The following is a 57,350-nucleotide window of genomic DNA, read 5'->3' as shown; positions in this document are numbered from 1 at the left end:
CTGGGAAGGAAACAGTGATACCATGATTCTGGTCACTGTCAATCCCAAGACCAATCAGACGACCATGACCAGCTTAGAGCGGGATGTTTTGGTTAATCTGGCGGATGATTCTAGCGAAGAAGAGCAGGCAAAGCTGAATGCAGCCTATGCTAACGGTGGTACCAAGAAAGCTTTATCAGTTATCAGTGGTCTCCTCGATATTGATATTGATTACTATATGCAGGTCAATATGCAGGGCTTGGTTGACTTAGTGGATGCTGTCGGCGGTATCAAGGTCACCAATAATTTTGATTTTCCTATTTCGATTGAAGAGAATGAACCTGAGTACACAGCTAAGGTTGAACCTGGAACCCACCATATTAATGGTCAGCAAGCCTTGGTTTATGCTCGGATGCGATACGATGATCCTGAAGGGGATTATGGCCGGCAGAAGCGTCAGCGTGAAGTTATTCAGAAGGTGGTTGCTAAATTGCTAGACATGGGAAGCAGTGTAGGTAACTACCAAAAGATTCTCAGGGCGGTCAGCAAAAATATGCAGACTGACATTGATCTATCAACGGATAACTTGGGTAACCTCTTGGGCTACAAAGATGCTATTGGGCATGTTAAGACCTATCAACTTAAAGGAACAGATGCTTCTATCAATGGCGGTTCTTACCAGCTGGCAGATGTGAAAGGTATTCTCAAGATTCAAAACCGTATTAAAAAACAGTTGGGCCGGAAGGAAGGGACTAAGGAAACCCTGAAAACCAATGCAATTCTCTATGAGACCATCTATGGAGAAGGCTATTCAGATCTTTCTGATGGTTCAGGAACGAGCGACTACAGCAGTGGTTACAGTAGCTATGATTCGGGAGCAGCTGGCGGAAACAATGGTACTGTAGATGGGTATAGCGACAGCGGTGCTGGGGGCAATACTGGTGGTTACGCTCCAGCGCCATCTGGCGGCTCTGGTACAACTGGTGGTAATGATGTCTACAATGGAGGCACGGCTGGCTATTAAGACTCTTTAGCTCAGATAAATCACTGGAGCAATGTCCTACCAAAGTTCAGTCTGCATGTTGTCGTGACAGGAGCCGTAGCGATCGATGTTATTGCGGTAGGCGAGTTAGTGGGTCCTTAGTTAAATCCGCTGTTACTGGATTTAACTAAGGACCCGCTTTGTCTATCCTTGAATTTTTTGGGATATAAGCGAATAAAAATAAAAGAGGCTGGACAAAAGTCCAGACTCGTTAGCATTGTTCTAAATTTACCAGATTGACGCACTGGCTGAGGGTAAGACTTGTTGGCTCAGCCAACAAGTCTTACCCTTGCACAGTTCATGAGGTGCTTTAGCACCAATGAACCACTGCTGATTGGAGGTCCTAACCCTTGCGGAGCAAGGGTTAGTTAGCGGCTAACCTAATTAACTGTGCAGACGTGGGACGACGACATCGATTTATCTAATTGACTTCTGTTCCACTCCCTTTTTGCGTGCAGTGAGGAAAATGAGAATGCCTCCCAGATAAAAACTTCCAAGCCCTGCGTTAAACTGTTCTATCTAATTAACGCGCAGGGCTTTTATAGCCTTCTGTCAGAACCGCATTACGCTTGAACTTGACCAGACCGCCAGCTTTCCATTCTTCGATCGATTTCGTTGAGACGAGCTTGAGCTTCCTTGTTAAAGAGCTTAAATTTGTAGGTTAAATCTTTCCTATAGCTATTGATTAAATCAGCTTGCTGGGCAATGATTTGCAGCTGATCTTGGATAATTTCAGAATCCATCTGAGCTCTGTCAAATGCCGTTAGGGCTTCTGAAAAGTCTGCCTTGATTTTGTTTCGATTTTGATAAGCTTTGTAGCTGGTATAGGCTGCAAGGCCGACCATAGCTATATGGGTGATTTTCATGCTTCCACCTCTTTTGCAATATCTTGGGCCAAGCGACCGAGGGCGTCAAAGTCGGGTTCGTGTTCGGTAAATGTGATAGCAATTTCATCTTGGTCGTTGTAGCGGGGGATGATGTGAATATGGGCGTGGAAGACGGTTTGACCAGCAATCTCTTCATTGTTGTTGACAATATTGAGACCCTTGGCACCAGTCGCTACCTTGACGGCCCGGGCCAGTTTAGGTAGGCGGGCAAAGACAGTAGCTGCAGTTTGGTCAGACATTTCTAACACATTGCGAACATGCTCCTTAGGAATGACCAAGGTATGGCCCTGGGTAGTTTGAGAAATATCCAAGAAGGCTAGTACTTTATCGTCTTCATAGACCTTTGATGAGGGAATCTCTCCAGCGATGATTTTACAAAAAATACAATCAGACATGTTTTTCCTCTGCTTTCTGTCAGCTTCAAAAGGGGATAAACCCCAAAGCTTATCAAGTTTTTGATATAATGATTATATCAAAATTTAGAAGAGAACGTTATGTTAAAAATAGACAAGATGACAGGGGGCTATCGCAATATCCCTGTCCTAAAAGAGATTTCTTTTGAGGTTCCTGATGGCCAATTGGTCGGTCTTATCGGCCTTAATGGGGCCGGAAAATCAACGACTATCAAGGAGATTATCGGTCTTTTAACCCCTTATCAAGGGATGATTACTATTGATGACCTCAGCCTAGATCAGGATAAGGAAGCCTATCGGAAAAAGATAGGCTTTATCCCTGAAACACCCAGTCTCTACGAAGAACTGACCCTGAAAGAGCACTTGGAAACGGTGGCCATGGCTTATGATATCCCACTTGATAAGGCATTGGATAGGGCCCAAAAGCTCCTCAAAATCTTTCGTTTGGATGATAAATTGGACTGGTTCCCAGTTAATTTTTCCAAAGGGATGAAGCAGAAGGTCATGATTATCTGTGCCTTCATCGTGGAGCCTAGGCTCTTGATTGTGGATGAACCTTTCTTAGGATTGGATCCGGTTGCCATCAATGATTTGATTGATCTCTTGGAGGAGGAAAAAGCTAAGGGGACATCCATCCTCATGTCCACGCACGTTTTGGATTCGGCTGAAAAGATGTGTGATAGCTTTATCATCCTTCACCAAGGGCAAATCAGGGCTCAGGGGAGCTTGGGGGATTTGCGAGCTGACTTTAGTCAAGCAGATGCCAGCCTCAACGACATCTACATGGCTTTGACAAAAGAGGTCTAATATGAAAGAAGTATTTGTCAAACGTCGCTTCGACTTCAATCAGCAGTGTCTCAAATACCTTCGCTATGTGCTCAATGACCACTTTGTCTTGGTTCTAATTTTCCTTTTGGGCTTCATTCTCTATCAATATAGCAATCTGCTTAAGCATTTTCCTAGAAATCATTGGCCTATCATTGCTGGCTTGGCAGTGGTTAGCCTAGTCTTGCTCTGGTTGGGACGTGTTGCGACTTATCTAGAGCCAGCCGATCAGGTTTTCTTATTAACTCAGGAAACTGGCTTAATTGCCCAAATCAAGCGGGCTAGATGGCGTAACTTTTTGGTCTGGGGGAGTTTTCAGACCCTTTTCTTACTGATTCTAGCCCCTCTCTTTTTAGCACTAGGTTTGTCGAAACTAGGCTTCGTGACTCTGTTGGTGCTGATGCTGGTTGCCAAGGGGACTCTGGTTCTTTTCAAAAGCCGCAAGCTCCTTGTGGCGGGAAACTTAAATTGGGAAGAGGCGCTAGCTCAAGAACAAGGACGAAAACAAGCCATTTTAAAATTCTATTCCCTCTTTACCAATGTTAAGGGAATTTCCAGTCAAACAAAGCGGCGGGCCTATTTGGATTTCCTCTTAGTTGCTCTGGCGAAGAAGCAGTCCAAGCTCTGGTCTAATCTCTACCTGCGAGCCTATTTACGCAGTGGAGATTATCTGGCCCTGACCCTGCGACTCTTGCTTCTCAGCTTGCTCAGTTTGGTCTTCGTTAAGGCGGGATTAGTTGCCCTAGCCTTGACTCTGCTTTTTAATTATCTCCTGCTCTTTCAACTGCTGGCCTTGACCAAGCATTACGATTATCAATATTTAACTCAGCTCTTCCCCCTAGGATCGGATTTGAGAAAGATCAATCTCAAGCAGGTGCTGCGCGGGATTCTCTATGGTCTGGTTCTGCTTGAAGGGATTTTCTTGCTTATTTTTGCCTTCTCGTGGCAAAATCTGGGCCTTCTGCTAGGGATCAGCCTTCTGCTGGTTGAAGTTTACCTGCCTTATAAGTTGAATAAATTATTTGCTTGAGTGAGTCTAAAAACAGTCTAGCTTAATATTGACTAGGCTTGATAAAACCAGTAAAATAAGAGAGCGATTAATAGTCCCCGCTAGCCTAGTGGCAGGGAGTGCTTACTCTAGATTAAAAAATATATGGAGGAAAGAAATTTGGCTATAACTGATTCAGATTTAACGCTAAAACCCCTGCGGGGCAAGAGCGGTAAGGCCTATGTGGGAACCTATCCCAATGGGGACCGAGTTTTTGTCAAAATGAATACGACCCCGATTCTGGCTGCTTTGGCCAAGGAACAAATAGCTCCTCAGCTCCTCTGGGCTAAGCGCATGTCTAATGGAGATGTCATGAGTGCTCAAGAATGGCTCAACGGTCGGATTCTCAATAAGCAGGATATGACCAGCAAGCAAATTATCCAAATTCTTCTACGGATGCACCGCTCAAGGACTCTGGTCAACCAGCTCATGCAGCTCAACTATCGGATTGAAAAACCTTATGATCTGATTGCGGACTGGGAAAATAATGTTCCTGAACAACTGCGAGCCAACTCTTTCTTACAGTCCATTGCCAAGGAATTGAAGGATAATCTGCCAGAATTTGACCAAGACAAGGCTACGATTGTCCACGGTGATTTGCGCCACAGCAATTGGGTCATCACAACTAGCGGTCTAATCTATTTGGTGGATTGGGACTCTGTTCGCCTGACCGACCGCATGTATGATGTGGCTTATATGCTCAGCCACTACATTCCTTATACACACTGGAATGAATGGCTTAGCTATTATGGGTACAAGACCAATGATTTGGTTATGGCAAAGGTGGCTTGGTTCGGTCAACTGTCCTACCTGACCCAAATTCTTAAATGTTACGATGAAAATGATATGGAACACGTTAATCAGGAAATTTATGATTTGCGGAAGTTCCGTGATATTCTTGGAAAAAATTAAATGCGAGTTAGAAAACGTAAAGGCGCCGAAGAACACTTAGCCAATCACCCTCATTACGTAATTGTGAATCCCGAAAATGCCAAAGGAAAATGGCAGGAAATTTTCGGTAATGATAAGCCGATTCATATTGAAGTTGGTTCTGGTAAGGGAGCCTTCATTACGGGAATGGCCCTGCAGAACCCTGATATCAACTATATCGGGATTGACATTCAAGTTTCAGTGCTCAGCTATGCCTTGGATAAAGTGCTGGCTAGTGGTGCGGAAAACATTCGCCTCCTGCAAGTTGATGGCTCCAGCTTGACAAATTATTTTGCAGATGGGGAGATTAACCTGCTCTATCTCAATTTCTCAGACCCTTGGCCTAAGAAAAAGCACGCTAAACGCCGTCTGACCTACAAGACCTTCTTAGATACCTACAAACAGATTTTACCTGAGCATGGTGAGATTCACTTCAAAACCGATAACCGCGGCCTCTTTGAATACAGCTTAGCCAGTTTCTCTCAATATGGCATGGTCCTTAAACAGGTCTGGCTGAACCTTCATGCCAGTGATTTTCAAGGCAATGTCATGACAGAGTATGAAAAGAAATTCTCCAACAAAGGACAGGTCATCTATCGAGTAGAAGCGAGATTTTAGGGTGAGAAAAATTGAAAAGAGCTCTCTTAATAGAGATTAAGTGGTACAAAGCATGAAATTAAAGATAACTCTGTCATTAATAATGATACTAATATTAGGAGGATTAATTATGGCAGGCTTGTCGGGCTTATCTGCATGTGGCTTGAATAAGGACAGCCGAGAATGGATTGAAAAAAATCGTGTATCAGATATCTATAAGGTTTATCCGACCAAGGATCCAGAAGATTTGTTTAAGGTGTTTCCAGATGGGTTTGATATTGAACAATCTTATATAGATGAAAAAGGACGGGCTTTTCGTATATATTTAGAAGGGGAACCTGATTCAAAAGTTATCAGCGGAGAGATGGTGCAAAATCCAAATATAAAAGGCACAAAAAAAGTAGCAGATGTTATATATGAAAATGGACATTTTATTTTCACTAATAAAACAACTGATTTTAATTGGCCGTTGGGCAATTTTCTCTTTCAGAATTTTACCATCAGTGAGAAGTTTATCAGTGGATTAACTGAGAAAGATCATGGTTATAATAGTCAAAACGGTAGTTTTTATATGGATTACGAGTTAGATGACCCTAAGTTAAAATCCCTATTCGGTTTAAAAAATACTAAAATAACTAATTTTGGAATCTCAGGCAATGGAAAAGATTATTTTGTACGAACAGTATCATTTGATTTCTCAAATGATACAAGTTTTACAGAGACTATTGAAAGAAAAGTTAAATAAGGAGATATTATGACTAAGAATAAAGCAGTCAATAGCTCACAAGATACAGCGTATGCTGCTAGTATCACCTATGATGTTGAGACAACAGCCGTAAAAAATGACTTAGATTTATCAACAAAAGCAGGTCAAGAAGAGATTAAACGAGAAATAACAACAGGTAAAAATATTAAAGTCCCCTCCAACCTCGAGTATGTCGACAGTTTCCGAGATGCCAGCACTGGTACCAGCGGGACTGCCTTTAAGGATAAGAACACTGGAGAAATTATCGTCGCCTATACAGGGACCAATCCTAAAGGTGATATCGTCACTGATGTCAAAACTGATGTTGTTGATGTTGCAATCGGTACAGGCGGTCATTATGATTCATCTTATCAATTTTATGACAAGATGGCAGTCTCCAATTAGGAGGTAAGTATGGTCTTAAAGAAACGGATAACATTTGTCATTCTGCTGCTAGGGGGGATTATCATCATGGGATTAACAAGCTTAACCGCGTGCGGTTTGAATAAGGACAGTCGGGAATGGATTGAACAAAATCGCGTTTCGGATATTTATAAAGTCTATCCAACCAAGAATCCAAAGGATTTATTTAAGGTATTCCCGGATGGGTTTGGCATAAGGCAGTCCTATACTGGCAAAGATGGTGTGACCTATGAATTAAATGTAGAAGGTGATCCTAATACTAAAGAAATCAAAGGGGATTTGGTCAGAGATCCCATTGATGACGCACAAAAAGTCAGTGATGTAAGAGTAGAAGACAGTCACCTAGTTTTTTCAGATCCGTCTGTTAAACAGTATTGGCCGACAGATGAGTTTCTCTTTCAGCATTTAGCGATTAATCAAGCCTATCTGGACAAGTTGAAATCGACAGATCATGGCTATAATAGCCAAAGCGGCAGTTTTAACATAGCGTATCAATTATCTGACTCAGCTATTAATAAATTTTTGAATCTCAAGGATGAGGAAATTGAAAAATTTGAAATTAGTGGATGGGGTAAGGAATATCGACAAAGAACCATAAAATTAAATTTTACACAGAGAGTAGAATTTTTTGAAGGAATTAATAAAATTATTGAATAAGTTTTTTAGGTGATTATTATGAGTGAAAAACAAATTAACAGTGCACAGGATACAGCGTATGCATCTAGGTTAACCTACGATGTTGAAACTTATGCCGTTAAAAATAATATTGACTTATCTACTAAAGAAGGCCAGACTAAGATTAGGAGATATTTACGTGAAAATGAAGATTCTCACTCTCCCTCCAACCTAGAGTATGTAGATAGCTTTTATGATAAGTCCACAGGCACTAGCGGAACCGCCTTTAAAGACACGAACACCGGTGAAATTATCGTCGCCTATACAGGGACTAATCTTAAAGGTGATATGGCCTTTGATGTCAAGACCGATGTTGCCGATATCCTTGTCGGTACAGGGGGCCACTATGAGGCCGCCTATCAATTCTATGACAAGATGGCCAAGAAATATGGTTCTGACAATATCACTCTGACCGGTCACTCTCTAGGCGGTAATGTCGCCCAGCGGGTCGCTCTTAAAAAGAATGCCCAATCGACGGTTGTTTATAACGCCGCTCCCCTTTACATTCCACTCGTGACTCAGGCCCTGAAAAGTAATCCCGCCTTAACCTTACTGGTCACACTGTCTACAACAGATAACATTAATGACATTAAGCATGATCAGAAGACCTTTACGGGCAAAGTGATTCGGATTCGGACAGAAGGCGATCCGCTCAATGCGGCTGCCAACCGAGCCGGTGCTGTTTATCTGGGAGAAGGGCGTGTTATAGCATAGCCCTCATTGTTTAGGAGGTAGGTATGGCACTAAAAAAACGATTACCATTCATCATCGTCATATTAGGAGGACTTATCATCATGGGGTTAGCAAGCTTATCCGCCTGCGGCTTAAACAAAGACAGCCGATCTTGGATTGAGAAAAATCGAGTTTCGGATATCTACAAGGTTTATCCGACCAAGGATCCAGAAGATTTATTTAAGGTCTTTCCAGATGGGTTTAATATTACACAGTTTTATACAAATTCGAACGGTGTTTATTATCACATAGAATTTGAAGGCAATGCTAAAACAGGGAAAATAAAAGGACAGTTTGTCAAAGAACCTTATTCAGATGATAAAAGAGAAAAATTATCAGATGTGACAGTTGAAGATGGACAAATTATCTTTTCTAATGAAACAGCTAAGAAAGACTGGCTCTTAGAGGGATTTCTCTTTCAACATCTAACGATTAATCAAGCTTATCTTAATGAATTAAAAGAAAAAAAGCATAGTTATAATTCGAATAGTGGGATTTTTCATATTAATTATAAGTTAACAGATCCTAGAGTAAACAAATTGCTAAAAAAGGACACTCAAAAGATTACTGATTTTGAAATAACAGGATCAGGAGAAGATTATTATAACCGAGCTATTAGTTTTACTTTTAGTGATAATAGTGAGTTTGGCGAGACGATAAATCGATTGAATAAATAATTAAGGAGATATTATGCCTAAAAGTAAAGTAGTTAACAGCAGTCAAGACACAGCCTATGCTTCACAAGCTACATATGAAGTAGAAAACATGAGAGTTAACGATGATGTTGATCCAAATAAAAATAAAACATCTACTAATAACATACTACATGATAAGCAAAGTCTCCCCTCCAACCTCGAGTATGTCGACAGCTTCCGAGATGCCAGCACTGGCACCAGCGGGACCGCCTTTAAGGATAAAAACACCGATGAAATTATCATAGCCTACACAGGGACCAATCTTAATGCTGACCCTGTTCAGGATGTCAAGACCGATGCCGTCGATATCCTTGTCGGGACTGGGAGCCACTATGAGGCTGCTTATCAATTTTATGACAAGATGGCCAAGAAATATGGTTCTGATACTATCACTCTGACCGGTCATTCTCTGGGCGGTAATGTTGCCCAACGGGTCGCTCTTAAAAAGAATGCCCAATCGACGGTTGTTTATAACGCTGCTCCCCTTTACGTTCCGCTCGTGACCCAGGCTATGAAAGCTAATCCTGCCTTGACCCTACTGGTCACGCTGTCTACAACAGATAACATCAATGATATTAAGCAGGATCGCAAGACCTTTACGGGCAAAGTGATTCGGATTCGGACAGAAGGCGATCCGCTCAATGCGGCTGCCAATCGGGCTGGTGCTGTTTATTTGGGAGAAGAAATCATTTTAGATGATTCTGGCGGTCATAAGATGGGTGACATTGTAGCAGATCCTGAACAAATGAAACAGATTCAAGTCATTCTTTCAGAGCAGGCCTCTGTAAAAAGGGTTCAGGCAACGCTGAAGGCTGTAGACAGTCAGATGAAGTCGGTCAAGACCATGGAAAAGAAGTATGCTTCTGGCGGTCTGACCGGTTCGGAACAGATTTTTCTGGATGCCGAACAAGCAGCAGCGGTTAGCCAAGGACTGACGAGCGTTTCGCAGGAGGCGGTTATACAAGTAGCATCCGAAGAGGTCAAAGCTCTCAAGAAAGCCAAGGACACCTATGATAAATTGAACGATGTTCCCTTTGGCATGATTTTGACCCCTGATGAGGTCAAGGAAGCTTATGCGGAGGCGGGCTGTACTTACGATAGTATTGTTGGTAATGTTGAGCGGCATTGTTCCAAAACTAAGCAAAAGTTTCAAGACTTGGCAGATGATTTCAGCGAGCTAGAAGGCCAGATTGCGAACGCGATTACAACCATGGTACAAACAGACAGTGAGATAGCAGGGATGATCAATGAAGGATAAGTGGGCTGAAAAATGGGATGAAGTGAGTGCTAAACAATGGCATGAGCGTACGATTCTTGAAGAGATGGAAGATAGCTACTATGCTAAGAAACGGTCCTTTGAAGAGCGCTACAATCGGCTGGATGACTTTCGCTTGCTCTTACAAAATGGTATAGAGCAGAATTATGAAGGTTCTCTAGCGATGCTTCAGGGAATTGGTGATAATCCTCATTTTGAGGAAGCCCGCCAAAATCTTATTAATATGACGGAACAAGCTGTTCAATATAATCAGGATCAGTTTGTTTATCATCGTGATAAACTAGAAATTGAAGAGGAAGCGTTTGAACAAGCGTACCGTAAAGCCCATAGTGAGCAAGAAGATAAAATAGATGCTTTGCATTGGGAGCTTGTGAAGATCGACTTAGCAGAACAAGAAGAAAAGAAGGAATCCTATTAATGGCTTGGTATAATAACTGGGGTGATTTTAAGGAGGCCGTTTCGGATGGCTATGATTATATATGTGATGAAGCATCGAAAGATCCCACTGTTCAAAATAGTAAGGCTGCTTTGAAAGCTTTAAATAAAGAATCGATAAAACATATCCACGCTCCCATTAGAAAAGGAGAACGGGATGATGCTAAGAACTTTTTCGATGAATATGCTAAACAGATTGCCAGTGAAACGAAATCAAATTTGAAGGCAGTAGCAGGGAAGATGGACAGCAGTATTAAGGGGAAGTTATCCAAATCTATTCACCAAACCATGGAGGATAAAGCGTCTGGTTATGATAAACTGGGCGAATAATCAAAATACCATTGAAAAACGACGTTGTCTATTTGGCTCTACTTGTGAAAATCATTTTGAAAAAAATGCTAATTCATGTTATAATGTCACTCGTTGACATTAACACGGAGAGGTCGCATAGTGGCCGAGTGCGCACGCTTGGAAAGCGTGTAGTCCTTAACGGGGCTCGGGGGTTCGAATCCCCTCCTCTCCTTAGAGATAAAGGTACGTTGGTGAAGGAATATTTCCGTGGGAAAGAAGAGACTGACCGCATTGGAAAGATGGTTTTCTCTCACAATTGCCAAAAAGCAACAAATCCCTTGCAATTAGAGGATTGGTGTGCTATACTTTAGAAAACAATACAGAAAGGGGCGGAGTTGAATGACTTCGCCTCTTATCTATGTATAGACCTTTGTTTGCATTATTTTAAGTAGAAACTAGAAAGTAGAGGTAGTTGCTATCGCTAATCAAACGCTTATTGATACAGTCACTCAGGTCGTTGCTCCTGCCATTCCACAGCCCTTCGAACTGGTTGATGTGGTGTATGAAAAGATGGGGGCTGATTATGTCTTGTCCATTCTAGTGGATAAACCAGAAGGCATTACGGTAGATGATACAGCTGAGCTGACGGATATTATCAGTCCGCTCTTAGATACCATCAAGCCGGATCCTTTCCCCAGCCAGTATATGCTGGAAATTTCTAGTCCTGGTTTAGAGCGGCCCTTGAAAACGGCTGAAAGTCTCAAGGCAGCCATCGGTTCCTACATCAATGTCAGCCTTTACAAGGCTATTGACAAGGTCAAAATTTTTGAGGGAGATTTGCTGGATTTTGATGGTCAAAACTTGACTCTGGAATATCTGGATAAGACTCGCAAAAAGCAAGTAAAAATCCCTTACTCAACAGTTGCTAAGGCTCGTCTGGCTGTTAAGCTTTAGTCGGATTAATCAGAAAGCCAGTTGGCCTACAAGCTTTATACTAAGCCTGTCTACGGCCGAGTCAAGATAGTTTATCAAATTTGGATATTACCAAGAATCCAAGTGTGTATTGAAAAACATAGAAAGGATAGAAGTTCCGCTGATTGGCGGATAAAAACACTTATGAGCAAAGAAATGCTAGAAGCCTTCCGTGTTCTGGAAGAAGAAAAACATATCGACAAAAATGACATTATTGATGCAGTGACTGAGTCACTTAAATCTGCTTACAAACGTCGCTATGGCCAATCTGACAGCTGTGAGGTTGAATTTAATGAAAAGACAGGGGATTTTCAAGTCTATAGTGTACGCGAAGTTGTCGAAGAAGTTTTTGACAGCCGTCTGGAAATCAGTCTAGCGGATGCCCTCAAGATTAGTTCAGCCTACGAGCTGGGTGACAAGATTCGGTTTGAAGAATCCGTTAAAGAATTCGGTCGTGTCGCTGCCCAATCTGCTAAGCAAACCATCATGGAAAAAATGCGTCGTCAGATGCGGGAGATTACCTACAATGAGTACAAAGAGCATGAAGGTGAAATCATGACTGGGACGGTTGAACGTTTCGACCAACGTTTCATCTATGTCAACCTAGGTTCGATCGAAGCTCAGCTGTCCCACCAAGACCAAATTCCTGGTGAGACTTTCAAATCCCACGATCGTATTGAAGTCTATGTTTATAAGGTGGAAAACAACCCTCGCGGTGTTAATGTTTTCGTTAGTCGAAGCCATCCGCAATTCATCAAACGCATCATGGAGCAAGAAATTCCTGAAGTGTTTGATGGTACCGTTGAAATCATGAGTGTCTCTCGGGAAGCTGGGGATCGCACCAAAGTCGCGGTTCGCAGCCATAACCCCAATGTGGATGCTATTGGAACTATCGTTGGTCGTGGTGGTGCTAATATCAAGAAAGTTGTCAGCAAATTCCACCCAGTTCGCCTAGATCCTAAGTCAGGTTTAGCTGTTCCTGTCGAAGAAAATATTGATGTCATTCAATGGGAAGAAGATCCAGCTGAATTTATCTACAATGCGATTGCACCAGCGGAAGTTGACTATGTTATCTTCGATGATGAAAATAGCAAGCATGCTACCGTGGTTGTTCCAGACAACAAACTGTCCTTGGCAATCGGCCGCCGTGGTCAAAATGTTCGTCTAGCCGCTCACCTGACTGGCTATCGTATCGATATTAAGTCAGCGACAGAATACGAAGCAGCTATGGAAGCAGAAGAAGCTTATGAAACCGAGGCTGATGACTTGGCGGAAGATACAAATTTGGAAACAGTTGACCAAGTACAAGCAGAAGAGGTTGATCAGGCTGGCCTTGATGTGGAACTGCCCCAGACTGAAGGCGCTGAGTCAGCTGAAGCAGAATAAGAAGTTAAGGAAGGTGTTTTATGGCTAAAACAAGAAAAATACCTTTAAGAAAATCGGTTGTTTCAGGTCAAGTGATTGATAAGAGAGACCTCCTTAGAATTGTTAAAAATAAGGAAGGTCAAGTTTTCATTGATCCAACAGGGAAGCAAAATGGTCGAGGAGCCTATATTAAACTAGATAATGAGGAAGCCCAGTTGGCCAAAAAAAAGCGGGTTTTTAACCATAGTTTTTCTATGCCCATTCCCGAAGAATTCTACGATGAGTTGATTGCTTATGTGGATCACAAGGTCAAAAGGAGAGAGTTAGGCCTTGACTAGTTTAGAGAAATTATCAAATTTATTGGGCCTAGCCCAGCGAGCTGGAGCGCTTATCTCTGGTGAAGGCTTGGTTATCAAGGCCATCCAGAAGCATCAGACCAGATTAGTTTTTCTAGCACATGATGCTGCTCCAAATTTGACCAAAAAAGTAACTGATAAATGTCAATATTACGATATAGAAGTCTCCACAGTGTTTTCGGCACTGGAATTAAGCGTTGCCATCGGTCGTTCCAGAAAGGTTTTGGCTGTGACCGACGCTGGATTTGCAAAGAAAATGAGGACTCTTATGAACTAAAGGAATAGGAGGACATGATTTGTCTAAGAAAAGATTGTACGAAATTGCCAAAGAACTCGGCAAACCAAGTAAAGATGTGGTGGAAAAAGCTAAGAGTTTAGGTTTGGATGTTAAGAGCCATGCTTCTAGTGTAGAAGATGCCGATGCCAAACGCATTGCCAGTAGTTTTTCATCGGCTCCAAAGCCCCAAGCCCAAAAAGCAGTAACGCCAAAGGCTGATCAAGCTGACGGTAAGGTTACGACTAAGTCGAATCAACCAGCTAAGTCTGAAGCAGAAACTAAGCCAGCTCAAGAGACTAAACCAGCCTTAGAAAAAGCGACTCAAGTTAAATCGACTGCCAAGCCAAAGCCCAAAATTCGTAATTTTAAAGCAGAACGCGAGGCTAAGGCCAAGGCAGAAGCAGAGCGCCGACAAAATCAAGGAAGCAAGGGGAAGCAGAATAATCGCGGTGATCGTCGCAATAATGATCGCCGTCGCGACAAACGCTCAGGCAATCGCAATGATCAAAGGAACAGTCGCAATCAGACCAATCAGGGTCCGCGGATTGATTTCAAAGCTAGAGCTGCTGCGCTCAAGGCCGAACAAAATGCGGAATATTCGCGCCAAAGTGAAGTTCGTTTCCGCCAAGAGCAGGAAAATAAGGCAGCGATAGCTCGCCAACAAGAAGAAGCCCGTCAAAATAAACGAACAGCCCAAGAAGATCAAGCTCAGGCTCAGCCTGCTAAACCGACTCAAGCGGCCCCTGCCCCAGCAGCTGTCGCTTCCAAGCCAGCTCCAGCTAAGGATGCTCGTCGCAAGAAATCCAATCGTTCAGACAAATCACGTGACTTTTCACATCAGAATGAAGATGGACCAAAGCAAAGCAGAAATAAGAAGTGGAATAATCAAAATCAAGTGAGAAATCAAAGAAATAGTAATTGGAATCATAAGAAGAAAAAAGGGAAGAATAACCGCAATAAGGATGTGGCTCCAAAGCCAGTCACCGAGCGTAAATTCCATGAGTTGCCTAAGGAATTTGAATATACTGAAGGTATGACGGTTGCAGACATTGCAAAACGTATCAAACGCGAGCCCGCTGAAATTGTTAAGAAGCTCTTCATGATGGGCGTGATGGCTACTCAAAATCAATCCTTGGATGCGGAAACGATTGAGCTCCTGATGGTTGATTACGGTATTGAGCCTAAGAAAAAAGTTGAAGTTGACGATGCTGACATCGAGCGTTTCTTTGTCGATGATGACTATCTCAATGAGGACCAGTTAGTTGAACGGGCCCCAGTTGTAACAATTATGGGACATGTTGACCATGGTAAAACAACCTTACTGGATACCCTGCGCAATTCTCGGGTAGCAACTGGTGAAGCTGGTGGTATTACCCAACATATCGGGGCTTATCAGATTGATGCCAACGGTAAGAAAATCACCTTCCTAGATACTCCAGGACACGCGGCCTTTACTTCAATGCGTGCGCGTGGTGCCTCTGTTACTGATATCACGATCTTGATTGTGGCAGCGGATGATGGAGTTATGCCACAGACCATCGAAGCTATCAACCACTCTAAGGCTGCGGGTGTCCCAATCATTGTAGCCATCAACAAGATTGATAAGCCAGGAGCCAATCCTGAGCGAGTTATCGGTGAACTGGCTGAACATGGAGTTATTTCTACAGCTTGGGGTGGTGAGTCAGAGTTCGTGGAAATTTCGGCTAAATTTGGTCAAAATATTGATGAACTCTTAGAAACTGTCCTTCTGGTTGCAGAATTGGAAGAACTCAAGGCGGATCCAACCGTCCGTGCCATCGGTACGGTTATCGAAGCACGATTGGATAAAGGAAAAGGTGCTGTGGCTACCCTCCTGGTTCAACAAGGAACGCTGCATGTCCAAGACCCAATTGTTGCAGGCAATACCTTTGGTCGAGTTCGTGCTATGGCTAATGATTTGGGCCGACGTGTCAAGACTGCTTTGCCATCGACACCAGTTTCTATCACTGGTCTTAATGAGGCACCCATGGCTGGTGATCATTTCGCCGTCTATGAAGACGAAAAAGCTGCTCGGGCCGCCGGTGAAGAACGGGCTAAGCGGGCCCTGCTTAAGCAGCGTCAAGTTAACCATCGCGTTAGTCTGGAAAATCTCTTTGATACTCTGAAAGACAGTGAAGTTAAGTCTGTTAATGTCATTATCAAGGCTGACGTGCAAGGTTCTGTTGAAGCCCTGGCTACTTCCCTGCAAAAGATTGAAGTGGAAGGTGCCAAAGTCACCATCGTTCACTCAGCTGTCGGTGCCATCAATGAGTCTGATATTACTCTGGCAGAGGCTTCTGATGCGGTTGTCATTGGTTTCAATGTTCGTCCTACTCCGCAAGCTCGTGCTCAAGCCGAAAGTGATGAAGTCGAGATTCGTCTTCACAGCATTATCTATAAGGTTATCGAAGAAATTGAAGATGCCATGAAGGGAATGCTGGACCCTGAATACGAAGAAAAGATTGTGGGTGAGGCTATTATCCGTGAAACATTCAAGGTATCTAAGGTCGGCACTATCGGTGGTTTCTTGGTTACCAGTGGTAAAGTCACTCGTGACTCTAGCGTCCGAGTTATTCGTGACGGTGTCGTTATCTACGATGGTAAGCTGGCCAGCCTGCGTCACTTCAAGGATGATGTCAAAGAGATTGGTAATGCCCAAGAAGGTGGTCTCATGATTGAAGGCTACAATGATATTAAAGTAGATGATACTATTGAAGCCTATATCATGGAAGAAATTGAGCGCTAAGCCTCTCGCTATACAAAGAAAGAAGGAGTGAGTGCATGGCTAATTCATTTCGTACCGATCGGGTTGGAATGGAGATTAAGCGGGAAGTCAATGAAATTCTGCAAAAGAAGGTCCGTGATCCCCGTGTCTCTGCTGTAACCATCACCGATGTCCAAATGCTAGGAGACTTATCCATGGCCAAGGTCTACTACACCATTATGAGTGACCTAGCTTCGGATAATCAAAAGGCCCAAACGGGTCTAGAAAAAGCCAAGGGAACTATTAAACGGGAACTTGGTAAGAATCTCCAAATGTATAAAATTCCAGATTTAACCTTCATCAAGGATGAATCTATTGCCTATGGTAATAAGATTGACCAGATGTTACGAGATTTGGAAAGTAAGAAATAAATGTTAGAGACTGGGAGAGACTGATAATTCGCTATAGTGATTGGCAGTAGTTATCAGTGTGGAGCATTGAGACAAAAAATCTTGCTATACCTTAATGAAACTGCGTAGGGGATAGCAATCTATTTCCATTCGAACCTTAAAATGGAAGAGCGAAGAAAAATGAAGTCGCTATTTTATGGTGGATTTACCGATTTCTATCCAACTCTCGTAAAACCATTTTCATTGTGGAATCATTTATCAGCAATCCCTGTCTCTTGATACAAACAATCAAAAAACGAGCAAAATTAGAATTTTCATCATTAGGAAACTAACTTTGTTCGTTTTTTTAAAATGCTGTCATCAGTCTTTTATTTCATACTTACATTCAGCAGCAAATTGAAGACAGATAGGAGAATAGAATGGATATAAAGGGGCTATTTGAAAGAGATTCGGATATCGTGAGAATTTTAACGATTGTGGACCAGCTGGGACTTTCAGATTCATGGCTGGCAGCAGGGACCTTACGAAATTTTATCTGGAACCAGTTGTCTGGTTATCCAGCTTTTGATAAAGAGACAGATGTTGATGTTGTTTTCTTTGATCAGACTATAACCTATGAAGAGACATTAGAAATAGAAAAGAGAATCCGCAAAGAGCATTCAACTTATAATTGGGAGCTGAGAAATCAAGCAGATATGCATAGCCATAGCCCTAACACCCGCCCCTATACTAGTTCCAAAGATGCCATCAGCAAATATCCTGAGCGATGTACAGCAATTGGGGCTAGGCTTGACAACGACCAACACATAGAATTATTTTTGCCTTATGGGATAGAGGATATTCTGTCTTTCAAGGTTAGACCCACTCCTCATTTTCAAATAGATCAAGATAGAATGGCTGTTTATCGTAGCCGCATAGCTCAGAAAAATTGGCAATCTAAGTGGCCACAGCTAAAAATTGAAAACTGACTGTTAGCTAACCCTGATAACTTGCTTCTTACAGGTTATTTTAATTTACATTTGTAAACGATTCTGTTATAATATATCTACAAATGTAGATGGATTTAAAAAGAAGGAGGTGGAGTCCATGATTTCAAATGCAGAATGGGAAGTCCTGCGAGTCGTCTGGACAAAAGGGCAGGTCACCAGTAAACAAATTATCGCTGTTTTGGCTAATAAGAAGGAGTGGTCAGAGTCCACCATCAAAACTTTGATCGGCCGTTTAGTTGATAAGGGCATTTTGCTTAGCCGCCGCGAGGGACGCAGCTATCTTTATTGGACTGAAGTATCAGAAGATGATGCAAACCTAGCTTGCCTGAAAGGAGAGCTGGATAAGATTTGTGTCACCAAGCATACAGACCTTCTGGGAAAATTGCTAGTAGAAACACCTATGACGGCGCAAGATATCAAGACGCTGCAGGATATCTTGTCTGCTAAACAGGCCGTTACCGAAGTAACCTGCGACTGCACGCCTGGTCAGTGTCGCTGTCACGAAACTGGTGCAGCCTAATCAATTAGTAAGGAGGTATTTTTCATGGTTAAAGAAACCTATGTTGTTGATGGAATGGTCTGTGCAGCCTGTGCAGCCACAGTCGAAGGAGCTGTCAAAAAATTAAAAGGTATAGAAAGTTGCGCTGTTAATCTAACTACTGAAAAGATGGCAGTGACCTACGATCAGCAACAACTAGATGCTGATCGGATAGCAAAAGCGGTTGCAGATTCGGGTTACCGTGCCCATGTTTTTGATGAAAAGAAAGATGCCAGCCAAGAAGAGCGAGAGCTAAAGCGCCTTGCTGGTATGAAAGTCCGCTTGATTTGGTCTGCAATCTTTACCCTTCCTCTATTATATATATCAATGGGAAGTATGGTGGGACTGCCCCTACCGCAGATTTTAGATCATCACTCTCATCCACTGGTTTTTGTTCTGAGTCAGCTTCTATTAACAGTACCAGTTATGGTATTGGGCTGGCATTTTTACAGATCAGGATTTAAATCTCTGAGCAAGGCTCATCCTAATATGGATAGCCTAGTTGCAGTAGCAACCAGCGCAGCCTTTCTTTACAGTCTTTATAGCACCTACCATGTGATTTTGGGACATCACCACCACATCCATCAACTCTACTTCGAGTCTGTTGCGGTTATTTTGACCCTGATTACTCTCGGAAAGTTTTTTGAAACTCTTTCTAAGGGTCGTACCTCTGAAGCCATTAAAAAACTCATGCACCTTTCGGCTAAAGAAGCCTTGGTGATCCGAGATAATCAGGAAATACTGCTGCCTATTGAGGAGTTGGTCATTGGCGATCGCGTTTTAGTTAAACCGGGTGAAAAAATTCCAGTCGACGGTCAAATAGTGACTGGTCAATCCTCAATTGATGAGTCCATGCTGACAGGAGAATCTATCCCTGTTGAAAAAACTGTCGGTGATCAAGTTTATGGTGGTTCTATTAATAGTCAGGGAGCTTTAACCGTTCAGGCTGAAAAATTGGGCAAAGATACACTGCTCTCACAGATTATTCAGTTAGTGGAGGAGGCGCAAGAAACCAAGGCACCGATTGCTAAAATTGCCGATCAGGTTTCAGGCGTTTTCGTACCGATTGTCATGGGAATCGCCCTTGTGACAGGTCTGGTTTGGTTCTTCATCGGTGGAGAGTCCTTTACTTTTGCTTTGACTGTGGCCGTTAGTGTTTTAGTGATAGCTTGTCCTTGTGCTCTGGGGCTGGCAACACCGACTGCAATCATGGTTGGGACAGGCCTGGCAGCTGAACATGGTATTCTTTTCAAATCTGGTGATAGTCTTGAATTGGTTCATCAAGTTGATACCATTGTTTTTGACAAGACAGGAACGCTGACCCAAGGGAAGCCAGAACTGCTATCGGTTTACAACTATGCAGGCGATTTAGATCAGGCATCTTTACTGACTGTCATAGCTAGTCTAGAGGCCAATTCTAGTCATCCTATCAGTTCAGCAATCGTTGCTAAGGCTAAAGAAGACCAGCTTCAGTTATTAGATGTAGAGCAGTTTGAGAACCTAGCTGGTTTTGGACTTAAGGGCGAAATCAATGGGCAAGAGTGGTTAATTGGTAATAAAAATCTAATGGAGCAGGCCTCTATTGCTCTCACTCCGGCTCGCTCTGATTTTGATTTGTTGACACAGCAAGGACAGACCCCAATCTACGCTGCCAGTCAAGGACAGTTAATGGGGTTATTAGGAGTGGCTGATCAGCTTAAGCCAGACAGTCAAGAAGCTTTGAGCCAGCTTAAAGAACGTGGTTTTGATCTCGTTATGTTAACAGGAGATAATGAGCAAACGGCACAAGCTATTGCTCGAAAAGCTGGACTTGACCACGTGATTAGCCAAGTGCTTCCCGATCAAAAAGCCCAAACAATCAGTGATTTACAAGCTCAAGGTAAAAAAGTCGCCATGGTCGGTGATGGTATCAATGATGCACCAGCTTTAGCAACAGCTGATGTTGGCTTAGCTATGGGAGCTGGTACCGATATCGCGATTGAATCAGCTGATGTCGTGCTGATGAAGCCGGACTTAATGGACGTTGCTAAGGCCATGATAGTCAGTCAGGCTACTATTAAAACCATTAAGGAAAATCTTTTTTGGGCCTTTATCTATAATGTTTTGGCGATTCCCGTTGCCATGGGTGTGTTATACTTATTTGGAGGACCGCTTCTGAATCCTATGCTGGCAGGGCTTGCCATGAGCTTTAGCTCGGTTTCAGTAGTTCTCAATAGCCTTCGGTTGAAATATCGAAAGGTATAATACGTGTGGAAACAGCTATGAAGCATAACCATCAGAGCAGTATCATCAATCAAAAAAAGCTTTTTTGGGCTCCTTCTTCTAAATTTCACCTTCCTGGGATCTTTAGTGATTCATCGGCAGGTTCCCTATTTTTTCTTTGGAGTGCTTAACGGCTTAGTGATCCTGCGTTTGCTTAGTCGATTTTACTAACCAAATGCAGTTAGTGGGAGAGGTAGCCAAGTCACCCTAGTATTTGGCGTTTGCTATCAAGTACGAAGCATTTAGTTAACAAGCCTCTGCCATATCTTATATAAAAGGAGTTTATTATGTCAAAAACCTATCAAGTATCAGGAATGAAATGTGATGGCTGTGCTCAAACAGTCACTGACAAACTTTCAGCAGTTAAGGGTGTCGAATCAGCTACTGTTGATCTTGAAAAAAATCAAGTCACCATCGAAGGCAAGGCCTGGAAATGGTCGCTGAAGCACGCCTTGAAAGGGACGAATTATCAATTAGGCAGTGAAATTTAATTCTCGTAGCAAATATTTGGCAAAGCCATTTTTTTCCGTTAGAATGGCACTATAATCAAAAGAAATGGAGATCTAATTATGGCAGAAGTCGTAACAGATAAAACCTTTGACGAAGAAACGGCTCAAGGTCTTGTCCTTGTAGATTTTTGGGCAACATGGTGCGGCCCTTGTCGCATGCAATCACCAATCTTGGAGCAAATATCTGAAGAGTATGATGAAGACGAATTGCGCGTGCTTAAAATGGACGTCGATGAAAATCCAGAAACAGCTCGTAAATTTGGCATCATGTCAATTCCTACTCTTCTCTTCAAAAAAGATGGCCAAGTGGTTAAACAAGTAGCAGGTGTTCATACCAAAGACCAAATCAAGCAAATTCTAGCTGAAGTAGGATAACTATAAAGCAGCGTGCCCGTAAGGTTCGCTGTTTTTGCTGAGCGTATAACTGCCAGCTATACCTAGCAAGTATAATATCTATAAACGTTAGGTATTTGATTATGGCTGGCCAAACTGTTACACTAAATGAAAACTAACATAGTTAAGGAGTAAAGCATGAAAACTGCTATTTTTGAAAAAGCCGGTCAAATGATCGTTGAAGAAGTACCAATGCCAACAATTCAGGCTGATGATGACGCCATTATTAAAATTGTTCGTGCCTGTGTCTGTGGTTCTGACCTCTGGTCATACTCACACGGCGACGAACGCGAAAAACACTCTGTAAACAGTGGTCACGAGGCACTTGGCATCGTTCAAGAAGTAGGGCCTGATGTCATTAATGTCAAACCGGGGGACTTTGTTATCGTACCATTTACCCATGGCTGTGGTGAATGTGATGCTTGTCGTTCTGGATTTGATGGTACCTGTGATAACCATCCAGCACCAACTAACTGGGGCGGCGGTTTTCAATCTGAATATCTTCGATTCCACTATGCTAACTGGGCTCTTATCAAGATCCCTGGTCAGCCATCAGACTATTCAGAAGGCATGATTAAGTCACTTTTGACTCTTGCTGACGTTATGCCAACAGGCTACCACGCAGCACGAGTTGCTCATGTCGCTCCCGGTGATAGGGTTGTCGTTATTGGTGATGGTGCTGTTGGCCAATGTGCGGTTATTGCTGCTAAAATGCGCGGAGCTTCCCAGATTGTCCTGATGAGCCGTCATGAAGATCGCCAACAAATGGCCTTGTCTTCCGGTGCAACTGCTATTGTTGCTGAACGCGGAGAAGAAGGTATTGCTAAGGTTCGCGAAATTCTTGGCGGCGGGGCAGACGTTGCCCTGGAATGTGTCGGTACAGAAGGTGCACTCGAGCAAGCTCTCGGTGTCTTGCATAATGGCGGCCGTATCGGCGCTGTCGGTGTGCCTCATTATGGCGATCATCGCATCGGTTCAACCTTTGCTCAAAACATCTCAATCGCAGGTGGTTCAGCTTCTGTTACAACTTATGATAAACAAATCTTGCTTAAGGCTGTTTTGGATGGCGATATCAATCCGGGCAAAGTCTTCACAGACACCTATAGCCTAGATGACATTAATCAAGCTTATCAAGATATGGCGGATCGCAAGACTGTTAAATCAATGCTGGTAGTAGCAGAATAAAACAAGAGAGCGGGACAGAAATCAATCATTCGAAGATTTTGATTGCCCTCGCTTTCTTATTTTAAGGCTCAGGTAGAAATCCTCCACTGGAGCATTTCAATCCCACCTCCGCACAGTTGATTAGGTTGGCCGCAGTCATTTGCATAGCAATGGATAGGGACTGCCAATCAACCACTGCGTCAATCTGGTAAATCTAGAATAATGCTAACGAGTCTGGACTTTTGTCCCGGACTTAGCCCACCTCCACCCACTTCCAAACTTTGAAGGTTTAAGATGAATAGCGTTCATCACATGAGGTCTGGGAGGCCTTTTGAGGTTGGAAATAAGATGTCCCACATTAATGGAATTAGATATCCTCCAACAGTTCCCCAAACTGTTGAAACTATCACTTGTCTGGTCGCTAAACAGTCCAGCGGACTGTTTAAGGGGGGGCTGAGAATGGGTCTGCACCCCAAGATAAGGATATCCAACCAGCAGTGGTTCATTGGTGCTAAAGCACCTAATGAACTGTACAGGGAAAAGACTCCTTGGCAGAGCCAACCAGTCTTTCTTCCAACCGCTGCGCCTAGCAAATAAAATAAATAAGGCTGAGAACTTTTTTCTCAGCCTCTTAGGGACACTAAGTCAGTGTCCTTTTTTCTTTTTGCGGCGTTTTTCCTGCTTGAGCTGAAACTGTCTCTCCTTATATTCCTGTCGCTTTTGCCGGTTGGAGGCTTTCTTTTCCAGTTTCAGCAGCTCATGACTAGCCTGCATGGCCTGTTGAGCCTTAGAGGATAGAGCAGGCTGTTTCATCTGTTTGCTAATTTCCCTTTGCATTCGCTTAGGATTGATGGATTTATGCACAAGAGATGTATCTGGTTCATCACTGACTAGGCCCAGCCTTTCTTGTTTTTGCATCCATTCGGTCAAATGAAGATGGATAAAATCAAGAATATCGCTGTCCTTGGGCTCCTTGCCAAAGGGATAGCGAAAGGCTTGATAACCCAGCTGTCTGTCCTGATATTCAATCAAACCAAACCAGAAACCGCCGTCAAAAAATACTGTCATTTTCATGCCAGCCCTCCGAAAAATAAATTTTGATAAGGGACGACCTGGAGGGAAGGTTACTGACACTTATTGAAGATAAACAAAAGCAATGACCGAGCATGAATTGGCTCACTGCTGGAAATTTCCAGATCTGACTTGAAGACTCTCCAAGTTTATCATTCCGCAAGTGCTTGCAGACTACCCAACTGCAACGTGTTTTTATATCAATAGGGTTATTATAGCACTTTAAGTCTGCACCTGCTCAAAGGTTTCAATCATTATTTTTTTGCATTCGACTGACACTCGCAAATGACTTTTTATTTTGATACAATTAAGACAATGACTAGTGTTCAGAAAGGGTGAGGGTTATGTTATGGATGGGAAAAAGAGTTTTCTTGAGCGACACGAATGGATTGGAATTATAGTAGATTGGGTGATATTTTTGGGACCGACTATTGTCTTAGGGGGTATCTTGTCTCAAGTCCTAAAAGATGGTGATTATTTTATTCCAATACTTGCTCTTCTAGTGGTCCCCATTTTTAGCTTTTATGTTAATATTCTTCGCCCGTCTAAAAGTGAACGTCTAAAGGAGTGGAAGGATTATTTCTCGGGAAATGGTTTTTTCGCTTTGATTATCTGGGGCTGTCACTCGACGATTGGCCTCTATGGCAAATACAGACTGGTACAAGGCCCTGTCTGGAAGATGGAGCTCAAGAAAGCTGTGCCTATATTTGTCCTTGAAGGAGTGGTAACAGGCCTCTGGTTTCTCTTGGCCTATATCAGTAAAAAATACAATTGGCAAACGACTAAGTCACAACCAACTGATGAGCAAGAAGTGGCTATTATCGAGACAGCTACGAAAAACCGAAAAAAGGGCTGAGCTCCAGTGGAGCCAGTCCTTTTGTATGGTCAGAATTCAGTACACTAAGTTGCTTTTCCCATCTATTCCTGTCCCTTCTCAAAGGCGTCAATCATTTTTTTCTGTGGTGTCGCCATAGGATAATTATCAAAGTCTTGAGGATCTACCCAACGCAAGTCTCTATCTCCCTTTAAGTCTGCTTGCACAACTCGACCTTCCAACAATTGTACCTGCCATTTTTGATGACTAAAAGTGTGTTTGACAAGAGGAAGCTCTTCCTTGGACCAAATAGGGCTGAGACCGTAGTCCTCTTCAAAAACCTTCTGCAAAGAAACAGTCTCCAAAACTTGCTCGCTATCGTCTTCAAAGAGGCTGAGTTGCTTAGATAGAAGCTGAGTTTCCATCAGCGGAAATGACCAAAAGCCAGCCAGAAGTCCAGCCTGATGGTTCTTTTCCAAAAGAAATTGCCCCCGTTGGTTTCGAATGACAAAGGCTTGAAACAGCAGCGGCTTAGGTTTTTTCTTAGGCAATTTAATCGGATATTTATCATAAGTGCCGTGCAGATAGGCGGCATTAAAGGCCCGGACGGGGCTCTCGCCAGGTCTGGGATTTTTAGCCGATTCGATATCCGTACCCAGATCCATCAGAGCCTGATTAAAGTCGCCGGGACGCTTGGGATCAATCAGTTCTTCCATAATGGCTTGGAAGATCTTGCGATTGCTGGGATTGCCGACGTCATAATCTACCTCGAAGAGACGGGCCATGACCCGCATGACATTGCCATCAACGGCAGGTTCGGGCAGATCAAAAGCGATGCTGGCAATAGCTCCAGCAGTATAGGGGCCGATGCCTTTTAAACTCAGAATGTCTCCATAGGTCTGTGGAAATTCTCCAGCAAACTCGCTCATAATTTGCTGGGCCCCTTTTTGCATATTCCTAACGCGGGAATAGTAACCTAAGCCCTCCCAAGCTTTGAGTAATTTCTCCTCGGGTGCTTGGGCCAAATCCTCAACCCTTGGAAACCAGTCTAAAAATCTCAAGTAATAGGGGATAACTGTCTGAACCTGAGTCTGTTGGAGCATAATTTCAGAAATCCAGATATGGTAGGGATCCTTAGTCCGCCGCCAGGGGAGGTCCCTTTTTTCCTGATCATACCAGGTCAAAAGTGTTCGGCGAAAAGACCGAATAGTCTGAGGATCCCACATCTCAATACCAAAATCACGTAAATTCAGCTTTTTCTTCATAGAAAAAATTATAACAAAAATATTAACTAAAAAAGCAATAAAAGCTTGACAAAAGAAAACGCTTACAATATAATAAGAGTGTAAACAAGATAAGACTTAATCAAGGAGGAATTCTCTATGATTAGACAAAACGTTTCAAGGTACAAGAACGGTGACAGGCCTTAGACGGTAGGCAAAAAAGATTAATTTTACAGTAGGTATTGTCACTAGTTCGTATGAGATATTGTGTTAAGTGGTGAAAGAAATGATTAACATGAATAAATCTCGGTACAAAAATGGAGACAGTCGTTTTAATGAAAATAAGCAAAATCATTCGATCCATGATTGATTACTTGTTCTAGTTTGAGAAAAAGTGATAAGAAAATTTTTAAAGTGAAGCTCACAGTCCTAACAGTAGTTAATCATCAGTTTTTAAAACTTGCCAAAGTGTCGGAGGAAGGCTTATGTTGAAGTTTAACCTGAGTCGTTATAAAAACGGAGATAACTTAAGTTGTCGTCTAAAATAGCTTAAGGAGTGAAGCCAATGTAATCTTAATAGTTCATGCTCGATTGAAGGCCCGGTGTCAGTTTAGTTTGTAGGTGATTTGTTTGCCAGAAAGCCAATATAGCTAATAAATAGATGTCTTCATAGAGCGTAATATTAATGTTGTTGAAGAGGTGGTCTTATGCTAAAGATGAATTTAGGTCGTTATAAAAATGGAGACACTGATTTACCTTAACCTCCTTATGAGAAAATGAAAGGTGTGATGCCAGTGACTGAAAGTGAAATAGAAACGTAGAATCCGATTCTAAGCGTGCAAGAATCGGATTTTTTTATGCATTAATATTAGGATCAGTCACTCAAAGCTATAACTTATCAGCTTGTCGTAGGAATAGGTAAGCTCCAGCAAGTGCATAATAGGAGTATTGTGCGAGGCCTGTAATACATCAAGACAAGTGGTTGAAAGTATAGAAAAAGGTTGTGTTAGCTTATGTCGAGATTTGTTTTGATATTGTTGAGCCTTATCATTATAGCATTGGTCTCTATCATAGAAAAACCCCTATCAAGATTGCTTGTTTTGTAATTTTCCTTATCGAATGCATTTATATCATAGCTACGCACCTCTATTAGTTCTTGCATTAGTGAGGATGGAAAATATTCCGACAAAGTTTAATAAAATTGATAAATGAGCCAATGTCGAATATTTTTATGAAATCTTGACGTTAGGACTTTTATCTACAGTAGATGAGTTTCTATTTATTTATTTATGTAACTGGGACTCGACTTTTGTTTTGCTTAAAAGCTGGGTCCTTTTGTTAAACCCTAAAGCTTTCCCTTAAGCCTAAAAACATACGTTCACTGGGGGATAATTGTATCCTTTAGCGTTCTAGTATTTTGAAAGTAGCATCAATTATAGTTGAGGTGAATTATCAGAAAAATTTTCATGGCATATCATCTTTATTTTTATTTAATTAAAATCCCCTTAAAGTTATTGCCAACTGAGAATAATTGCGCTAAACTAACCATTGTTAATTTCTATTAGCAAATGCAAAATTAAAGGAGAATTGTTATGAACACAGTAGCATTAGACGCAACGGTCTTTGATAACTTTGAAGCAGCCGACATGAATTACCTAGCTGACATTGAAGCTGGAGATTATAGCTGGGGTGGATTTTTTGATTCAGTAGGTCAAGCTGGTATTGGAGGAATGGCAGGAGGAGCTGCAACAGGAGCTCTTACAGGAGCGGCTGGTGGAACCATGGTATTTCCTGGTGTAGGCACCGTGGCTGGCGCAGGAGGTTGTGCAGCCGCAGGAGGAATTATCGGTGGAATTGGAGGAATGGTCACTGGTGCAGCAAATTACCTTGTTAGCGGTGGAGATTAATATGAAGTACTATATCGTTGGCATAGTCTCAGCGGTTGTGCTATTTATAATTTTATATCTTTGCGGTGTTATAAAATTTAACTAATTTATACTCGTAAGCAAATTTAGCGTAGTAGTAGTGTGTAACAGCTAATCAGTCTATGGTAACGAACCAATGATTTCTACCAGAGCACTTATTTATTGATTCGGTTTTTAAACTTGCTGCTACCATAAAATTTGATATTTTTACAGGCTACGTTATAATTCTGGATTATAGTGCCTAAGAAGTAAAGTAGTGTCTAAATAACGGTTTGTAATCTAACACAGTTACCTACTTACCTACTTCTATGTTCCCCGCCTCCATCATGGTGTCGGGGTCTTTTATTAACCCCCTAACGTAAGAAAAATTAACCTCGCCTACGACTCTGTGAATTAGATAAATGCCCTAGAAGCTTTGATGCTTCGCTGTCTATTTTCTAAAATTCTTTGAGTCTCTAAACAGCTTAGCGACATGAAGAAACTTCGGTCGAAAATACAGAAGTTTCGCAATAGTAAAGTGCATAGCTAACTATCATAGTAGTTGGCGTAGTAGAGCAAGGTAGAAATACCTTAGCAATACTCTGCACTTGTATCTTTGGAAGGAATCTTATGAAACAAGAACAAGTCACTTATATTATTTTAATTGTAGCGCTTGTCATAGCAATTAATATTATTTTAGAGGCTGTTAGACGCTACTTTAGATCCAGAGGAGCAGCTCCAGTTTCTCAATCCGCAGCTAAAGCTTCTGGCTCCTCCAGCCTATTTTTCCGCAGACGCTACAAGATTGTTCCTCAGGTAGACACCAGAGACTGTGGGCCGGCGGCCTTGGCTTCTGTGGCTAAGCATTATGGCTCTGACTATTCTCTGGCCCATCTGCGGGAACTCTCTCAGACCGATAAGCAAGGAACGACTGCGTTGGGGCTGGTGGAAGCCGCTAAGGCTATCGGTTTTGAAACCCGCTCCATTAAGGCTGACATGAGCCTGTTTGACTATACGGATTTAACCTATCCTTTTATCGTTCATGTGCTCAAGAATAAGCGTCTCCAGCATTATTATGTAGTTTATGCCAATGAAAAGGACAGCCTGATTATCGGAGACCCCGATCCCAATGTCAAGGTCACTCGCCTGTCTAAAAAGGACTTTCAGGAGGAGTGGACAGGGCTGGCGATCTTTTTGGCGCCGACTCCAAGCTATCAGCCTAAGAAGGATGAGAAAAACGGTCTGATGAGCTTCGTCCCAATTATTCTGCGGCAAAAGGCACTGCTGACCTATATCATCCTAGCCAGTCTGATTGTCACCCTGATTGATATTGTTGGCTCTTACTACTTACAAGGGATGCTGGATGAATACATTCCAGACCAACTGATTTCGACTCTGGGGATTATCACTATTGGGTTGATCATCACCTATATCATCCAACAGCTGATGAGCTTTGCCAAGGAATACTTGCTCAATGTTCTCAGTTTGCGTCTGGTCATTGATGTTATTCTTTCTTATATCAAGCATATCTTTACCCTCCCTATGTCCTTCTTTGCGACGAGGCGGACCGGTGAGATTACCTCCCGTTTTTCTGATGCCAATCAGATTATTAATGCCGTAGCGTCCACCATCTTCTCAATTTTCTTAGATGTGACTATGCTATTGGTAGTCGGTGGGGTTCTTTTGGTGCAAAATAACCACCTCTTCCTTTTGACCTTGCTGTCCATCCCGATTTATGCCATTATCATCACGGCCTTCCTCAAACCTTTTGAAAAGATGAATCATGAGGTCATGGAAGCCAATGCTGTAGTATCATCTTCTATCATTGAAGATATTAACGGGATGGAAACCATCAAATCTTTGACCAGCGAAACCAATCGTTATCAAAATATCGATGGGGAATTTGTCGATTACTTGGAGAAAAATTTCAGGCTCCAGAAGATGAATGCCATTCAAACCTCGCTTAAGAGCGGTGCCAAGCTCATTCTCAATGTGGTTATCCTCTGGTACGGGGCTCAGTTAGTTATGGATGGTAAGATTTCTGTCGGGCAACTGATTACCTTTAACGCCCTCTTATCTTATTTCCAAAATCCGATTGAAAATATTATCAGCCTGCAAACCAAGCTCCAATCAGCCCGCGTGGCTAATACCCGTCTCAATGAGGTTTATCTGGTGGAGTCCGAGTTTGAAAATGATGGTGAGCTCTCTGAAGACAGCTTCTTAGATGGGGATATTTCCTTTGAAAAGCTGTCCTATAAGTATGGCTATGGCCGTGATACGCTGTCAGATATCAACCTGACCATAGCGAAAGGCTCTAAAATCAGCTTGGTTGGACCATCCGGTTCCGGTAAGACAACCTTAGCGAAGATGATGGTCAACTTCTATGAGCCCAATCGCGGGATCGCTCGGATCAATGGTTACGACCTCAAGGTTATTGATAAGACAGCCCTGCGGCAGCACATCAGCTACCTTCCTCAACAGGCTTATGTTTTTAGTGGGACCATCATGGACAACCTGACCTTGGGAGCCAAGGAAGGTACAACTCAGGAAGATATTATCCGAGCTTGTGAACTCGCTGAGATCCGCTCAGATATTGAACAAATGCCTCTGGGGTATCAGACCGAACTGTCTGATGGTGCAGGTGTCTCGGGCGGTCAGAAACAGCGGATTGCCCTAGCTCGTGCTCTTTTGACTCAGGCTCCGGTTTTGATATTGGATGAAGCTACCAGTAGTTTGGATGTTCTGACGGAAAAGAAAATTGTCGATAACCTCATGGCCATGACCGATAAGACGATTATTTTTGTGGCGCACCGCCTGAGTATTGCGCAGCGGACAGAGCGTATTATTGTGATGGATCAAGGAAAGATTGTAGAGACCGGTAGCCATAAGGAACTGTTGGCGAATAAAGGCTTCTATTACACACTGTTTAACTAAGGGAGGACGCTATCATGAATCCAAAATTACTCGAAAGTGCGGAATTTTACCGCCGCCGCTACCATAATTTTGCGACAGTGCTGATTGTGCCCTTGGTTATCTTGATTGTTTTCATCGTTGTCTTCCTTTGTTTTGCTAAAAAGGAAGTCACGGTCATCTCTCAAGGTGAGGTGGCCCCGACTGAGGTTTTAGCCATTATCCAGTCTGGCAGTGATGCTTCCATTGCTCAAAACAAATTGGATGATAACACCAAGGTTAAAAAAGGGGATCTTTTGGTGCGATATAACGAGGAGACAACCCCTGCACAAAAGAATTCGCAAAAAGAAGCCATAAAGGAACGCAATAAGCGTCTGGACAAAATAGAAGAGAAGAAAGAAAAGAAGACCAAGAAAAAAAACAAAAAGCTCTCTAAAAAGGCCAGAAAAAAAGCTGAAAAGAAGGCCAAAAAGAAAAAGGATGCTAAGAAGAAAAAGCGCGATGAGAAAGATAAAAGAGAAACCGATCATATCTCCCTCTTTGCGCCGGACAATGGCATTATCCATACCAATCCTAAATATGAAGGGGCTCATGTCATTCCTCAATGGTCAGAAATTGCCCAAATTTATCCTGATATCCAAAAGACCAAGACGGTATTGATTACCTACTACGTGTCATCAGACGATGTGGTCTCAATGGAAAAAGGACAAAAGACACGCTTGACAGTTGAGAAAAAAGGCAATGACAAGATGATGATTGAAGGTAAGATTACAAAGGTTGCTTCTTCAGCCACGTCCACTAAAAAGGGAAATCTCTTTAAGGTGACGGCCAAGGCTAAGCTCTCCAAAAAGGACAGCAAGCTCGTCAAATACGGCATGATTGGTAAGACCGTTACGGTAATTGATAAGAAGACCTACTTTGACTACTTTAAAGACAAACTTCTGCATAAAATGGAGAATTAGGTCCAATTCACAATCCGACTCAAACAGAGTTGGATTTTTATTTTGAAATTCTAATAATTCCAAAGATATCTGTTTTTTATCTATTTAATTAAAATTTAAGAAAACGCTTGCAAAGCAAACCGATGCCTGCTAAAATAATTACTAGCAATTGAAGATAAATTTGATTGTTAACAAAATCAGGTCGATTTACTGAATCAGTAAGAGACGAAACAAAAATAAGGGGGCCATTTATATGAATTCATTGGCATTTGAACAATTTGATAACGTGGAAACAGAAGCCTTGACAACTTTTGCAGGTGGCGAGTACAAAGACTATGGCCGTTGCGTGGCAGCTACGGAAGGTGGCGTAATTGGCGGTGGCTTGGCTGCAGGCCTCGGGACAGCTGGTTTAGTGGCTGCTGCAGGCGGACCAGTAGGTTGGGGTGCTGGAGCGCTTATTGCAGGAGTTACCTTGTTGGGAGCTGCTGGTGGCGGTTCGTTGGCATTTGGTAGTGCAGATGCTTGCTCTTCCGTCCCAGGATAGCTATACAAGAGGTTTGTTAATCAAACTCAATACTTTGTGATTCTATAAAATTTACTCTGAGCATCATTAATCCAACTCCAACTGAGTTGGATTTTTATTTATATTCAAATGAAAACAAACAGAAAATTTAGCAGCTCTTATCAGAGACCTTTTAATTTGATTAAACCGCTCGGAATCGCTTGATTCTAGGTCTTTTATCCCTTACAATGATTACCATCAATTGAAAATAATTTTGATTGATAAATAACCAAACAGGTCAGTTTACATGAAGTAGTAGACGACCGTGCAAAAAACAAGAAGGAGATTCACATGAATACAAACATTTTAGAAAATTTTGAAGAAATGAACCCAGAAGACTTGAACACTATCACAGGAGGCGGCTTCTTTGATAGTGTCACGGATTTCGTTGATACAGTTGATACAGTTATTACCGCTGTTGAAAATGCATATTCATTTGTAAAAGATGTAATCATCGTCTCGTAATAGACCAGTGTGCATTCGGCTAAGAAAACTTGAAGGTTGGTTCTGACATCCTTCTTTCAGTAATTGATCAAAATAAGACTAAAAAATAGTTAAGTTCGATTCTAGTTTTCTAGGATCGAATTTTTCTATTTATTTTCAAATGAAAATAAATAGAAAGTTTAGTCGTAGTTATCAGAGATATTTTGATTTGATTAAACCGCTAAAAATCACTTGCTTATAGGTGTTCCATCCCTTATACTAAATAATATCAATTGAAAATAGTTTCAATTGATGATAAAAATCAGGTCAGATTTACAGGGAGTAAATGAAAGGCCAAGTTAAATAAAGGAGGTATTCGCATGAATACAATCGCATTTGAAGAATTTGAAATGATGAACACAGAAAGCTTGACCACTTTTAATGGTGGATACAAAGATGATTTTCGCTGTCTTGAGGCTACTGAAGGCGGAGGAATTGCTGCAGGTAGTGCAGCAGCTGTTGGTTTAGGTCTAGCAAGTGGTCCAATTGGTTGGGGAGGGCTTGCCCTTGTCGGTCTCGCTACTCTTGGGGGGTCATTGCTAGCAAATGGTAGTGCGGATGCTTGTACAATTGAATAGTACGATAATGACGTATAATTCTATCTGAATATCTTAAGCAAATCCTAACTATTATAGCAAAAAGGAGATTATGATGAATACAATCGCATTTGAAGAATTTGAAACAATAAAGGCAGACAGCTTGACCGCTGTTTCAGGAGGGTTTTTACCATTCCCACCAATTCCTCCATATCCAGGTCCAGATCTAGATCCATATTCTGGTATTGGTGCACTTGCTGGGCTAGCGGTAGGAGCTGGTGCTGGGGCTCTTTCAGACTATTAAGTGTCAATAACTAAGAAGAGGTCAGTCTAGCGTGGATTTCTCCCACTAGTCTGACTGAGTTTAAGGCTATATCATTAAAAATTAGTGTTAAGCAACTTTCTATTGAGATACTCAAAGCCTATCTATTCTTTACTAGGGATAGACAGGCTTTTTAGTATTATTCTAAGTTGACTTTTTGAGGTGGGGAGCTGAATCGGACAGCGTGCCCTTTAGAGAAAATCAACAGTGAAAGCTTGACCGTTTTTCCTTGCATTGATGGCTATATTCCTGTATAATATTACCTTGTGAGTATCCCTCACTTACCCCTTGCAGAGACTGGGGGTCATTAGACCAAAAGGAGGAAAACATCAATGGCTAAATACGAAATTCTTTATATTATTCGTCCAAACATTGAAGAAGAAGCTAAAAACGCTTTGGTAGAACGCTTTGACGCTATCTTGACAGACAACGGTGCAACTGTTGTTGAATCAAAAGATTGGGAAAAACGTCGTCTGGCTTACGAAATTCAAGATTTCCGTGAAGGACTTTACCACATCGTTAATGTTGAAACTGACAACGCGCATGCTCTTAATGAATTTGACCGTTTGTCAAAGATCAACAACGATATTCTTCGTCACATGATTGTTAAGCTTGACGCTTAAGAAGGTAGATTATGATTAATAATGTCGTACTCGTGGGACGCATGACTCGTGATGCAGAGCTTCGTTACACCCCGTCCAATCAGGCTGTTGCAACCTTCAGCTTGGCTGTTAACCGCAATTTCAAAAACCAAAACGGTGAACGTGAGGCCGATTTCATCAACTGTGTGATTTGGCGTCAGCAAGCCGAAAATTTGGCTAACTGGGCTAAGAAGGGGGCTTTGATTGGGATTACAGGCCGTATCCAGACCCGTAATTATGAGAACCAACAAGGTCAACGGGTTTATGTAACTGAAGTTGTCGCTGATAATTTCCAGCTGCTGGAAAGCCGTGCAACGCGTGAAGCTAATGGTACAGGTTCTTATAATGCTGGTGGTAATACTTCGTCAAACTTTGGCAGTACCCAGCAGCAAACAACACCGAACTTTGGCCGTGACGAAAGTCCCTTTGGTAATTCAAATCCAATGGATATTTCCGACGACGATCTTCCATTCTAAGTGACAAAAGACAAGGGCTTGTCGCAGACAAGTCAAAAAATAATATAAAGGAGAATAAATATGGCTCAACAACGTCGTGGCGGATTCAAACGCCGTAAAAAAGTTGATTATATCGCAGCTAACAAGATTGAATACGTTGATTACAAAGATACAGAATTGCTTAGCCGTTTCGTTTCAGAACGTGGAAAAATTCTTCCTCGTCGTGTAACAGGAACGTCAGCTAAAAACCAACGTAAGGTAACAACAGCAATCAAACGTGCTCGCGTGATGGCACTTATGCCATTTGTAAATGAAGATTAAAAAGCTCAGCCGAATTTGGCTGAGCTTTATTTGTTATAACATTTATTTCTTATTAGAAGTTTCAGGAGCTTGGGTTGCCAAAGCGCTTTGAATATTGTATTGCTTCTTGAGATAGTAGCGAAGTCCAAAGCTAGCCCCACCGATAGCCAGTGTCACCAGCCCCGGCAGAATGGGATTCAATTGTTTTGGAATAAGCGCTGTCAGTCCGACAATGCCAATCCAGAGCAGGGTAAACACTGCCATATAGGCTAGAGATTTCCAAAGGTTTGGACGTTCTCCCTTGGGTTTACCAGCATGTTGATAAACAAAATAATAGAGGGCATAGAGGACAGCCCCACCCGTAAAGGCGATGATAACCGTGGTCAAGATACCATAGCTAGCCCTATAGTTTTTATTGGTGAGTCCGACAATACCGTAGAGCAGGCCAAAGAAACCAAGTAAGAGTAGACTGCTATCCAGCCACATGAGCCAAGGATTTTTATTAGTATCACTAGTTACACTTCCACTTTCGATAGCGGTATCACTAAATGACTTGGCCCAAGCTGACGGAGCGCCGAGCAAGTGGCGGGCGGTATTTCCTTTTTTCTGATTTTCTAGGATGATTGGTAGGACTTCATCAAAAATGTCTTTGATTTCTTGTTCTGTTTTGCCATCTGCTTCTAACTGATGGCGAGCAATGGTGATAAATTCTTGATTTTTCTTAGTCAGTTCTTGTAAATCCATGGTCGTACAGGACTCTCTTTCTTAAGTAGTAGTAATAATTTTGCTTAAAACCAGCGTTTGCGGATGAAGTAAATCACGACTATGGCACTCAAGGCGGCGGCAATAGCCACAATAAACCAAAAAGCGTGTTCCAGACCATTGAGAGGCAGCCAATTATTTTTGAAATTCATCCCATAGGCTGAAAAGATAACAGTGGGAATATCCAGAGCCATGGTCATCAAGGCCAGAGTCTTCATAATCGAGTTTTGGTTGTTAGAAATAATTGAGGCAGACGTTTCGGTCATGACATTGAGGACATTTTCATAGATGCTAGCCATCTCGATGGCCTGTTGGGTTTCAATTAGGGTATCTTCCAGCAGGTCTTCATCGGCGACGTATTTCCTAAGACTGGATGCATTGCCGCTCAGCTTTTTAACAATTCGTTCGTTGATTTTCAAGGACGCTTTTAGATAAATGATGGATTTTTCCAACTCCATCATGTCAATCAGTTGTTCATTGCGTGTGGCGTCTTCCAATTGTGCTTCAATACGATCACTCTGCCGGTCAATGGAACGCAGAGCGGTCAGAAAGAGTTCGGCATTGCGATAGAGTAGCTGGAATACGAAGCGCGTCTTCATAAAGGTATAAAAACCACGCACGCGGCGGTTGAGAAAATTATCAAAAAGAATCAGTGGCTCCAAGCAGGTTGTAATCACAGCATCTTCTGTAACCACGATACCAAGCGGAATGGTAACATAATAGCTTTTACCGTTACGATCTTCCTGAGTTGGAACATCAACAATAATCAGGGTGTAGTTGTCCTCGACACTAATCCGAGAACTTTCTTCTGCATCCAGCGGTGCTCGCAGGTCGGTAATATCAATATTGAATGCTTCGGCGAGGCGAACAGATTCTTCCTGGGAAGGGTTTACAAGATTAATCCAAGCACCGGGCTCGAATGTTTCGATTTCACTGAGTTGATTGTTTGCAGAAAGAAACATTTGTTTCATGAGAACCCCTCCTCGTGTTACTGATTTTGCCTTTAAGGCACACCATATCATTATACTACAAAAGCGCCTGTTTGTGGGAGAGTTTTGCAGAAAAAATTATGCCTGAAAATGCCCTGTCCTAGCGCCCTTTTACGGTGTGGCTTTCACTTGAGTGCTTGATAAAACCTGCTATTTTTGTTAAACTAAAGCATAAGAAATTTTAAGGAGTCTGCTATGTCCGAACGTGGATTGTTGATTGTTTTCTCCGGGCCATCAGGGGTTGGCAAGGGAACGGTTCGTCAGGAAATTTTTTCCACACCAGACCATAAATTTGAATATTCGGTCTCAATGACAACCCGTAGTCAGCGTCCCGGTGAAAAGGATGGCGTAGATTATTTTTTCCGCACTCGAGAGCAATTTGAAGATCTTATCCGTCAAGGTCAAATGCTTGAGTATGCGGAATATGTTAATAACTACTATGGAACTCCTTTGACTTATGTCAATGAAACGCTGGACAAGGGGATTGATGTCTTCTTAGAAATTGAAGTCCAAGGAGCTTTACAGGTTAAGAAAAAAGTTCCAGATGGTGTTTTCATTTTTTTGACCCCGCCGGATTTGGATGAGTTGAAAGACCGCCTAGTTGGCCGTGGAACAGACAGCAATGAGGTTATTGCCCAGCGGATTGAGCGGGCTAAGGAAGAGATCGCTCTTATGCGTGAGTATGATTACGCCGTTGTCAATGATGAAGTGCCTCTGGCTGCCGAACGTGTCAAGCGGATTATCGAAGCAGAGCACTACCGAGTTGATCGCGTTATTGGCCACTACAACAAGATGATTAAAGATATTTAAGTTAGAAAAGAGATACTGCCTTATGATGTTAAAACCTTCTATTGACACACTATTGGATCATATTCCTTCAAAATATTCCCTCTGCATTTTACAAGCTAAGCGGGCACATGAATTGGAAGAAGGAGCACAGCCAACTCAAGGATTCAAGTCTGTCAAACCGACCCTGCAAGCACTTGAAGAGATTGAGTCTGGTAATGTCACCATCCATCCAGATCCTGAAGCTAAACGTGCGGCAGTTCGTGCGCGTGCCGAAGCAGAACGTCTAGCCAAAGAGGAAGAGGAACGTAAGATTAAAGAGCAAATCGCCAAAGAAAAAGAAGAAGAAGGTGAAAAAATCTAAGTGAAATTGGGTTAGTGATTTAGAAAAAAATAGGGTTGAGCAAAAATGAATGCTCAGCCCATATTTATTGAAACACCTACTTGAAATCAGGAAGCTAGGATAGCCTTTACTAAATTAGGATTTCTTTGCTGCCAAGGCTGAGCAAAAACTCATCCAGTATTCCCATTTTTGAATAAACTCTTGGCGTAATGGCTGGCTGCCATCACTTGCATAGTAGTGAAATAGTCCAGTGGACTGTTTAAGGTGGGTCCAAAATGGGACTGCGCCCCAAGATAAGGACCGTCAATCAGCAGTGGTTCATAGGTGCTTTAGCACCTATGAACTGTAACTAGGGGTAGGCCTAGCCAATAAGTTCTACTCCCAACCACGCGTCAATCTGGTAAATCTAGAACAGTGTTAACGAGTCTGGACTTTTGCCCCAGACTCCACTGTCCACTGCTGGCTGGTTTTCCTTTTGCCGCAAGGCCAAAGCGGAAAACCCTAAACGAATATGATGACCATTGTTAATCTTATTTCCAGCCTCAAAAGGTCCGGAGGATCTTTTGAGCTGTGCGGGGTGGGATATGAACCAAAATTTTCAATTTTTGGAGTGATCCCACTCACTAGAAGTGTATCAAGGCTTGATTTAAATGGGTTTCGATTAGAAAGGGAGAGGAAAAATGGGGAAAATTGCCAAAATTATTGTAGATGTCCCACTGATGCAGACGGACAAGCCCTTTTCCTATCGAGTTCCAGATGATTTGTCAGACAGTATCAGTCTAGGCAGCCGGGTTCATGTTCCCTTTGGTAAGGGAAATCGATTGTTACAAGGTTTTGTCGTAGGATTAGCAGATGGAGAAATGACAGATCTTAAACCTGTCACAGCTGTGCTAGATTTTGAACCAGTTCTAAATCAAGAGCAACTGGACTTGGCTGATCAGATGCGACATACTGTTTTTTCCTATAAGATTTCCATGCTCAAATCTATGATTCCCAGCCTGCTCAATTCTAATTATGATCGCATTTTAGAGGCTCGAGGGGATCTGTCTGATTCGGACAGGGACTGGATTTTTGCTAGGCATGATAAGGTTTCCTATGTAAGCTTGGATAAGGAGCGTCAAGCTAGAGTTGCTAAGTTGGTGCGCATGGGGCAAATCAAGGCTACCTATTCAGCTAAGGATAAAAAGACGCTCAAAACAGTTAAATATTATCAGGCCAAACCAGAAGTTTTAGCGGATTTGGAGATTTCCAAACGGGCTAAAAAGCGTCAGGAATTGAAAGACTACCTCTTGGCCAAGCCTGAGCGAGCGCTTCTATCTGATTTGCAACAGCTCTTTTCTCGTGACCAGATTAAGTATTTTGTTCAAGCGGGAGCTCTAGAAATAAATGAGGTTTCTGTCAATCGAAGTCAGGATTATTTTGACAAGGTGAAAAGAACGGACTTTTTAGAGCTCAATCAAGAGCAGACTCATGCCGTTAAAACCATTGTGTCAGATATTGGTCAGCCCAACAAGCCTTACCTACTCGAAGGAATCACAGGCTCGGGCAAGACAGAAGTGTACCTGCATATTATTGATCATGTGCTTAAACTAGGAAAGACAGCCATTGTCCTTGTGCCAGAAATTTCTTTGACGCCCCAGATGACCAATCGTTTTATTTCCCGTTTTGGTGAGCAGGTTGCCATTATGCATTCGGGTCTGTCTGATGGGGAAAAGTATGATGAGTGGCGGAAAATAAAATCAGGTCAGGCCAAGGTTGTTGTCGGTGCACGATCGGCTATCTTTGCTCCCTTGGAAAAGATCGGGGCTATCATTATTGATGAAGAGCATGAAGCCACCTATAAGCAAGAATCTAATCCGCGCTATCATGCCCGTGATGTCGCTCTCCTTCGGGCCAAATACCATAAAGCAGTTCTCGTTATGGGCTCAGCGACACCGAGTATTGAGAGTAGGGCTAGGGCTAGCCGAGGGGTTTACCATTTTATCCGCCTGACGCAAAGAGCCAATCCTATGGCTAAAATTCCTCAGGTCCAAATTCTTGACTTTAGGGATTTTCTGGGTAAACAGGCAGTCAGCAATTTTACCCCGCCCTTAGTCGATAAAATTAAGGACCGCCTAGAAAAAGGGGAGCAGACTGTCCTTATGCTCAATCGCCGAGGATTTTCCAGTTTTATTATGTGTCGCGAATGTGGCTATGTGGATGACTGTCCTAACTGTGATATTTCCCTGACCCTGCACATGGATACCAAGACGATGAACTGTCACTACTGCGGTTTTCAAAAGGGCATTCCAAGAGTATGTCCTAATTGTGGCAGCCGTAGCATTCGCTACTATGGTACAGGAACTCAGAAGGCCTATGATGAATTGCAGGAAATTTTGCCGCAAGCCAGAGTGCTGCGGATGGATGTTGATACTACAAGAAAAAAAGGGGCTCACGAAAAGATCCTCCAAGACTTCGGCCAAGGGAAGGCCGATATTCTTCTGGGAACTCAAATGATTGCCAAGGGTCTGGATTTTCCTAATGTCACCCTAGTTGGGGTGCTCAATGCCGACACTTCGCTCAACCTACCGGATTTTCGTGCGGCAGAGCGAACTTTCCAACTCTTAACTCAGGTTGCTGGTCGGGCAGGACGGGCTGAAAAAGAAGGGGAGGTCATCATCCAGACTTATAATCCTAAAAATTATGCCATCCAATTGGCTAAGGAACAGGATTACGAGGCTTTTTATGCCTATGAGATGAAGGTTCGCCATCAGCTGGCCTATCCGCCTTATTTTTATACGGTTGGTTTGACCTTTTCTCATAAAAGTGAGGAAGTTTTGGTTCAGAAATCTTTTGAAGTACTTCATTTGTTAAAAGAACAACTCAGTGATCGGGTTAAAATTTTAGGGCCAACTCCTAAGCCCATTGCCAGAACTCACAATCTCTATCACTATCAAATTATGATTAAGTACCGCTTTGAAGATAAGTTAGAGACTGTCCTCAACCAAATTTTAGACTTGACCCAAGATAAAAGCAATAAGGATTTACGTCTGATTATTGACCATGAACCGCAAAGTTTTGTCTAAGCTAGAAAGGAAGGCCCTTAGGCCGAAGAAAATTGATGAAAAAAATTGTATTTATGGGAACGCCCGCCTTTGCGGCAACTGTTCTAGAAGGCTTAATTGCTAGCAAGGCCTACGAAATTTTAGCTGTGGTTACCCAACCAGACCGAGCAGTCGGCCGTAAGAAAGAGATTCGTATGACTCCTGTCAAGGAGGTGGCCTTAGCCAATAATTTAGCAGTCTATCAGCCTGAAAAACTGTCTGGTTCTCAGGAGATGGCAGATTTATTGGCTCTAGGAGCTGATGGTATCATCACTGCAGCCTATGGCCAATTTCTACCCAGCAAGCTTCTTGACCGAATGGAATTTGCCCTCAACGTCCATGCTTCCCTCCTGCCCAAGTATCGCGGAGGCGCACCGATTCACCATGCTCTCATCAATGGCGATGACAAGGCTGGTGTAACCATCATGGAGATGGTTAAGGAGATGGACGCCGGTGATATGGTTGCCCAAGCTAGTCTTCCCATACTGGATAAGGATAATGTCGGCAGCCTCTTTGAAAAATTAGCTGTTCTTGGACGTGACTTGCTCCTGGAAGCCCTACCGGACTACTTGGCAGGCAAGCTTCAGCCTCAGCCTCAAGATCCAGATCAAGTGAGCTTTTCGCCTAATATCACTCCTGAACAGGAACGCTTGGATTGGAGTAAGTCGGCCCGTGCCCTCTTCAACCAAATCCGGGGAATGTATCCGTGGCCAGTTGCGCATACGCTTTTAAATGGTCAGCGTTTTAAAATCCATCAGGCCCAATCATTAGAGTTAGAGGGACAGGGCCAGCCTGGTCAAATTATTGAAAAGACCAAGAAAACACTAGTCGTCGCAACAGGCCAGGGGGCCCTTTCTCTTATCGAAGTGCAGCCAGCAGGCAAACCTAAAATGAACATTACTGACTTTCTCAATGGATCTGGTCAGAAACTTAAAGTAGGTGATTTCTTTGGCGGCTAAAAAAGGAAGGTCTGCCCGCGGTCTAGCCTTACAAATCCTTGAAGAGGTCTTCCGGCAAGGGGCCTATTCCAACCTTGCTCTCAATCATGGACTCTCAGGCTCAAGCCTTAGTCAGCAGGACAAGGCTTTGGTGACCGAATTAGTTTATGGGACAGTGGCTAGAAAGATTACTCTAGAATGGCAGTTAGCACATGTCATCGAGGATCGTGATAAATTAGAGCCTTGGGTGTACACCTTACTGCTGCTCAGCCTTTATCAACTACTTTATCTGGATAAAATTCCCAGCCATGCCATAGTTAATGAAGCGGTTGAATTGGCTAAGAGCCGTAGTCAGAAGGGGGCAGACAAATTAGTCAATGCTGTCCTGCGTAAATTAACCAAGGGCCCTCTGCCTGATCCAGCTTGTATTAAACGAAAGAATAAGCGTTACTCGGTTCAATATTCCCTGCCTGTCTGGCTAGTCAAGAAGACTATTGAGCAGTACGGTGAAGAACGCGCTATCAAAATTTTTGCGAGTCTCTTTGTCCGCAACAAGGCTAGTGTTCGGGTGACTAATCCGGCTAAAATGGCAGAGATTCAGGCAGTGACTGGGGCGGAACGATCCTGCCTCTCACCGGTTGGTTTGGTTAAAAAATCTGGCTATTTTGCTGGGACGAATTACTTTAAAAATGGTGAGCTAACCCTCCAAGATGAATCTAGTCAGCTAGTAGCGCCGACCTTAAAGCTTGAAGGGGATGAGCAGGTTCTGGATGCCTGCGCGGCTCCTGGTGGAAAAACGACCCATCTAGCTTCCTATCTGACAACAGGGCGTGTAACAGCCTTAGATCTTTACGATCATAAGTTGGACTTGATAAAAGATAATGCTCGCCGCCTGCATGTGGCTGACAAGATTCAAACGCGTAAGTTGGATGCAGGTCAGGTCTATCAAGAGTTTGGCCCCGACAGTTTTGATAAAATATTGGTCGATGCACCTTGTTCAGGTATCGGCCTCATTCGACGTAAGCCTGATATCAAGTACAGCAAGGATAGTCAGGATTTTGAGGCTTTATCAGACATCCAGTTGGCTATTTTGAACAGTGTTTGTCAAACCTTGCGCAAAAATGGTATAATATCCTACAGTACTTGTACCATTTTTCGGGAGGAAAATCAGGACGTGATTAGTAGATTTCTTGAGACCCACCCGAATTTTGAGCAGGTAAAACTGGAACATAGGCAAAAAGATATTCTGACAGATGGATTTATTAGTATCACACCAGAACTCTATCAGACAGATGGTTTCTTTATTGCTCAGATTAAGCGGATTTATTAGCTTGAAAGGACAGTTAAACAATTCATGGAAATTGCTTTGCGTACTGATATCGGTCAAAAGAGGTCTGAAAATCAGGATTTCATCAACCAATTTAGTAACAAGTCAGGGACACCCCTTATTATCTTAGCAGATGGCATGGGTGGGCATCGCGCCGGCAATATTGCCAGCGAGCTGACGGTGACAGACCTGGGAAAGATTTGGGAAGAAACCGATTTTTCTGATTTGAGTCAAATCCGTGACTGGATGATTGATGTTATTGAAAAAGAAAATCAAAAGATTCATGAGCTCGGAAAAGAAGAATCTTACCGTGGTATGGGAACAACCATCGAAGCTGTTGCTGTTGTCGATAACGCTGTTCTCTATGCCCATCTAGGGGATTCTCGGATTGGTTTGGTCAGAAATGGCCAGTACCAGCAACTGACAACAGATCATTCGTTAGTCAATGAGTTGCTTCGAGCTGGTCAAATTACTGAGGAAGAGGCAGCCATCCACCCTCAGAAAAATATTATCACTCAGTCCATTGGTCAACAGAGCCCAATCGAGCTTGATTTGGGGGTTCAACAGCTGGAACCAGGGGATTTCATTTTGATGAACAGCGACGGTCTGACCAATATGATTTCCAATGAGACTGTCGTTAATGTTCTGCTGGCTGATGATGAAAGTCTTCCAGAAAAAGCTAATCAGTTAATAGCCCAAGCCAATAAGGCTGGTGGCTTAGATAATATTACCGTGGGACTCTTGCACGTAGAAGGTGAGGCGGCATTATGATCCAGATTGGCAAATTATTTGCTGGTCGCTATCGCATTCTCAAGTCCGTCGGTCGAGGTGGTATGGCTGACGTTTACTTGGCTAATGACCTGATTTTAGAAGGGGAAGAAGTTGCCATCAAGGTGCTTCGGACCAACTATCAGACTGACCAAGTAGCTGTGACGCGTTTTCAGCGAGAAGCGCGTGCCATGGCTGAACTCAGCCATCCCAACATTGTTTCAATTAGGGACATTGGAGAAGAAGATGGGCAGCAGTTCCTTGTAATGGAATACGTTGATGGCTCAGACCTCAAACATTATATTCAGGATAAGGCTCCCTTATCTAATTCTGAAGTTGTCAGGATTATGGAAGAAGTCCTATCAGCCATGACTTTGGCTCATGAAAAAGGCATTATTCACCGTGATCTGAAACCTCAGAATATTCTTTTAACTAAAGATGGCACGGTCAAGGTGACCGACTTTGGAATTGCTGTGGCTTTTGCGGAGACTAGCTTAACTCAGACAAATTCCATGTTGGGTAGTGTCCATTATTTGTCGCCTGAACAGGCGCGTGGTTCCAAAGCAACGGTGCAATCGGATATCTATGCTATGGGGATTATGCTCTTTGAAATGCTGACTGGGCACATTCCTTATGATGGTGACAGCGCTGTGACCATTGCTCTGCAGCATTTTCAAAAACCTCTACCGTCAATTAGGGAGATTAATCCTGACGTTCCTCAAGCACTGGAAAATGTTGTTATTAAGGCAACAGCCAAGCGTTTGAATGATCGCTACAAATCAACCTATGAAATGAGCCGAGACCTCATGTCCAGTCTCAGCTATAACCGCAGTCGGGAAGCTAAGCTCGTCTTTTCAGATGTAGCAGATACTAAAACCTTACCGAAAATTGATACTAATACAGCAAATGCTTCAACAGAGCAACTGCTCAAGGCGACTGATAAAAAGGTCAAGGCACCAGTAAAACCTGTGCCCAAGCCGAATGAAAAGGTCAAGCCCAAGCGTAAGCACAAGAGCTACAGTATCTTTAGCAAGGTTGCAATTGCCTTAGTGCTGGTCCTAGTCGCTATTTTTGCCTTTTTAATGCTGCGAAATCCATCGACAGTTTCTGTGCCTGATATATCTGGTCAGGAACTATCAGCTGCGAGGACTGCAATTAAAGATTCAGGTCTTAAAGTAGGCCAAGTGATTAAGGTGGAGAGCGATTCTGTTGAAAAGGGAAAGGTTGTTCGAACCGACCCAGCTGCCGGGACCTCAAAAAAAGAGGGGACGTCTGTTGATATCTATGTGTCCAGCAGTGGTGGTAGCTTCAAGATGAAGGACTATACAGGAAAAAATTCTGACGATGCTGTAGAAGATTTAACGTCTAATTATGGTGTTGATAAATCAAAGATAGAAGTTACCGAAGTTTCTACGACTGACTACGAAGAAGGAACCATTATCAGTCAGAGCCCATCAAAGGGAGATAAATTTAATCCATCTGGTGATGATACAATCAAATTTACAGTTGCTGTCTCTGGTTCGACAACGATGCCAAATTTGACGGGTATGACCTACTCTCAGGCTGTATCTACGCTAACGGCGATTGGTATTAAATCATCACGCATTAAGATTTATTCTTCATCGACTGGCTCTGAAACTTCGCCATCGTCTTCCAGTATTATTTCTGGTCAGAATCCTTATTATGGAGCCAGCCTAGATTTGTCTTCCAATGATGATATCATTCTCTATGTGCAGGATGCCTCATCGAGCTCATCAAAGTCAAGCTCGTCAAATTCCGCAAGTGATGAAGAGGATGATTCAAGTGACAGTAGTACGTCATCCGGTTCGGAGGATTCTGAATCATCGCAATCACAGCCATGATGCCACCTAAAGGTAAAGAAAACAAATCAATATAACCCAAGTTCCCCGCTCATCTGAGTGGGGATTTTCAGTCTCTAGACCTATCTTTAAAGCTGATAGCTCAAATCCTACTGCAATTTCAAGGGATTTTTGGTACAATGAGCAGGTAATATCAGATAGGGGAACTAGGTGCGAACGTCTAGTTTTTGATGAAGGAAAACCATGAAAAAATTCCAATTTTTCTTGTTGGTGGAGGCGTTGCTTTTGAGCATGGCCCTCTTGACCATCTTGTCAGAAAGCTTAACAGCCTTTATTTTAATCTTGGCTTTGACTCTATTAGCCCTCCTGTTCTTTAACAAGGATAATCGGGGGAGCTTTTTACTGACGGTCAGTTCCCTCTTTCTTTTCCTAGTCTTTATGCTCAATCCTTATATGATTGCAGCAGTTCTGTTAGCGGTGGCCTATACTATTGTTAACCATTTTTCTGAAGTCAAGCATCGCAATCGCTACGCTGTCATAGAATTTGAAAAGGACCATCTCTCAGTTACCCCCAAGCCCAACCAATGGATCGGTGTCAGTCGCCATATCAGTCAGGATTTTTATACTTTTGATGATATCAATGTTATTAGAATCAGTGGCTCTGACACTATTGATTTAACTAAGGTTATCGTAACAGGGCGGGATAATGTCGTGATTATCCGAAAAATTTATGGGCCGACTAAGATTATTGTTCCACGGGATATTGCGGTTAAATTAGATGCTAGTGCTATTTATGCGAGTGTTTCCTATCTGGGTTTTCCTGAATACGATCTCCGCAATCAATCGATCAAGTTAGAACAAAAAGATGACCAGGAACTCTTGCGGTCGGTTAAGGTGGTTGTTAATATCTTTGCTGGTTCTATAGAGGTGGTGCGAGCATGAAGCGAAATGATTTTTTGTTAATTTTTCTCTATGTTTGCGTAACCGTGGGATTTATCATCTTTATTATTTTTGATAGTCTCAATCTAGATGCTAGATTGGTTTTTGCTGATCCGAGGGTTCTGGAACAGTTTATCTTTTCGGTGACTTTGCTCATGTTCTCTGTCAGCTTTCTCCTGATTTTGGTCTGGTTGGTGGTTGATGACAATAGTAAGCGTCACTTAAATAAAAGCTTGCGGCGAATTATCAATAATCAAGCAGTCGGCAAACAACCAGAGTCAGAGGTCGGAAAAAATATTGAGCGTTTATCAAAGCAGATGAGCCGGATAACAGCTAATCTGCAAAAAACTGAGAATGCCTATATTTCCAATAGCCGAACCATTGTCACTCAGGAACGTAAACGAATTGCCCGTGACTTACACGATACAGTCAGTCAAGAGCTTTTTGCTTCCTCCATGATGTTGTCTGGCGTAGCACAAAATTTAGACAACTTAAATAAAGACAAACTCAGAGAACAATTAAATTTAATTGAAACAACCCTTATCAGTGCCCAGAATGATTTGAGAATAATGCTCTTGCACTTGCGGCCAACTGAGCTGCAAGATCGCACACTTTCAGAAGGTATATCCATGCTTTTGAAGGAACTTAAGGACAAAAGTAACATTGAGACAGTCTTTAACGAGGAGGTTGACCAGCTACCTAAGGTGATTGAGGACAATCTTTTTCGGATTGCCCAAGAATTCATTTCCAATACCCTTAAGCATGCCCATGCCAGCCGTCTGGAAGTTTATCTCTACCAAATTGAAAATGAAGTTCAGTTTAAGATGATTGACAATGGGCAGGGATTTGATGTGGATGCCAGTCGGGAACTCAGTTACGGTCTCAAAAACATCCAAGATCGAGTTGATGATCTAGCAGGGACTGTAACGATGCTCAGTAGCAAGGGCAAGGGAGTTTCGATGGATATCCGCTTGCCAATTTTAGATGATTACGATGAAGAAGAGAAAGTTGAGGATGAAAACGATGGAAAAGACTAAAATTATTCTAGTTGATGATCATGAGATGGTCCGATTGGGCTTGAAAAGTTTCTTTAATATGCAACCGGATATTGAGGTTATCGGTGAGGCTGACAATGGCAAAGATGGAGTTGAGATGGCTCTTGATCTACGGCCAGATGTTGTTGTTATGGATTTAGTCATGCCTGAGATGGATGGGGTTGAAGCCACTCTGGCCATTCTCAAGGAGTGGAAGGCTGCTAAAATCCTCGTTTTGACTTCTTATCTGGATAATGAAAAAATTTATCCAGTTATTGAGGCAGGCGCCAAAGGATATATGCTCAAAACTTCCAGTGCTGCTGAGATTCTCAACAGTATTCGCAAGGTAGCTCAGGGCCAAGTAGCAATTGAGACAGAGGTTGATAAGAAAATCAAATATCATGACCAGCATCCAGACTTGCATGATGACTTAACAGCACGGGAACGTGATGTTTTGGCTCTCTTGGCTAAGGGTTACGACAATCAAACTATTGCTGATGAACTCTTTATTTCGCTCAAGACGGTTAAAACCCATGTTTCGAATATCTTAGCTAAACTTAATGTTGAAGACCGTACGCAGGCAGTGGTCTACGCTTTCCAACATAATCTGGTTTCACAAGACAATCAATAAAAATTGCTTTGCAGCCGAGAGATGTCACCGTACTTTTTGACTTCGTTACCCCAAGTAACCATCAAGCTATTTGCATAGGTTGCAAAAACAGAGCATGACCACTAATGATCGGTTTTTAGAAGAAACAATCGATGTTGTGCTTGAGAGAGGCATCTTGGTATTCGCAAAAATCTTAGGGAATAAACTGAACGTCCAGCCATCTCGTAAGCTTACTGAAGCAGTTTATAATTATTTTTACCGAATGGATGGAAAGAAGGTATTGAACCTAACGAATAGTGAGTCAGTTCAAATAAGAGATTATTGGTGGAGCTTCCCCGACCGAAAGTTAACCCATAAATTTTAATGAAAGAAGATGAGCAAAAAGATTGTCTTGCTTAATATGTTTTCTGTACGACAGGCATGTTATACTCAAAACTTATCTTTCACAAAATAAGGACCGGTCAGACGTTTGGCTGATTACTATTTAAAACGGAAGATAAGTTGAACCGTCGTTATGCCAAACAGCATATACGGTGGTGTGAGTAGGGACTAAGAAACTGTATTCACAACTTTAAATTCTTAGCGTCAGCTGGGAAAAGCGACCATAAGGTCGCTCAAAACAGACAGTTGCCGCCGTGGTAAAAAGACGATTGACTCTATTTAAATCAATCGTCGAGGGGATTTTCAAGACCCTAGGCTTGAAAATGAGCAATGGAACTCCGTTAGGAGGTCGCTTGCGTCCCTACCACATAAGGCTAACTGTCAAAAAATGTGAATACAAGTTCTAAGAGTCAGCCTCTACTTGATTGTGCGTCCCTGTTCACCATAGCCTGAAGGTTCTGAGTGAATAACCATTCTGACGCTACCTTTCCTAAAGTTTCTGCTATAATAGTATTGACAATAGGAGTGATGTTATGGACGCAAAAACAAAATACAAGGCTAAAAAGATTAAAGCTGTCTTCTTCGATATCGATGATACCCTTCGGACTAAAGACACTGGTTATATGCCAGAGTCTATTAAAAAAGTCTTCAAACAATTAAAAGAAAAAGGAATTATCACTGGTATTGCTTCTGGGCGAGCTCGCTATGGCGTTCCTAAAGAGGTACAGGACCTAAATGCTGATTACTGTGTTAAATTGAATGGGGCTTACGTCAAGGACAAGGATAAGAATATTATTTTTCAGCGCCCAATCCCTGCGAACTTGGTTAAGGCCTTTAAGGCTTGGGCCGATGAAATTGGTATTTATTACGGCTTAGCAGGTCGTCACGAAGCGGTCTTGTCCTACCGTAATGATGTGATTAGTGATGCTATTGACATTGTCTATTCCAATTTAGATGTTAACCCTGATTTTGATAAGAATCATGATGTTTATCAAATGTGGACCTTTGAAGATACTTTAGAGGATTTGGATTTACCAGAGTATTTGTCTGAGCACTTACGATTAGTGCGATGGCATGACCATTCCTTTGATGTCGTGCTCAAGGATGTCTCCAAAGCTCTAGGTGTTTCAAAACTAGTAGAGTATTTAAATCTCAAGCCAGAGAATATTTTATTTTTCGGCGATGGTCCAAATGACCTAGAAATGTTTGACTATGTTGGTCTTAAGGTTGCTATGGGGAATGCTGTTCCTGAGTTGAAGGAAAAAGCAGACTTTGTGACGAAAACAGTAGAAGAAGATGGCATTTTATATGCCTTGGAGGAATTAGGTTTGGTTGAAAAAGAGTTACACTTTCCACAATTGGATTTAGAAAATCACGGTGGTCCCGTTGCCACTATCAAGACAAATCAAGGAGATCTGATGGTAAAGCTCTTTCCTGATCAGGCTCCTAAAACCGTTGCCAACTTTATTGCCCTAGCTAAAGATGGCTATTATGATGGTGTCATTTTCCATCGTATTATCCCAGACTTTATGATTCAAGGTGGCGATCCAACGGGCACTGGCATGGGTGGTGAATCCATCTATGGGGAACGTTTTGAAGATGAATTTTCAGAAGAACTCTACAATTTGCGTGGAGCTCTGTCGATGGCCAATGCGGGTCCAAATACCAATGGTAGCCAGTTTTTTATCGTCCAAAATAAGAATTTTCCATATTCGGCTAAGGAGCTAAAACGTGGTGGTTGGCCAGAAGCTATTGCAGATGCCTATGTGACAGGCGGGACCCCGCATTTAGACCGCCGTCATACGGTATTTGGTCAGTTGGCGGATGAGGCATCTTTTGATGTTTTGGATAACATTGCCGCTGTCGAAACTGGTGCTCAAGACAGACCGATTCAGGATGTCCTTATTGAAACAATTGAGGTTCAGGATTGATGAAGATTGGTGAAAAATATAAGGGAGTCATTACAGGTGTCAAGCCCTACGGGGCCTTTGTTGCCCTTGAGAACGGGACGACTGGCCTGATTCATATTTCAGAAATCAAGACCGGTTATATTGAAAATATTTTTGACACTCTCAAGCTTGATCAAGAAGTACTTGTCCAAGTTTTGGACTACGATGAATTCAGTGAAAAAGCCAGTCTCTCTATGCGAACCTTAGAGGAAGAAGGGTACCATTTTTCTCACCGCCATCGTTTTTCGAACAGCCGTTATAAGATTGGATTTAAACCTTTGGCAGACAATATGGAAATATGGGTTGAAGAAGGTTTAGATTACCTTAATAGAAAAAAGGTTGACTGATACCAAATGTCAACCTTTTTCTAGTTTATGTTAGTTGTAATTATACTCATTCTTCAGAGTCATAGAGACTGGTTGATAGATAGCGTTCACCATTGTCAGGTAAAAGTGTTAAGACTTTTTTACCAACACCTAGTTCTTGGGCAACTTGGATAGCGGCATAGATAGCGGCTGATGAAGAGATGCCTGGGAGGAAGCCTTCTAGGCCACCGATAAGGCGACCAGTTGCAATAGCATCATCGGATTTCACCCGAACAATACTATCGTAGGCCTTGGTGTCTAGGGTTTCAGGGATAAAGCCGGCAGAAATGCCTTGAATCTTATGAGGACCAGGTTTATCTCCAGAAAGGATGGCTGATTCATCTGCTTCTACAGCATAAACTTTAACAGATGGATTAGCTTTTTTTAGAGCATGGGAAACACCAGAAAGAGTACCGCCTGTACCAACACCAGCAACAAAAGCATCTAAACCACTTGGACCAAAGGCTTCAATAATTTCTGCACCTGTAGTGGATTCATGGATAGCGGGGTTAGCAGGGTTATTAAATTGCAAGGGTACCCAGCCTCCGATTTCTGTAGCTAAGTCTTTAGCCTTCTGGATGGCTCCCTTCATCCCCTCGCTGCCTGGTGTCAAGACTAACTGAGCACCGTAAGCCTGAATGATTTTGCGACGCTCAACACTCATGGTCTCTGGCATAGTAATAATAACCTTGTAACCTTTAGCAGCTCCAACCCAAGCTAAACCGATACCAGTATTCCCACTAGTTGGCTCAACAATGATACCGCCGGGTTTCAAGAGGCCCTTTTGTTCGGCGTCTTCAATCATTGATAAAGCAATCCGATCCTTGACAGAAGAACCAGGGTTGAAGGATTCTAATTTGACATAGACATCGGCTGCCCCCTCGGGGACGCTCTTGTTTAATTTAACAATGGGAGTATTGCCAATCAATTCCGTAACATTATTATAGATTTTTGTCATACTTTCACCTCTCAAAAGAATCTTAGAATTGCTAATAGTATAGATGTCAAAAGAACTTTTGTAAAATACAAATTCTCTATCAAGTGATAAAGAATAATTATCAGCTAATTGGAACTTCGACGACTTTACTGCCGGATTTCTTACTGGTAACCTTACCCTGGTAAAATTCAACCAAGGCTGAATAAGTAGCTTCTATTTTATCAGGATCGACATAAATGGTGGTTCGGACCCTATCAGAGAACTCTGTATCTTGCTCTTGCAGGACCTCTTGAGCTAAAAAGTTGGCAAAGGTTTGATACTGGGGATAGGAAAGTTCGATTTGAATACCTGCTTGATCTTTGACCTCAACCACCCCCTGTTTCTTAATAGTGTCAGCGACAATACTGGAATAAGCACGGACAAGGCCGCCTGTACCTAATTTTATTCCCCCAAAATAGCGAGTCACAACAGCAACGATATTGGTCAGGCCCTGCTTTTCTAGAACGGTGAGCATTGGCACGCCAGCCGTTCCACTAGGTTCCCCATCATCACTTGAACGCTTGATTTCAGAGTTTTGACCGATAATCATAGCAGAACAGGAATGGTTAGCCTTGTGGTGCTCCTTCTTGATTTGAGCGATATAGGTACGTGCCTCTTCTTCACTGGTTACTCGTTTAATCTGGCAGATAAAGCGGGATTTTTTAATGATGTCTTCTCTGGTAGTATCTTTGGCAATTGTTTTATAATTCATGAAAAAATTTTATCATATTTCAAAACTTATGCGAATAGATAAATAGATGGAAAACTTAGAAAATTACTATGGTCGCCAATTTTTATCTTGGCAGTTATCTCCAGCATTGAAAGCACATGCTCAGACTGTACCGGCTACATTCAAAAAGTCTGGGAAGATCTATTGCAGCCGTTGTAACAGCTACTTGTTACCAGATTGGGTGCTGCCAGATGGCTCTTATTACTGCCGAAATTGTATTGCCTTCGGCAGGGTCACAAGTACAGACCAACTGTGTTATTTTAAACAAAAAGCCTTTTCCTTCGCCTCCTATTTAAACTGGCAAGGACAATTAACTTCTTATCAGCAGGAAATTTCTGATAAACTTGTCTCTGCTGTTGAGAAAAGGGAAGATATCCTAGTTCATGCTGTAACGGGTTCGGGTAAAACAGAAATGACTTATCAGGCAGTTGCCTCAGTCCTCCAAAAAGGAGAGGCAGTTGCCTTAGTTAGCCCAAGAATTGATGTCTGTCGCGAACTCTATCAGCGTTTTCGACGTGATTTTACATGCCCGATTTCATTGTTACACTCAGGGTCGGAAAATTATCATCGCTCACCTCTTTTAATTTCAACTGTCCATCAACTTTTTAAGTTTCGTCAGGCTTTTGAGCTTATTATTATCGATGAAGTCGATGCTTTTCCCTATGTAGATGATCAGAGCCTTTACCAAGCCGTGGCAAATGCTCTTAAGCCTCAGGGGGCAAAGATATTTTTAACAGCAACTTCGACTGATAATTTAGACAAAGCGGTGAGGAAAAAACAGATAAAGGAAGTTCACCTAGCTAGGCGCTTCCATGCCCATCCGCTTGTTCTTCCTAAATTAATTTGGCTGGCAAACTTGGATGTGAAGGTAAAAGGAGGAAAGCTACCCGCTAAATTGCTCAGTGATATCAAAAGACAAAGAAAAACTGGTTATCCTCTCTTGCTTTTTTATCCCACCATTAAGGAAGGTCAGCAGCTGGCACAGCTTCTTCAAAATTATTTACCAGAAGAGAAGATTGGCTTTATTTCTAGTCGAACAGATCAGCGATTGGACTTAGTTCAAGATTTTCGTGACGGTAGAATAAACCTCCTTGTTTCGTCGACGATTTTGGAAAGAGGAGTAACCTTTCCAAAAATAGACCTTTTTGTTTTGGATGCCCACCATAAATTGTATACCAAATCTTCTCTGATCCAAATTGCTGGCCGAGTTGGTCGAAGTAGCGAGCGACCAACTGGCTCATTGCGCTTCTATCATAGGGGTGTTACAAAAGCTATGCGGCAAGCAGTTTCTGATATTAAAATGATGAATAAAAGAGGAGGCTTTTAAATGGGATGTTTGATATGTCGTAATCAAATTCAAAATGACATTAAATTTACCTCGCTCCTTTTTACCTATCAGGATGAAGTCTACCTTTGCGACGAATGTAGGGACCAATTCGAACCAATTCACTCGAAGCATTGCCCGAGTTGTTACAAATCTGGGATTGATGGTGTTTGCCCAGATTGCCTTTATTGGCAGAAGAAAGGGAAAGAAATCAATCACAGAGCACTGTATACCTACAATCAGGCAATGAAACAATACTTTTCTACATACAAATTTCAAGGAGATTATTTGTTAAGAAAAGTATTCTCGCATATTATGAAAAAAGTTTTAGCTGACTATAAAGAGTACAAAATCGTCCCTATTCCTCTAAGTAATGAAAGCTTTCAAAAGAGAAAATTTAATCAGGTTACTGGATTTTTAGATGCTGCTGCTCTGACATATTGCAATCTCCTAAAAATTGGTATAGAAGGAAAACCAACTCAATCTAGTAAGACAAGAGAAGAAAGACTAAAGACTGAACAGTTTTTTGTGATTGATTCCACTCAAAAGATTCCAGAAAAAGTCTTATTGGTGGATGATATCTATACGACAGGGGCTACAATGATTCTAGCTAAAGATTTACTCATTGAAAGTGGCGTGAAAATTGTAAAAACTTTTTCATTGGCACGCTAAAAATCCTTGCAAAAAATTCCAAATATAGTAAAATAAAAGAAAAGAAAGCGTTTTAACGCAAGAAAGAGGAAGCCTATGATTAAATTTAGTATTCGCGGTGAAAACATTGAAGTTACTGATGCTATCCGCAATTACGTAGAATCAAAATTAGCTAAAATCGAAAAATACTTTAATCAATCACAAGAGTTGAACGCTAAAGTAAACTTGAAAGTCTATCGTGAAAAAACAGCCAAAGTGGAAGTAACCATTCCAGTTGGTTCTATCACTTTGCGGGCAGAAGATGTCTCGCAAGACCTTTATGGCTCAATTGACCTTGTTTCAGATAAAATTGAACGTCAAATTCGCAAGAACAAGACCAAAATTGCTAAGAAACACCGTGAAAAGGTTGCGACTGGCGAAGTATTCTCAGCAGAATTTGTTGCTGAAGCAGTTGAAGAAGTTCCTGAGGCAAAAATTGTTCGAACCAAAAACATTGATTTGAAACCAATGGATGCGGAAGAAGCTATCCTTCAAATGGATTTGCTTGGACATGATTTCTTCATCTATACTGATGCTGAAGATGGAACAACAAATGTTATTTATCGCCGTGAGGATGGCGATTTTGGTCTTATTGAAGCAAAATAAATCTTCTTGAAAAAATTTACATAAAAACTCTAGGAATAAAAACCACATTCAAAAATAAGGACCAGGTCCTTTGAATGAAAATATTTCTGGAGTTTTTTTCTTAGTTCTATTGACAGCTTTTTTAGTTGATGTTAAACTTTAGACTAACTTTAAATTTTAGCTTTCTAAAGTTACTAAATTTCAAGTTCAAGTTAGCCAGTCTGTAAAAACTCTTTAGGAGATTTATAATTGAATAGTTTCTTTGGATAGTTGTTAATCCAGTTTTCAATAAATGCGACTTGTTGTTGAGTCGCATTTTTGCTTCCCTTAGGCAACCAGCGCCGGATGAGTCTATTATGATTCTCATTAGTTCCACGCTCCCAAGAAGAATAGGGGTGGGCATAGTAGATATGAGCAGGGTCAAAAACTTCTGCTAAACGACTGAATTCAGCCCCGTTATCAGCTGTGATAGAGTTAATTTGATAATCCCTGAGGATTGCTTTCAGAGCTTGATTGACTGAAGACGTGGACTTATCGGGAATGAGTCGAATGATTTGATAACGACTCTTTCTATCCGTTAGAGTCAACAGGCACTCGTTTTTTGCCCGAGTTTGAATAACCGTATCAATTTCAAAATCACCAACATTCTCACGCTTGTTAATGCTTTCTGGTCGTTCCTCGATAGACTTTCCAGCTGGCTTAAAGTTGGGACTGGCATGCTTTTTCTTAGTTTTCTCCTTGCGAGGATAAAGCATGTCAGCTTTAGTCAATCCTAAGTGTCCATGATGAATCCAGTAGTAAATAGTGGAGATGGGAACAGGTAATCCTTTTGCCTTTACTATCATCTCAGGAGAATATTTCTGTTTGATGTAGTGAGTTATCTTTTCTTTGAGTCCCTTGGTCAGGGAGACTTGTTTAACAGAACGTTTACGATTGTTTTGATAGGCTTTTTGGGCGAAGTCAGCTGAGTAGATCACCTCAAATTTTCCTTTACGCACTTGTTGTCTAACCTGACCACGTTTGACTTCGTTGTGAATGGTTTGAGGAGCTTTAGCCAATCTCCTAGCGATTTCACGATTTGAGAGCCCTTCTTGAAGCCAACGTTCAATTATTCTACGTTCAGTTAGTGTCAAATGTTTACTTTTTGGTGTATAATAGTTTTGCATCTCAGAGTCTTTCTAATTGTTATTGTGGTGATTACAATTATATCTCTCTGAGATGTTTTTTGATACTCTTAGGTGGCTAACTTCATTTTAGAACTTTCCAAATTTAAAGTTAGAAAAAATAGTTTGTAATTTTTTTAAAAAACTATTGACAAGTTTTTAAAAAGATAGTAAACTATAAGAGTTGCTTTAAAAGAAAGCACAAGACCTTTGAGAACTGAATAGAGACGAACCAAGACGTGCGGGTTAAGAGATTAACCTGTCAAGGAACAATAAACGGATAAGCCAGAGTGCTTAGCCGGACAAACTAGCATTAATGAGAGTTTGATCCTGGCTCAGGACGAACGCTGGCGGCGTGCCTAATACATGCAAGTGGAACGCTTCTTTTTTACCGAGTGCTTGCACTCACAAGGAAGAAGAGTCGCGAACGGGTGAGTAACGCGTAGGTAACCTGCCTGGTAGCGGGGGATAACTATTGGAAACGATAGCTAATACCGCATAACAATGGATAACACATGTTATTGATTTAAAAGGTGCAATGGCACCACTATCAGATGGACCTGCGTTGTATTAGCTAGTAGGTAGGGTAAAGGCCTACCTAGGCTGCGATACATAGCCGACCTGAGAGGGTGAACGGCCACACTGGGACTGAGACACGGCCCAGACTCCTACGGGA

General features: G+C 42.2%; 60 protein-coding genes, 1 tRNA gene and 1 rRNA gene (1 of these 62 running past the window's edge). 53 read left to right on the top strand and 9 right to left on the bottom strand.

The features are described from left to right. On the top strand, nt 1-1,003 hold the 3' portion of the coding sequence (lytR, locus tag STRCR_RS00330; RefSeq protein ID WP_004229289.1) for a glycopolymer--peptidoglycan transferase LytR. 221 nt of this gene lie to the left of the window's left edge; 1,003 of the gene's 1,224 nt are visible here — the last part of the coding sequence; the start codon falls outside the window, past its left edge; the stop codon is at nt 1,001-1,003. 581 nt (nt 1,004-1,584) lie between these two features. Here lytR and STRCR_RS00325 read toward each other — a convergent pair. Then, a complete protein-coding gene (locus tag STRCR_RS00325) occupies nt 1,585-1,887 on the bottom strand; it encodes a hypothetical protein (RefSeq protein WP_004225234.1) in 303 nt (100 codons plus the stop codon). Next, nucleotides 1,884-2,303: an HIT family protein gene (locus STRCR_RS00320; protein WP_004226409.1), complete on the bottom strand. Its 420-nt coding sequence runs from the start codon at nt 2,301-2,303 to the stop codon at nt 1,884-1,886. Before STRCR_RS00320 ends, STRCR_RS00325 begins: the two co-directional genes overlap by 4 nt. A 99-nt stretch (nt 2,304-2,402) precedes the next feature. Here STRCR_RS00320 and STRCR_RS00315 point away from each other — a divergent pair, with 99 nt between their 5' ends. The 25 genes from STRCR_RS00315 (at nt 2,403) to STRCR_RS00195 (ending at nt 22,971) form a co-directional block, all read left to right on the top strand. Further along, the gene (locus STRCR_RS00315; RefSeq protein WP_004227494.1) at nt 2,403-3,128 is read left to right on the top strand and encodes an ABC transporter ATP-binding protein; all 726 of its coding nucleotides are present in this window, start codon (nt 2,403-2,405) and stop codon (nt 3,126-3,128) included. 1 nt (nt 3,129) lies between these two features. Continuing rightward, nucleotides 3,130-4,176, top strand: coding sequence for an ABC transporter permease (locus STRCR_RS00310; protein ID WP_004227646.1), 1,047 nt, complete (start codon nt 3,130-3,132; stop codon nt 4,174-4,176). A gap of 123 nt (nt 4,177-4,299) precedes the next feature. Next, entirely contained in the window at nt 4,300-5,106 is an 807-nt protein-coding gene (gene ccrZ, locus STRCR_RS00305) for a cell cycle regulator CcrZ (RefSeq protein ID WP_040804258.1), read from the top strand. Further along, complete coding sequence (gene trmB / locus STRCR_RS00300; protein ID WP_004226300.1) at nt 5,107-5,742, top strand: tRNA (guanosine(46)-N7)-methyltransferase TrmB; 636 nt, start codon at nt 5,107-5,109, stop codon at nt 5,740-5,742. 109 nt (nt 5,743-5,851) lie between these two features. Then, nucleotides 5,852-6,466, top strand: coding sequence for a hypothetical protein (locus STRCR_RS00295; protein WP_004226782.1), 615 nt, complete (start codon nt 5,852-5,854; stop codon nt 6,464-6,466). A 9-nt stretch (nt 6,467-6,475) separates the two neighbouring features. Continuing rightward, entirely contained in the window at nt 6,476-6,871 is a 396-nt protein-coding gene (locus STRCR_RS00290) for a hypothetical protein (RefSeq protein WP_004225721.1), read from the top strand. Between the two features lie 9 nt (nt 6,872-6,880). Beyond that, complete coding sequence (locus tag STRCR_RS00285) at nt 6,881-7,546, top strand: hypothetical protein (RefSeq protein WP_004226787.1); 666 nt, start codon at nt 6,881-6,883, stop codon at nt 7,544-7,546. A gap of 18 nt (nt 7,547-7,564) precedes the next feature. Beyond that, the gene (locus tag STRCR_RS00280) at nt 7,565-8,278 is read left to right on the top strand and encodes a Tle-like phospholipase domain-containing protein (protein ID WP_004227619.1); all 714 of its coding nucleotides are present in this window, start codon (nt 7,565-7,567) and stop codon (nt 8,276-8,278) included. Nucleotides 8,279-8,301: 23 nt separating this feature from the next. Beyond that, on the top strand, nt 8,302-8,973 hold the full coding sequence (locus STRCR_RS00275; protein WP_004229961.1) for a tandem-type lipoprotein: 672 nt from the start codon (nt 8,302-8,304) through the stop codon (nt 8,971-8,973). A 13-nt stretch (nt 8,974-8,986) separates the two neighbouring features. Then, nucleotides 8,987-10,249 (top strand): Tle-like phospholipase domain-containing protein, encoded by a 1,263-nt coding sequence (locus STRCR_RS00270; protein WP_004226072.1) that lies wholly within the window; start codon nt 8,987-8,989, stop codon nt 10,247-10,249. Beyond that, nucleotides 10,239-10,685 carry a hypothetical protein gene (locus STRCR_RS00265; protein WP_004227411.1) on the top strand — a complete coding sequence of 149 codons (447 nt, stop codon included), beginning with the start codon at nt 10,239-10,241 and terminating at the stop codon, nt 10,683-10,685. Before STRCR_RS00270 ends, STRCR_RS00265 begins: the two co-directional genes overlap by 11 nt. Continuing rightward, nucleotides 10,685-11,032, top strand: coding sequence for a hypothetical protein (locus tag STRCR_RS00260; RefSeq protein ID WP_004228335.1), 348 nt, complete (start codon nt 10,685-10,687; stop codon nt 11,030-11,032). Before STRCR_RS00265 ends, STRCR_RS00260 begins: the two co-directional genes overlap by 1 nt. Before the next feature lie 106 nt (nt 11,033-11,138). After that, a tRNA-Ser gene (locus tag STRCR_RS00255) sits at nt 11,139-11,225 on the top strand. A 245-nt stretch (nt 11,226-11,470) separates the two neighbouring features. Further along, nucleotides 11,471-11,947 (top strand): ribosome maturation factor RimP, encoded by a 477-nt coding sequence (rimP, locus tag STRCR_RS00250; RefSeq protein ID WP_081478734.1) that lies wholly within the window; start codon nt 11,471-11,473, stop codon nt 11,945-11,947. A 162-nt stretch (nt 11,948-12,109) separates the two neighbouring features. Next, nucleotides 12,110-13,351: a transcription termination factor NusA gene (nusA, locus tag STRCR_RS00245; RefSeq protein WP_004226892.1), complete on the top strand. Its 1,242-nt coding sequence runs from the start codon at nt 12,110-12,112 to the stop codon at nt 13,349-13,351. 20 nt (nt 13,352-13,371) lie between these two features. Beyond that, entirely contained in the window at nt 13,372-13,668 is a 297-nt protein-coding gene (rnpM, locus tag STRCR_RS00240; RefSeq protein WP_004227723.1) for an RNase P modulator RnpM, read from the top strand. Continuing rightward, the gene (locus STRCR_RS00235) at nt 13,661-13,963 is read left to right on the top strand and encodes a YlxQ-related RNA-binding protein (RefSeq protein WP_004225749.1); all 303 of its coding nucleotides are present in this window, start codon (nt 13,661-13,663) and stop codon (nt 13,961-13,963) included. Before rnpM ends, STRCR_RS00235 begins: the two co-directional genes overlap by 8 nt. A gap of 19 nt (nt 13,964-13,982) precedes the next feature. Further along, nucleotides 13,983-16,727 carry a translation initiation factor IF-2 gene (gene infB / locus STRCR_RS00230; RefSeq protein ID WP_004230116.1) on the top strand — a complete coding sequence of 915 codons (2,745 nt, stop codon included), beginning with the start codon at nt 13,983-13,985 and terminating at the stop codon, nt 16,725-16,727. Nucleotides 16,728-16,762: 35 nt separating this feature from the next. After that, nucleotides 16,763-17,116, top strand: coding sequence for a 30S ribosome-binding factor RbfA (gene rbfA / locus STRCR_RS00225; protein WP_004226740.1), 354 nt, complete (start codon nt 16,763-16,765; stop codon nt 17,114-17,116). Between the two features lie 398 nt (nt 17,117-17,514). Next, nucleotides 17,515-18,063 (top strand): nucleotidyltransferase family protein, encoded by a 549-nt coding sequence (locus tag STRCR_RS00220; RefSeq protein ID WP_004225843.1) that lies wholly within the window; start codon nt 17,515-17,517, stop codon nt 18,061-18,063. Nucleotides 18,064-18,181: 118 nt separating this feature from the next. Then, nucleotides 18,182-18,604, top strand: coding sequence for a CopY/TcrY family copper transport repressor (locus STRCR_RS00215; RefSeq protein WP_004228992.1), 423 nt, complete (start codon nt 18,182-18,184; stop codon nt 18,602-18,604). Nucleotides 18,605-18,628: 24 nt separating this feature from the next. Beyond that, nucleotides 18,629-20,866 (top strand): heavy metal translocating P-type ATPase, encoded by a 2,238-nt coding sequence (locus STRCR_RS00210; protein ID WP_004228128.1) that lies wholly within the window; start codon nt 18,629-18,631, stop codon nt 20,864-20,866. A 305-nt stretch (nt 20,867-21,171) separates the two neighbouring features. Further along, nucleotides 21,172-21,375, top strand: a complete 204-nt coding sequence (gene copZ, locus STRCR_RS00205) for a copper chaperone CopZ (protein WP_004225514.1) — start codon at nt 21,172-21,174, stop codon at nt 21,373-21,375. Between the two features lie 78 nt (nt 21,376-21,453). Continuing rightward, the gene (gene trxA, locus STRCR_RS00200) at nt 21,454-21,768 is read left to right on the top strand and encodes a thioredoxin (RefSeq protein ID WP_004229893.1); all 315 of its coding nucleotides are present in this window, start codon (nt 21,454-21,456) and stop codon (nt 21,766-21,768) included. A gap of 156 nt (nt 21,769-21,924) precedes the next feature. Next, nucleotides 21,925-22,971 carry an alcohol dehydrogenase catalytic domain-containing protein gene (locus tag STRCR_RS00195; protein WP_004228527.1) on the top strand — a complete coding sequence of 349 codons (1,047 nt, stop codon included), beginning with the start codon at nt 21,925-21,927 and terminating at the stop codon, nt 22,969-22,971. 624 nt (nt 22,972-23,595) lie between these two features. Here STRCR_RS00195 and STRCR_RS00185 read toward each other — a convergent pair. Further along, entirely contained in the window at nt 23,596-24,024 is a 429-nt protein-coding gene (locus STRCR_RS00185) for a YjdF family protein (protein ID WP_004230027.1), read from the bottom strand. A 346-nt stretch (nt 24,025-24,370) separates the two neighbouring features. On the opposite strand from STRCR_RS00185, the gene STRCR_RS00180 reads away from it, so the two are divergent. Next, on the top strand, nt 24,371-24,877 hold the full coding sequence (locus STRCR_RS00180; protein ID WP_004228342.1) for a hypothetical protein: 507 nt from the start codon (nt 24,371-24,373) through the stop codon (nt 24,875-24,877). A gap of 62 nt (nt 24,878-24,939) precedes the next feature. Here STRCR_RS00180 and mutY read toward each other — a convergent pair whose 3' ends face one another. Further along, nucleotides 24,940-26,100 (bottom strand): A/G-specific adenine glycosylase, encoded by a 1,161-nt coding sequence (mutY, locus tag STRCR_RS00175; protein WP_004227199.1) that lies wholly within the window; start codon nt 26,098-26,100, stop codon nt 24,940-24,942. Between the two features lie 1,550 nt (nt 26,101-27,650). On the opposite strand from mutY, the gene STRCR_RS00170 reads away from it, so the two are divergent. From STRCR_RS00170 to rpsR, 10 genes are all read left to right on the top strand, one after another. Beyond that, nucleotides 27,651-27,965: a hypothetical protein gene (locus STRCR_RS00170; RefSeq protein WP_004226754.1), complete on the top strand. Its 315-nt coding sequence runs from the start codon at nt 27,651-27,653 to the stop codon at nt 27,963-27,965. A 627-nt stretch (nt 27,966-28,592) separates the two neighbouring features. After that, nucleotides 28,593-30,896 (top strand): peptide cleavage/export ABC transporter, encoded by a 2,304-nt coding sequence (locus tag STRCR_RS00165; RefSeq protein WP_004229350.1) that lies wholly within the window; start codon nt 28,593-28,595, stop codon nt 30,894-30,896. 14 nt (nt 30,897-30,910) lie between these two features. Then, nucleotides 30,911-31,834 (top strand): HlyD family efflux transporter periplasmic adaptor subunit, encoded by a 924-nt coding sequence (locus STRCR_RS00160; RefSeq protein ID WP_004227657.1) that lies wholly within the window; start codon nt 30,911-30,913, stop codon nt 31,832-31,834. A gap of 232 nt (nt 31,835-32,066) precedes the next feature. Next, the gene (locus tag STRCR_RS00155) at nt 32,067-32,357 is read left to right on the top strand and encodes a hypothetical protein (protein ID WP_004226576.1); all 291 of its coding nucleotides are present in this window, start codon (nt 32,067-32,069) and stop codon (nt 32,355-32,357) included. Between the two features lie 309 nt (nt 32,358-32,666). Beyond that, nucleotides 32,667-32,840, top strand: coding sequence for a ComC/BlpC family leader-containing pheromone/bacteriocin (locus tag STRCR_RS11425; protein WP_003048831.1), 174 nt, complete (start codon nt 32,667-32,669; stop codon nt 32,838-32,840). A 338-nt stretch (nt 32,841-33,178) separates the two neighbouring features. Further along, a complete protein-coding gene (locus STRCR_RS00150; RefSeq protein ID WP_004229243.1) occupies nt 33,179-33,436 on the top strand; it encodes a hypothetical protein in 258 nt (85 codons plus the stop codon). A 70-nt stretch (nt 33,437-33,506) separates the two neighbouring features. Beyond that, a complete protein-coding gene (locus tag STRCR_RS00145) occupies nt 33,507-33,698 on the top strand; it encodes a hypothetical protein (RefSeq protein WP_157769172.1) in 192 nt (63 codons plus the stop codon). Between the two features lie 350 nt (nt 33,699-34,048). Next, nucleotides 34,049-34,339, top strand: a complete 291-nt coding sequence (gene rpsF, locus STRCR_RS00140) for a 30S ribosomal protein S6 (RefSeq protein ID WP_004226986.1) — start codon at nt 34,049-34,051, stop codon at nt 34,337-34,339. A gap of 11 nt (nt 34,340-34,350) precedes the next feature. Beyond that, nucleotides 34,351-34,833, top strand: a complete 483-nt coding sequence (locus tag STRCR_RS00135; RefSeq protein WP_004228087.1) for a single-stranded DNA-binding protein — start codon at nt 34,351-34,353, stop codon at nt 34,831-34,833. 60 nt (nt 34,834-34,893) lie between these two features. Continuing rightward, entirely contained in the window at nt 34,894-35,133 is a 240-nt protein-coding gene (gene rpsR, locus STRCR_RS00130; RefSeq protein ID WP_000068664.1) for a 30S ribosomal protein S18, read from the top strand. Between the two features lie 42 nt (nt 35,134-35,175). On the opposite strand, the gene STRCR_RS00125 is transcribed toward rpsR, so the two are convergent. After that, nucleotides 35,176-35,856: a DUF1129 domain-containing protein gene (locus STRCR_RS00125; protein WP_004226573.1), complete on the bottom strand. Its 681-nt coding sequence runs from the start codon at nt 35,854-35,856 to the stop codon at nt 35,176-35,178. A gap of 44 nt (nt 35,857-35,900) precedes the next feature. Next, on the bottom strand, nt 35,901-36,845 hold the full coding sequence (locus tag STRCR_RS00120; RefSeq protein ID WP_004227899.1) for a magnesium transporter CorA family protein: 945 nt from the start codon (nt 36,843-36,845) through the stop codon (nt 35,901-35,903). 213 nt (nt 36,846-37,058) lie between these two features. Here STRCR_RS00120 and gmk point away from each other — a divergent pair, with 213 nt between their 5' ends. The 12 genes from gmk (at nt 37,059) to STRCR_RS00055 (ending at nt 51,188) form a co-directional block, all read left to right on the top strand. Continuing rightward, nucleotides 37,059-37,673 (top strand): guanylate kinase, encoded by a 615-nt coding sequence (gmk, locus tag STRCR_RS00115; protein WP_004229023.1) that lies wholly within the window; start codon nt 37,059-37,061, stop codon nt 37,671-37,673. Between the two features lie 22 nt (nt 37,674-37,695). Then, a complete protein-coding gene (rpoZ, locus tag STRCR_RS00110) occupies nt 37,696-38,013 on the top strand; it encodes a DNA-directed RNA polymerase subunit omega (protein WP_004229934.1) in 318 nt (105 codons plus the stop codon). A 659-nt stretch (nt 38,014-38,672) separates the two neighbouring features. After that, nucleotides 38,673-41,057 (top strand): primosomal protein N', encoded by a 2,385-nt coding sequence (locus STRCR_RS00105; RefSeq protein ID WP_004228920.1) that lies wholly within the window; start codon nt 38,673-38,675, stop codon nt 41,055-41,057. Between the two features lie 35 nt (nt 41,058-41,092). Then, complete coding sequence (gene fmt, locus STRCR_RS00100; RefSeq protein WP_004229628.1) at nt 41,093-42,034, top strand: methionyl-tRNA formyltransferase; 942 nt, start codon at nt 41,093-41,095, stop codon at nt 42,032-42,034. After that, nucleotides 42,018-43,343: a 16S rRNA (cytosine(967)-C(5))-methyltransferase RsmB gene (gene rsmB, locus STRCR_RS00095; RefSeq protein WP_040804714.1), complete on the top strand. Its 1,326-nt coding sequence runs from the start codon at nt 42,018-42,020 to the stop codon at nt 43,341-43,343. The genes fmt and rsmB overlap by 17 nt, the downstream gene beginning before the upstream one ends. Nucleotides 43,344-43,367: 24 nt before the next feature. Beyond that, nucleotides 43,368-44,111: a Stp1/IreP family PP2C-type Ser/Thr phosphatase gene (locus STRCR_RS00090; RefSeq protein WP_004228987.1), complete on the top strand. Its 744-nt coding sequence runs from the start codon at nt 43,368-43,370 to the stop codon at nt 44,109-44,111. Next, nucleotides 44,108-45,970 (top strand): Stk1 family PASTA domain-containing Ser/Thr kinase, encoded by a 1,863-nt coding sequence (gene pknB / locus STRCR_RS00085; RefSeq protein ID WP_004225799.1) that lies wholly within the window; start codon nt 44,108-44,110, stop codon nt 45,968-45,970. Before STRCR_RS00090 ends, pknB begins: the two co-directional genes overlap by 4 nt. 201 nt (nt 45,971-46,171) lie before the next feature. Then, complete coding sequence (gene liaF, locus STRCR_RS00080) at nt 46,172-46,870, top strand: cell wall-active antibiotics response protein LiaF (RefSeq protein WP_004227980.1); 699 nt, start codon at nt 46,172-46,174, stop codon at nt 46,868-46,870. Further along, entirely contained in the window at nt 46,867-47,904 is a 1,038-nt protein-coding gene (locus tag STRCR_RS00075; protein WP_004229492.1) for an envelope stress sensor histidine kinase LiaS, read from the top strand. The genes liaF and STRCR_RS00075 overlap by 4 nt, the downstream gene beginning before the upstream one ends. After that, a complete protein-coding gene (locus tag STRCR_RS00070; RefSeq protein ID WP_003048905.1) occupies nt 47,891-48,532 on the top strand; it encodes a response regulator in 642 nt (213 codons plus the stop codon). Before STRCR_RS00075 ends, STRCR_RS00070 begins: the two co-directional genes overlap by 14 nt. An 893-nt stretch (nt 48,533-49,425) precedes the next feature. After that, a complete protein-coding gene (locus tag STRCR_RS00060; RefSeq protein ID WP_004226592.1) occupies nt 49,426-50,823 on the top strand; it encodes a bifunctional Cof-type HAD-IIB family hydrolase/peptidylprolyl isomerase in 1,398 nt (465 codons plus the stop codon). Continuing rightward, a complete protein-coding gene (locus STRCR_RS00055) occupies nt 50,823-51,188 on the top strand; it encodes a S1 RNA-binding domain-containing protein (RefSeq protein WP_004228026.1) in 366 nt (121 codons plus the stop codon). Before STRCR_RS00060 ends, STRCR_RS00055 begins: the two co-directional genes overlap by 1 nt. 46 nt (nt 51,189-51,234) lie before the next feature. Here the strand turns inward: STRCR_RS00055 and cysK are convergent, their stop codons facing one another. Both cysK and STRCR_RS00045 read right to left on the bottom strand, forming a co-directional pair. After that, nucleotides 51,235-52,164, bottom strand: coding sequence for a cysteine synthase A (gene cysK / locus STRCR_RS00050; protein WP_004229087.1), 930 nt, complete (start codon nt 52,162-52,164; stop codon nt 51,235-51,237). Between the two features lie 100 nt (nt 52,165-52,264). Next, a complete protein-coding gene (locus STRCR_RS00045; RefSeq protein WP_004228282.1) occupies nt 52,265-52,894 on the bottom strand; it encodes a YigZ family protein in 630 nt (209 codons plus the stop codon). A gap of 46 nt (nt 52,895-52,940) precedes the next feature. Between STRCR_RS00045 and STRCR_RS00040 the strand changes: the two genes are divergently transcribed. From STRCR_RS00040 to hpf, 3 genes are all read left to right on the top strand, one after another. After that, the gene (locus STRCR_RS00040; RefSeq protein ID WP_004229957.1) at nt 52,941-54,239 is read left to right on the top strand and encodes an ATP-dependent helicase ComFA; all 1,299 of its coding nucleotides are present in this window, start codon (nt 52,941-52,943) and stop codon (nt 54,237-54,239) included. After that, nucleotides 54,240-54,908 carry a ComF family protein gene (locus STRCR_RS00035; RefSeq protein ID WP_004225133.1) on the top strand — a complete coding sequence of 223 codons (669 nt, stop codon included), beginning with the start codon at nt 54,240-54,242 and terminating at the stop codon, nt 54,906-54,908. It abuts the gene before it with no gap. Nucleotides 54,909-54,983: 75 nt separating this feature from the next. Then, entirely contained in the window at nt 54,984-55,532 is a 549-nt protein-coding gene (hpf, locus tag STRCR_RS00030) for a ribosome hibernation-promoting factor, HPF/YfiA family (RefSeq protein WP_004227964.1), read from the top strand. 191 nt (nt 55,533-55,723) lie between these two features. On the opposite strand, the gene STRCR_RS00025 is transcribed toward hpf, so the two are convergent. Continuing rightward, a complete protein-coding gene (locus STRCR_RS00025) occupies nt 55,724-56,677 on the bottom strand; it encodes an IS30 family transposase (RefSeq protein ID WP_004225294.1) in 954 nt (317 codons plus the stop codon). Between the two features lie 309 nt (nt 56,678-56,986). On the opposite strand from STRCR_RS00025, the gene STRCR_RS00020 reads away from it, so the two are divergent. Further along, nucleotides 56,987-57,350: ribosomal RNA gene (locus tag STRCR_RS00020) — 16S ribosomal RNA — on the top strand; the annotation flags it as partial.

This window comes from Streptococcus criceti HS-6, assembly GCF_000187975.2.
Classification (GTDB): domain Bacteria; phylum Bacillota; class Bacilli; order Lactobacillales; family Streptococcaceae; genus Streptococcus; species Streptococcus criceti.
The sequence above is the reverse complement of the archived record's forward strand: the minus strand, read 5'-3'. Positions and strand labels throughout refer to the sequence as shown.

Bases quoted from the DNA above. Each gene is read 5' to 3' on its own strand.
- rnpM (WP_004227723.1), top strand. From the start codon at position 13,372: ATGGCTAAAACAAGAAAAATACCTTTAAGAAAATCGGTTGTTTCAGGT.
- STRCR_RS00145 (WP_157769172.1), top strand. From the start codon at position 33,507: ATGATGAATACAATCGCATTTGAAGAATTTGAAACAATAAAGGCAGAC.
- cysK (WP_004229087.1), bottom strand. From the start codon at position 52,164: ATGACAAAAATCTATAATAATGTTACGGAATTGATTGGCAATACTCCC.
- STRCR_RS00075 (WP_004229492.1), top strand. From the start codon at position 46,867: ATGAAGCGAAATGATTTTTTGTTAATTTTTCTCTATGTTTGCGTAACC.
- STRCR_RS00320 (WP_004226409.1), bottom strand. From the start codon at position 2,303: ATGTCTGATTGTATTTTTTGTAAAATCATCGCTGGAGAGATTCCCTCA.
- STRCR_RS00025 (WP_004225294.1), bottom strand. From the start codon at position 56,677: ATGCAAAACTATTATACACCAAAAAGTAAACATTTGACACTAACTGAA.
- STRCR_RS00090 (WP_004228987.1), top strand. From the start codon at position 43,368: ATGGAAATTGCTTTGCGTACTGATATCGGTCAAAAGAGGTCTGAAAAT.
- copZ (WP_004225514.1), top strand. From the start codon at position 21,172: ATGTCAAAAACCTATCAAGTATCAGGAATGAAATGTGATGGCTGTGCT.
- rpsR (WP_000068664.1), top strand. From the start codon at position 34,894: ATGGCTCAACAACGTCGTGGCGGATTCAAACGCCGTAAAAAAGTTGAT.
- fmt (WP_004229628.1), top strand. From the start codon at position 41,093: ATGAAAAAAATTGTATTTATGGGAACGCCCGCCTTTGCGGCAACTGTT.
- STRCR_RS00040 (WP_004229957.1), top strand. From the start codon at position 52,941: ATGGAAAACTTAGAAAATTACTATGGTCGCCAATTTTTATCTTGGCAG.
- STRCR_RS00035 (WP_004225133.1), top strand. From the start codon at position 54,240: ATGGGATGTTTGATATGTCGTAATCAAATTCAAAATGACATTAAATTT.
- STRCR_RS00195 (WP_004228527.1), top strand. From the start codon at position 21,925: ATGAAAACTGCTATTTTTGAAAAAGCCGGTCAAATGATCGTTGAAGAA.
- rpoZ (WP_004229934.1), top strand. From the start codon at position 37,696: ATGATGTTAAAACCTTCTATTGACACACTATTGGATCATATTCCTTCA.
- nusA (WP_004226892.1), top strand. From the start codon at position 12,110: ATGAGCAAAGAAATGCTAGAAGCCTTCCGTGTTCTGGAAGAAGAAAAA.
- STRCR_RS00310 (WP_004227646.1), top strand. From the start codon at position 3,130: ATGAAAGAAGTATTTGTCAAACGTCGCTTCGACTTCAATCAGCAGTGT.
- STRCR_RS00285 (WP_004226787.1), top strand. From the start codon at position 6,881: ATGGTCTTAAAGAAACGGATAACATTTGTCATTCTGCTGCTAGGGGGG.
- STRCR_RS00315 (WP_004227494.1), top strand. From the start codon at position 2,403: ATGTTAAAAATAGACAAGATGACAGGGGGCTATCGCAATATCCCTGTC.
- STRCR_RS00325 (WP_004225234.1), bottom strand. From the start codon at position 1,887: ATGAAAATCACCCATATAGCTATGGTCGGCCTTGCAGCCTATACCAGC.
- STRCR_RS00220 (WP_004225843.1), top strand. From the start codon at position 17,515: ATGGATATAAAGGGGCTATTTGAAAGAGATTCGGATATCGTGAGAATT.
- ccrZ (WP_040804258.1), top strand. From the start codon at position 4,300: ATGGAGGAAAGAAATTTGGCTATAACTGATTCAGATTTAACGCTAAAA.
- STRCR_RS00260 (WP_004228335.1), top strand. From the start codon at position 10,685: ATGGCTTGGTATAATAACTGGGGTGATTTTAAGGAGGCCGTTTCGGAT.
- STRCR_RS00105 (WP_004228920.1), top strand. From the start codon at position 38,673: ATGGGGAAAATTGCCAAAATTATTGTAGATGTCCCACTGATGCAGACG.
- rpsF (WP_004226986.1), top strand. From the start codon at position 34,049: ATGGCTAAATACGAAATTCTTTATATTATTCGTCCAAACATTGAAGAA.
- STRCR_RS11425 (WP_003048831.1), top strand. From the start codon at position 32,667: ATGAATACAAACATTTTAGAAAATTTTGAAGAAATGAACCCAGAAGAC.
- liaF (WP_004227980.1), top strand. From the start codon at position 46,172: ATGAAAAAATTCCAATTTTTCTTGTTGGTGGAGGCGTTGCTTTTGAGC.
- STRCR_RS00215 (WP_004228992.1), top strand. From the start codon at position 18,182: ATGATTTCAAATGCAGAATGGGAAGTCCTGCGAGTCGTCTGGACAAAA.
- STRCR_RS00160 (WP_004227657.1), top strand. From the start codon at position 30,911: ATGAATCCAAAATTACTCGAAAGTGCGGAATTTTACCGCCGCCGCTAC.
- STRCR_RS00275 (WP_004229961.1), top strand. From the start codon at position 8,302: ATGGCACTAAAAAAACGATTACCATTCATCATCGTCATATTAGGAGGA.
- hpf (WP_004227964.1), top strand. From the start codon at position 54,984: ATGATTAAATTTAGTATTCGCGGTGAAAACATTGAAGTTACTGATGCT.
- gmk (WP_004229023.1), top strand. From the start codon at position 37,059: ATGTCCGAACGTGGATTGTTGATTGTTTTCTCCGGGCCATCAGGGGTT.
- STRCR_RS00055 (WP_004228026.1), top strand. From the start codon at position 50,823: ATGAAGATTGGTGAAAAATATAAGGGAGTCATTACAGGTGTCAAGCCC.
- STRCR_RS00210 (WP_004228128.1), top strand. From the start codon at position 18,629: ATGGTTAAAGAAACCTATGTTGTTGATGGAATGGTCTGTGCAGCCTGT.
- STRCR_RS00290 (WP_004225721.1), top strand. From the start codon at position 6,476: ATGACTAAGAATAAAGCAGTCAATAGCTCACAAGATACAGCGTATGCT.
- STRCR_RS00135 (WP_004228087.1), top strand. From the start codon at position 34,351: ATGATTAATAATGTCGTACTCGTGGGACGCATGACTCGTGATGCAGAG.
- STRCR_RS00265 (WP_004227411.1), top strand. From the start codon at position 10,239: ATGAAGGATAAGTGGGCTGAAAAATGGGATGAAGTGAGTGCTAAACAA.
- STRCR_RS00280 (WP_004227619.1), top strand. From the start codon at position 7,565: ATGAGTGAAAAACAAATTAACAGTGCACAGGATACAGCGTATGCATCT.
- mutY (WP_004227199.1), bottom strand. From the start codon at position 26,100: ATGAAGAAAAAGCTGAATTTACGTGATTTTGGTATTGAGATGTGGGAT.
- STRCR_RS00150 (WP_004229243.1), top strand. From the start codon at position 33,179: ATGAATACAATCGCATTTGAAGAATTTGAAATGATGAACACAGAAAGC.
- STRCR_RS00045 (WP_004228282.1), bottom strand. From the start codon at position 52,894: ATGAATTATAAAACAATTGCCAAAGATACTACCAGAGAAGACATCATT.
- pknB (WP_004225799.1), top strand. From the start codon at position 44,108: ATGATCCAGATTGGCAAATTATTTGCTGGTCGCTATCGCATTCTCAAG.
- STRCR_RS00295 (WP_004226782.1), top strand. From the start codon at position 5,852: ATGGCAGGCTTGTCGGGCTTATCTGCATGTGGCTTGAATAAGGACAGC.
- STRCR_RS00070 (WP_003048905.1), top strand. From the start codon at position 47,891: ATGGAAAAGACTAAAATTATTCTAGTTGATGATCATGAGATGGTCCGA.
- STRCR_RS00120 (WP_004227899.1), bottom strand. From the start codon at position 36,845: ATGAAACAAATGTTTCTTTCTGCAAACAATCAACTCAGTGAAATCGAA.
- STRCR_RS00060 (WP_004226592.1), top strand. From the start codon at position 49,426: ATGGACGCAAAAACAAAATACAAGGCTAAAAAGATTAAAGCTGTCTTC.
- STRCR_RS00165 (WP_004229350.1), top strand. From the start codon at position 28,593: ATGAAACAAGAACAAGTCACTTATATTATTTTAATTGTAGCGCTTGTC.
- STRCR_RS00185 (WP_004230027.1), bottom strand. From the start codon at position 24,024: ATGAAAATGACAGTATTTTTTGACGGCGGTTTCTGGTTTGGTTTGATT.
- STRCR_RS00180 (WP_004228342.1), top strand. From the start codon at position 24,371: ATGGATGGGAAAAAGAGTTTTCTTGAGCGACACGAATGGATTGGAATT.
- STRCR_RS00125 (WP_004226573.1), bottom strand. From the start codon at position 35,856: ATGGATTTACAAGAACTGACTAAGAAAAATCAAGAATTTATCACCATT.
- trxA (WP_004229893.1), top strand. From the start codon at position 21,454: ATGGCAGAAGTCGTAACAGATAAAACCTTTGACGAAGAAACGGCTCAA.
- rbfA (WP_004226740.1), top strand. From the start codon at position 16,763: ATGGCTAATTCATTTCGTACCGATCGGGTTGGAATGGAGATTAAGCGG.
- STRCR_RS00155 (WP_004226576.1), top strand. From the start codon at position 32,067: ATGAATTCATTGGCATTTGAACAATTTGATAACGTGGAAACAGAAGCC.
- STRCR_RS00170 (WP_004226754.1), top strand. From the start codon at position 27,651: ATGAACACAGTAGCATTAGACGCAACGGTCTTTGATAACTTTGAAGCA.
- STRCR_RS00270 (WP_004226072.1), top strand. From the start codon at position 8,987: ATGCCTAAAAGTAAAGTAGTTAACAGCAGTCAAGACACAGCCTATGCT.
- trmB (WP_004226300.1), top strand. From the start codon at position 5,107: ATGCGAGTTAGAAAACGTAAAGGCGCCGAAGAACACTTAGCCAATCAC.